Origin of the sequence: Paraburkholderia sp. UYCP14C (assembly GCF_004197395.1) — a bacterium.
Taxonomy (GTDB): domain Bacteria; phylum Pseudomonadota; class Gammaproteobacteria; order Burkholderiales; family Burkholderiaceae; genus Paraburkholderia.
On record NZ_SELS01000054.1, the window covers coordinates 1 to 57216 of the forward strand.

48 protein-coding genes and 1 tRNA gene (1 of these 49 only partly in view) are annotated in these 57216 nt (G+C 64.0%); 29 read left to right on the forward strand and 20 right to left on the reverse strand.

The window, feature by feature from the left end; translation table 11 throughout:
- Positions 1-235: 235 nt before the first annotated feature.
- Positions 236-979 (reverse strand): TIGR00730 family Rossman fold protein, encoded by a 744-nt coding sequence (locus EVC45_RS33915; protein ID WP_013092994.1) that lies wholly within the window; start codon positions 977-979, stop codon positions 236-238.
- Position 980: 1 nt separating this feature from the next.
- Between EVC45_RS33915 and polA the strand changes: the two genes are divergently transcribed.
- The 3 genes from polA to EVC45_RS33930 all read left to right on the forward strand — a co-directional run bounded on the left by polA (position 981) and on the right by EVC45_RS33930 (position 6198).
- Positions 981-3722, forward strand: coding sequence for a DNA polymerase I (gene polA, locus EVC45_RS33920; RefSeq protein ID WP_129962524.1), 2742 nt, complete (start codon positions 981-983; stop codon positions 3720-3722).
- A 157-nt stretch (positions 3723-3879) separates the two neighbouring features.
- Complete coding sequence (locus tag EVC45_RS33925) at positions 3880-5235, forward strand: NAD(P)/FAD-dependent oxidoreductase (protein ID WP_129962525.1); 1356 nt, start codon at positions 3880-3882, stop codon at positions 5233-5235.
- Between the two features lie 90 nt (positions 5236-5325).
- Positions 5326-6198, forward strand: coding sequence for a dienelactone hydrolase family protein (locus EVC45_RS33930; RefSeq protein WP_129962526.1), 873 nt, complete (start codon positions 5326-5328; stop codon positions 6196-6198).
- A 121-nt stretch (positions 6199-6319) separates the two neighbouring features.
- Here EVC45_RS33930 and EVC45_RS33935 read toward each other — a convergent pair whose 3' ends face one another.
- Both EVC45_RS33935 and EVC45_RS33940 read right to left on the reverse strand, forming a co-directional pair.
- Positions 6320-7189, reverse strand: coding sequence for a sulfurtransferase (locus EVC45_RS33935; protein ID WP_129962527.1), 870 nt, complete (start codon positions 7187-7189; stop codon positions 6320-6322).
- 149 nt (positions 7190-7338) lie between these two features.
- Entirely contained in the window at positions 7339-8445 is a 1107-nt protein-coding gene (locus tag EVC45_RS33940; RefSeq protein ID WP_129962528.1) for an aromatic ring-hydroxylating dioxygenase subunit alpha, read from the reverse strand.
- Positions 8446-8765: 320 nt separating this feature from the next.
- On the opposite strand from EVC45_RS33940, the gene EVC45_RS33945 reads away from it, so the two are divergent.
- The 4 genes from EVC45_RS33945 (at position 8766) to folE2 (ending at position 12999) form a co-directional block, all read left to right on the forward strand.
- On the forward strand, positions 8766-9074 hold the full coding sequence (locus EVC45_RS33945; protein ID WP_129962529.1) for an exodeoxyribonuclease VII small subunit: 309 nt from the start codon (positions 8766-8768) through the stop codon (positions 9072-9074).
- Positions 9071-9952 (forward strand): polyprenyl synthetase family protein, encoded by an 882-nt coding sequence (locus EVC45_RS33950; RefSeq protein WP_129962530.1) that lies wholly within the window; start codon positions 9071-9073, stop codon positions 9950-9952. Before EVC45_RS33945 ends, EVC45_RS33950 begins: the two co-directional genes overlap by 4 nt.
- An 87-nt stretch (positions 9953-10039) precedes the next feature.
- Entirely contained in the window at positions 10040-11947 is a 1908-nt protein-coding gene (gene dxs / locus EVC45_RS33955; RefSeq protein ID WP_129962531.1) for a 1-deoxy-D-xylulose-5-phosphate synthase, read from the forward strand.
- Between the two features lie 245 nt (positions 11948-12192).
- Positions 12193-12999 (forward strand): GTP cyclohydrolase FolE2, encoded by an 807-nt coding sequence (gene folE2 / locus EVC45_RS33960; protein ID WP_129962532.1) that lies wholly within the window; start codon positions 12193-12195, stop codon positions 12997-12999.
- A 95-nt stretch (positions 13000-13094) separates the two neighbouring features.
- On the opposite strand, the gene tsaD is transcribed toward folE2, so the two are convergent.
- Positions 13095-14123 (reverse strand): tRNA (adenosine(37)-N6)-threonylcarbamoyltransferase complex transferase subunit TsaD, encoded by a 1029-nt coding sequence (gene tsaD, locus EVC45_RS33965; RefSeq protein WP_129962533.1) that lies wholly within the window; start codon positions 14121-14123, stop codon positions 13095-13097.
- Positions 14124-14268: 145 nt separating this feature from the next.
- Between tsaD and EVC45_RS33970 the strand changes: the two genes are divergently transcribed.
- From EVC45_RS33970 to EVC45_RS34005, 8 genes are all read left to right on the forward strand, one after another.
- The gene (locus EVC45_RS33970; RefSeq protein ID WP_129962534.1) at positions 14269-15486 is read left to right on the forward strand and encodes an NAD(P)/FAD-dependent oxidoreductase; all 1218 of its coding nucleotides are present in this window, start codon (positions 14269-14271) and stop codon (positions 15484-15486) included.
- A gap of 68 nt (positions 15487-15554) precedes the next feature.
- Complete coding sequence (gene rpsU, locus EVC45_RS33975; RefSeq protein WP_008919901.1) at positions 15555-15767, forward strand: 30S ribosomal protein S21; 213 nt, start codon at positions 15555-15557, stop codon at positions 15765-15767.
- 239 nt (positions 15768-16006) lie between these two features.
- Positions 16007-16453 carry a GatB/YqeY domain-containing protein gene (locus tag EVC45_RS33980; RefSeq protein WP_129962535.1) on the forward strand — a complete coding sequence of 149 codons (447 nt, stop codon included), beginning with the start codon at positions 16007-16009 and terminating at the stop codon, positions 16451-16453.
- A 120-nt stretch (positions 16454-16573) separates the two neighbouring features.
- Entirely contained in the window at positions 16574-18448 is a 1875-nt protein-coding gene (dnaG, locus tag EVC45_RS33985) for a DNA primase (RefSeq protein ID WP_129962536.1), read from the forward strand.
- Positions 18449-18539: 91 nt separating this feature from the next.
- Positions 18540-20930, forward strand: coding sequence for an RNA polymerase sigma factor RpoD (rpoD, locus tag EVC45_RS33990; RefSeq protein ID WP_129962537.1), 2391 nt, complete (start codon positions 18540-18542; stop codon positions 20928-20930).
- Positions 20931-21082: 152 nt separating this feature from the next.
- A tRNA-Ile gene (locus EVC45_RS33995) sits at positions 21083-21170 on the forward strand.
- Positions 21171-21376: 206 nt separating this feature from the next.
- Positions 21377-21583 (forward strand): hypothetical protein, encoded by a 207-nt coding sequence (locus tag EVC45_RS34000; RefSeq protein ID WP_129962538.1) that lies wholly within the window; start codon positions 21377-21379, stop codon positions 21581-21583.
- A 1003-nt stretch (positions 21584-22586) separates the two neighbouring features.
- Positions 22587-23729 carry a porin gene (locus tag EVC45_RS34005; protein WP_129962539.1) on the forward strand — a complete coding sequence of 381 codons (1143 nt, stop codon included), beginning with the start codon at positions 22587-22589 and terminating at the stop codon, positions 23727-23729.
- 135 nt (positions 23730-23864) lie between these two features.
- On the opposite strand, the gene EVC45_RS34010 is transcribed toward EVC45_RS34005, so the two are convergent.
- Positions 23865-24068 carry a hypothetical protein gene (locus EVC45_RS34010; RefSeq protein ID WP_373683103.1) on the reverse strand — a complete coding sequence of 68 codons (204 nt, stop codon included), beginning with the start codon at positions 24066-24068 and terminating at the stop codon, positions 23865-23867.
- Positions 24069-24202: 134 nt separating this feature from the next.
- Between EVC45_RS34010 and EVC45_RS34015 the strand changes: the two genes are divergently transcribed.
- Complete coding sequence (locus tag EVC45_RS34015) at positions 24203-24559, forward strand: transposase (protein WP_129962540.1); 357 nt, start codon at positions 24203-24205, stop codon at positions 24557-24559.
- An 18-nt stretch (positions 24560-24577) separates the two neighbouring features.
- Here the strand turns inward: EVC45_RS34015 and EVC45_RS34020 are convergent, their stop codons facing one another.
- A complete protein-coding gene (locus EVC45_RS34020; protein ID WP_129962541.1) occupies positions 24578-25318 on the reverse strand; it encodes a Crp/Fnr family transcriptional regulator in 741 nt (246 codons plus the stop codon).
- A gap of 183 nt (positions 25319-25501) precedes the next feature.
- On the opposite strand from EVC45_RS34020, the gene EVC45_RS34025 reads away from it, so the two are divergent.
- On the forward strand, positions 25502-27136 hold the full coding sequence (locus EVC45_RS34025; RefSeq protein WP_129962542.1) for an acyl-CoA synthetase: 1635 nt from the start codon (positions 25502-25504) through the stop codon (positions 27134-27136).
- An 81-nt stretch (positions 27137-27217) separates the two neighbouring features.
- On the opposite strand, the gene EVC45_RS34030 is transcribed toward EVC45_RS34025, so the two are convergent.
- The gene (locus EVC45_RS34030; RefSeq protein WP_129962543.1) at positions 27218-27856 is read right to left on the reverse strand and encodes a LysE family translocator; all 639 of its coding nucleotides are present in this window, start codon (positions 27854-27856) and stop codon (positions 27218-27220) included.
- Between the two features lie 477 nt (positions 27857-28333).
- On the opposite strand from EVC45_RS34030, the gene EVC45_RS34035 reads away from it, so the two are divergent.
- Positions 28334-28600, forward strand: coding sequence for an H-NS histone family protein (locus EVC45_RS34035; protein WP_129962544.1), 267 nt, complete (start codon positions 28334-28336; stop codon positions 28598-28600).
- A gap of 96 nt (positions 28601-28696) precedes the next feature.
- Here the strand turns inward: EVC45_RS34035 and pcaG are convergent, their stop codons facing one another.
- Positions 28697-29284 (reverse strand): protocatechuate 3,4-dioxygenase subunit alpha, encoded by a 588-nt coding sequence (gene pcaG, locus EVC45_RS34040; RefSeq protein ID WP_129962545.1) that lies wholly within the window; start codon positions 29282-29284, stop codon positions 28697-28699.
- A gap of 3 nt (positions 29285-29287) precedes the next feature.
- Positions 29288-29992, reverse strand: coding sequence for a protocatechuate 3,4-dioxygenase subunit beta (gene pcaH / locus EVC45_RS34045; RefSeq protein WP_129962546.1), 705 nt, complete (start codon positions 29990-29992; stop codon positions 29288-29290).
- A gap of 113 nt (positions 29993-30105) precedes the next feature.
- On the opposite strand from pcaH, the gene pcaQ reads away from it, so the two are divergent.
- Both pcaQ and EVC45_RS34055 read left to right on the forward strand, forming a co-directional pair.
- On the forward strand, positions 30106-31128 hold the full coding sequence (gene pcaQ / locus EVC45_RS34050; protein ID WP_129962547.1) for a pca operon transcription factor PcaQ: 1023 nt from the start codon (positions 30106-30108) through the stop codon (positions 31126-31128).
- A 271-nt stretch (positions 31129-31399) separates the two neighbouring features.
- Positions 31400-32527 carry a 4-hydroxyphenylpyruvate dioxygenase family protein gene (locus EVC45_RS34055; protein ID WP_129962548.1) on the forward strand — a complete coding sequence of 376 codons (1128 nt, stop codon included), beginning with the start codon at positions 31400-31402 and terminating at the stop codon, positions 32525-32527.
- Between the two features lie 57 nt (positions 32528-32584).
- Here the strand turns inward: EVC45_RS34055 and EVC45_RS34060 are convergent, their stop codons facing one another.
- Positions 32585-33517 (reverse strand): LysR substrate-binding domain-containing protein, encoded by a 933-nt coding sequence (locus tag EVC45_RS34060; RefSeq protein WP_211193522.1) that lies wholly within the window; start codon positions 33515-33517, stop codon positions 32585-32587.
- Positions 33518-33643: 126 nt separating this feature from the next.
- Here EVC45_RS34060 and EVC45_RS34065 point away from each other — a divergent pair, with 126 nt between their 5' ends.
- Both EVC45_RS34065 and EVC45_RS34070 read left to right on the forward strand, forming a co-directional pair.
- Positions 33644-34681: a DUF1338 domain-containing protein gene (locus EVC45_RS34065; protein ID WP_129962549.1), complete on the forward strand. Its 1038-nt coding sequence runs from the start codon at positions 33644-33646 to the stop codon at positions 34679-34681.
- Positions 34682-34768: 87 nt separating this feature from the next.
- Entirely contained in the window at positions 34769-37738 is a 2970-nt protein-coding gene (locus EVC45_RS34070) for an FAD-binding and (Fe-S)-binding domain-containing protein (protein WP_373683104.1), read from the forward strand.
- Between the two features lie 25 nt (positions 37739-37763).
- Here EVC45_RS34070 and EVC45_RS34075 read toward each other — a convergent pair whose 3' ends face one another.
- The 3 genes from EVC45_RS34075 to EVC45_RS34085 form a co-directional block, all read right to left on the reverse strand.
- Positions 37764-38399: a helix-turn-helix domain-containing protein gene (locus EVC45_RS34075; RefSeq protein ID WP_129962551.1), complete on the reverse strand. Its 636-nt coding sequence runs from the start codon at positions 38397-38399 to the stop codon at positions 37764-37766.
- 190 nt (positions 38400-38589) lie between these two features.
- Positions 38590-38985, reverse strand: a complete 396-nt coding sequence (locus EVC45_RS34080; protein WP_129962552.1) for a RidA family protein — start codon at positions 38983-38985, stop codon at positions 38590-38592.
- A gap of 21 nt (positions 38986-39006) precedes the next feature.
- Positions 39007-39828, reverse strand: coding sequence for an oxaloacetate decarboxylase (locus EVC45_RS34085; protein WP_129962553.1), 822 nt, complete (start codon positions 39826-39828; stop codon positions 39007-39009).
- A gap of 264 nt (positions 39829-40092) precedes the next feature.
- Here EVC45_RS34085 and EVC45_RS34090 point away from each other — a divergent pair, with 264 nt between their 5' ends.
- Positions 40093-40404: a DUF4148 domain-containing protein gene (locus tag EVC45_RS34090; RefSeq protein ID WP_129962554.1), complete on the forward strand. Its 312-nt coding sequence runs from the start codon at positions 40093-40095 to the stop codon at positions 40402-40404.
- Positions 40405-40599: 195 nt separating this feature from the next.
- Here the strand turns inward: EVC45_RS34090 and EVC45_RS34095 are convergent, their stop codons facing one another.
- The 3 genes from EVC45_RS34095 to EVC45_RS34105 form a co-directional block, all read right to left on the reverse strand.
- Positions 40600-40908: a DUF4148 domain-containing protein gene (locus tag EVC45_RS34095; RefSeq protein WP_129962555.1), complete on the reverse strand. Its 309-nt coding sequence runs from the start codon at positions 40906-40908 to the stop codon at positions 40600-40602.
- 191 nt (positions 40909-41099) lie between these two features.
- Positions 41100-42194 (reverse strand): aldose epimerase family protein, encoded by a 1095-nt coding sequence (locus EVC45_RS34100; protein ID WP_129962556.1) that lies wholly within the window; start codon positions 42192-42194, stop codon positions 41100-41102.
- Between the two features lie 33 nt (positions 42195-42227).
- A complete protein-coding gene (locus tag EVC45_RS34105; protein WP_129962557.1) occupies positions 42228-43448 on the reverse strand; it encodes a DNA-binding transcriptional regulator in 1221 nt (406 codons plus the stop codon).
- A gap of 271 nt (positions 43449-43719) precedes the next feature.
- On the opposite strand from EVC45_RS34105, the gene xylA reads away from it, so the two are divergent.
- The 6 genes from xylA to EVC45_RS34135 all read left to right on the forward strand — a co-directional run bounded on the left by xylA (position 43720) and on the right by EVC45_RS34135 (position 52136).
- Entirely contained in the window at positions 43720-45042 is a 1323-nt protein-coding gene (gene xylA, locus EVC45_RS34110; protein WP_129962558.1) for a xylose isomerase, read from the forward strand.
- A gap of 130 nt (positions 45043-45172) precedes the next feature.
- Positions 45173-46201, forward strand: coding sequence for a D-xylose ABC transporter substrate-binding protein (xylF, locus tag EVC45_RS34115; protein ID WP_129962559.1), 1029 nt, complete (start codon positions 45173-45175; stop codon positions 46199-46201).
- A gap of 95 nt (positions 46202-46296) precedes the next feature.
- Complete coding sequence (gene xylG / locus EVC45_RS34120; RefSeq protein WP_129962560.1) at positions 46297-47856, forward strand: D-xylose ABC transporter ATP-binding protein; 1560 nt, start codon at positions 46297-46299, stop codon at positions 47854-47856.
- Positions 47853-49052: a sugar ABC transporter permease gene (locus EVC45_RS34125; protein ID WP_129962561.1), complete on the forward strand. Its 1200-nt coding sequence runs from the start codon at positions 47853-47855 to the stop codon at positions 49050-49052. Before xylG ends, EVC45_RS34125 begins: the two co-directional genes overlap by 4 nt.
- A 296-nt stretch (positions 49053-49348) precedes the next feature.
- The gene (locus EVC45_RS34130) at positions 49349-51619 is read left to right on the forward strand and encodes a molybdopterin cofactor-binding domain-containing protein (RefSeq protein ID WP_129962562.1); all 2271 of its coding nucleotides are present in this window, start codon (positions 49349-49351) and stop codon (positions 51617-51619) included.
- A 55-nt stretch (positions 51620-51674) separates the two neighbouring features.
- Positions 51675-52136, forward strand: a complete 462-nt coding sequence (locus EVC45_RS34135; protein ID WP_129962563.1) for a (2Fe-2S)-binding protein — start codon at positions 51675-51677, stop codon at positions 52134-52136.
- A gap of 215 nt (positions 52137-52351) precedes the next feature.
- On the opposite strand, the gene EVC45_RS34140 is transcribed toward EVC45_RS34135, so the two are convergent.
- The 4 genes in view from EVC45_RS34140 to EVC45_RS34155 are tightly spaced (at most 57 nt apart) and all read right to left on the reverse strand, a layout consistent with a single transcriptional unit that may run on beyond the window.
- Positions 52352-53911, reverse strand: coding sequence for an efflux transporter outer membrane subunit (locus tag EVC45_RS34140; RefSeq protein ID WP_129962564.1), 1560 nt, complete (start codon positions 53909-53911; stop codon positions 52352-52354).
- Positions 53908-54927: an HlyD family secretion protein gene (locus tag EVC45_RS34145; protein ID WP_129962565.1), complete on the reverse strand. Its 1020-nt coding sequence runs from the start codon at positions 54925-54927 to the stop codon at positions 53908-53910. The genes EVC45_RS34140 and EVC45_RS34145 overlap by 4 nt, the downstream gene beginning before the upstream one ends.
- A complete protein-coding gene (locus tag EVC45_RS34150) occupies positions 54924-55133 on the reverse strand; it encodes a DUF1656 domain-containing protein (RefSeq protein WP_129962566.1) in 210 nt (69 codons plus the stop codon). The genes EVC45_RS34145 and EVC45_RS34150 overlap by 4 nt, the downstream gene beginning before the upstream one ends.
- A 57-nt stretch (positions 55134-55190) precedes the next feature.
- A protein-coding gene (locus EVC45_RS34155) for an FUSC family protein (protein ID WP_129962567.1) crosses the window boundary here: on the reverse strand, positions 55191-57216 show its 3' portion. Its footprint extends 77 nt past the window's final position; the window shows 2026 of its 2103 coding nt (coding positions 78-2103); the start codon falls outside the window, past its right edge; it ends in the stop codon at positions 55191-55193.

Consider the following 57216-nt stretch of genomic DNA (forward strand, 5'->3'; position numbering starts at 1 on the left):
TCGGCTCGCGATTTACGCTCCACGCTTCCTCCCCACACCCGGTCGCCCTCGTGCAGTTGCGCTTCACTTCATTCGCTATGACCAGCTTATGGCGGGACTTACACCCGCAGGAGTGCGCCCATGCTGGGCGCACAAACGAAAGCGGGCAGCCCGAAGGCTGCCCGCCATGTGCGCGACCAGATATGTGCGCAATGCCTCGCGTCTCGCGTAACGCGAGGCGCGCAGCGTCATGCGATCACAGGTAGAACATCCGGTCTTCGTCCGACTTGACCGGATGTGCTTCGCCTTCCTCGCGGTCTTCGTAGAACTTGAGCACCGCTTCGAGCACCTGGTCGGGATTGTCGATTACCTGCATCAGATCGATGTCGGTCGGGTTGATCAAACCCATCGGGATCAGCGAGCTCTTGAACCACGCGAGCAGACCCTCCCAGAACTCGGCGCCGACCAGAATGATCGGCACGTGACGCGACTTCTTGGTCTGGATCAACGTGAGCACTTCGGCCAGTTCGTCGAGCGTGCCGAAGCCGCCGGGCATCACGATCACCGCGTCCGAATTCTTCACGAACGTGACCTTGCGCGTGAAGAAATGGCGGAAGCGCAGCGAGATGTCCTGCCACTGGTTGCCCGACTGCTCGTGCGGCAACTCGATGTTCAGACCGACCGACGGCGCCTTGCCCGCATGCGCGCCCTTGTTGGCCGCTTCCATGATGCCGGGGCCGCCGCCGGAGATCACCGCGAAGCCCGCATCCGACAATTTGCGGGCGATCTGCGTGGCGAGTTTGTAGTACGGCGAGTTCGGTTTCAGACGCGCCGAACCATAGATGCTGACCGCCGGCCGAATCTCCGACAGGTACTCGGTCGCCTCGATAAACTCTGCCATAATCGTGAACATCTGCCACGATGCGCGGGCTTTCTTGGCCGTTGCGCGCTCTTGATCTGCGAGCGATCGCAGACTCGGAATCACTTTTCTCTTAGTCATAATGCCTGAAGAACGAAGCCTTGAAGGTAAGACCCTGCTGTTGGTCGACGGTTCGAGTTATCTATACCGGGCCTACCATGCGATGCCCGATCTGCGCGGTCCCGAGGGTGGCCCGACGGGTGCGCTCTACGGGATGATCAACATGCTGCGGCGCATGCGCAAGGAAGTCACAGCAGAGTATAGCGCGTGCGTGTTCGACGCCAAGGGCAAAACGTTTCGCGACGACTGGTATCCGGACTACAAGGCGAATCGTCCGTCAATGCCGGAAGATCTTGCCCGTCAGATCGAGCCGATTCACGTCGCGGTGCGTGCGCTCGGCTGGCCGCTGCTGATGATCGAGCGCGTCGAAGCGGATGACGTGATCGGCACGCTGTGCACCGAGGCGGAAAAGCTCGGCATGAACGTGGTCGTGTCGACCGGCGACAAGGACCTCGCGCAGCTCGTGTCGAACCGGGTCACGCTCGTCAATACGATGACCAACGAAACGCTCGACCGCGACGGCGTGGTCGCGAAGTTCGGCGTGCCGCCGGAGCGCATCATCGATTACCTGTCGCTGATCGGCGATACCGTCGACAACGTGCCGGGCGTCGAGAAGTGCGGCCCGAAAACGGCAGTCAAATGGCTGACGCAATATGACTCGCTCGACGGCATCGTCGAGCATGCGAGCGAGATCAAGGGCGCGGTCGGCGACAATCTGCGCCGCGCGCTGGACTTCTTGCCGATGGCGCGCAAGCTCGTCACGGTCGAGCGTCATTGCGATCTGAATGGTCATCTCGTGTCGATCGAGGAAAGTTTGCCGAGCCGGCCCGAGTCGCGCGAAGAGTTGCGCGACGTGTTCACGCGCCACGGCTTCAAGACGTGGCTGCGCGAAGTCGAAATTGCCGACGCGGTCGAAGGTCCGGAAACCGACGTGCCGCCCGCGCTCGCTGTCGATCACGAGCGCCACTACGAGACCGTGCAGACATGGGAGCAACTCGACGCGTGGCTCGATAAGATCAACGCCGCCGAGCTGACCTCGTTCGATACCGAAACCACCTCGCTCGATCCGATGGTCGCGCAGATCGTTGGCTTGTCGCTGTCGGTCGAGGCGGGCCGCGCCGCGTACGTGCCGCTCGCTCATCGCGGCCCCGACGCGCCGGAACAGCTGCCGCGCGACGAAGTGCTCGCGAAGCTCAAGCCGTGGCTCGAAAGCGCCGAGCGCAAGAAGGTCGGCCAGCATCTGAAGTACGACGAACAGGTGCTTGCGAATTACGGCATCGAAATGCGCGGCGTCGAGCATGACACGCTGCTCGAATCGTACGTGCTCGAATCGCATCGCACGCACGACATGGACAGCCTCGCGCTGCGTCATCTCGGCGTGAAGACGATCAAGTACGAAGAGGTCGCGGGCAAGGGCGCGCAGCAGATCGGCTTCGACGAAGTCGCGCTCGACAAAGCCGCCGAATATGCGGCCGAAGACGCCGACATCACGCTGCGTTTGCATCAGGCCTTGTATCCGCAGATCGCCGCGGAGAAGTCGCTCGACCATGTGTACCGCGAGATCGAAGTGCCGACCTCGCGCGTGCTGCGCAAGATGGAGCGCACCGGCGTGCTGATCGACGCGGAGAAGTTGCGTCAGCAGAGCAGCGAGATCGCCACGCGCCTGATCGAACTCGAGGGTGAGGCGTACGAACTGGCCGGCGGCGAATTCAACCTCGGCTCGCCGAAGCAGATCGGTCAGATTTTCTTCGAGAAGCTCGAACTGCCGGTCATCAAGAAGACGCCGAGCGGCGCGCCGTCCACCGACGAAGAAGTGTTGCAGAAGCTCGCCGAAGACTATCCGCTGCCGAAGATCCTGCTCGAACATCGCGGCTTGTCGAAACTGAAGTCCACCTATACCGACAAGCTGCCGCGCATGGTCAATGCGCAAACCGGCCGCGTGCATACGAACTATGCACAGGCCGTCGCGGTGACGGGGCGGCTCGCGTCGAACGATCCGAACCTGCAGAACATTCCGGTGCGTACCGGCGAAGGCCGGCGCATCCGCGAGGCGTTCATCGCGCCGCCGGGACACAAGCTGGTGTCCGCCGACTATTCGCAGATCGAATTGCGCATCATGGCGCACATCTCCGGCGACGCATCGCTGATGCGCGCGTTCGCGCAGGGCGAGGACATTCACCGTGCCACCGCGTCGGAAATCTTCGGCGTGACGCCGCTCGAAGTGTCGAGCGATCAGCGGCGCGTCGCGAAGGTCATCAACTTCGGGCTCATCTACGGCATGAGCGCGTTCGGCCTCGCGTCGAACCTCGGCATCACGCGCGATGCGGCGAAGATGTATATCGACCGCTACTTCGCGCGCTATCCCGGTGTCGCGCGCTATATGGACGAGACGCGCTTGAGCGCGAAGGCGAAGGGCTACGTCGAAACGGTGTTCGGCCGCCGTCTGTGGCTGCCCGAAATCAACGGCGGCAACGGTCCGCGCCGCCAGGCCGCCGAGCGGGCCGCGATCAACGCGCCGATGCAGGGCACCGCGGCCGATCTCATCAAGATGTCGATGATCGCCGTGCAGAACTGGATCGAAGACTCGAAGATCGGCACGCGCATGATCATGCAGGTACACGACGAACTGATCCTCGAAGTGCCCGACGCTGAGTTGTCCGAAGTCCGCAAGCGCCTGCCAGAACTGATGTGCGGCGTCGCCGCGCTGAAGGTGCCGCTCGTCGCCGAAGTCGGCGCGGGGCTGAACTGGGAGGAGGCGCATTGACATGCCCGTGACACGCGCACGATAACGTCGTGCGCATGTCACACATGGGTTTTGGCGACTTGTGACTTCCCGGGCGGGTCGAGGACAATCGGTTCAGGACGGCGCATTCGTGCGCAGCGTCGCGACAGATAATTCATCGGCTACACGGAGAAGTGCAATGCATCGATTTATCGTCGTTGGCGGAGGAGCGGGAGGGCTGGAACTGGCGACACGCCTTGGCGATCGCTATGGCGTCGACAGGAAGGGGCGCAGCGCGCAGGCCCTGGTCACGCTGGTCGACCGCAATCCCACGCATATCTGGAAGCCGCTGCTGCACGAGGTGGCGGCCGGCAGCATGGACCCGTTCACGCAGGAGCTCGAATACGCTGCGCAGGCGCGCTGGCATGGCTTCGAATTCCAGCAGGGCGAACTGACCGGGCTCGACCGCGCGAACCGGCGTATCACGCTCGGCATCGTGCTCGACGACGACGGCGCCGAACTGCTGCCCGAACGCGAGCTCGAGTACGACACGCTGGTCATCGCGATCGGCAGCACCACGGCCTTCTTCGGCGTCAAGGGCGCGGCCGAATTCTCCATTGCACTCGATACCGTTGGCCAGGCCGAGCGTTTCCGCAAACGCCTGATCGCGGCGTGCATGCGCGCCGAGCATCAGGCGCACGAGCCCGTCGAATCGAGACCGGGACCCGGCACCTGGACGTCCAGCGAGCCGCGCATTCAGGTGGCGATCGTCGGCGGCGGCGCGACGGGGGTCGAGTTGTCGGCGGAGCTGCGCAATACTGCGCAGGTTTTGTCCGCGTATGGCTTGCACAAGCTCGATCCGCGGCATGACGTCGGCATCGTGTTGATCGAGGCCGGTCCGCGCATTCTGCCCGCGTTGCAGGAGCGCGTTTCCACGGCCACCGCCGAACTGCTGACCAAGCTCGGCGTGAAGCTGATGATCGGCGAGACCGTGGCCGAGGTCGCGCCGGGCTACATCCGCACCGCGAGCGACCACACCGTGCGCGCCGATCTGACTGTGTGGGCGGCGGGCATCAAGGCGCCGGCGGTGCTGGGTCAGCTCGACGGCTTGCCGGTCAACCGGCTCGGTCAGCTGGTCGTGCGCCGCACGCTGCAAACGGAAATCGACGACAACGTCTTCGCTCTCGGTGATTGCGCGGCCTGCGAGTGGCCGGGCAACGAGCGCAACGTGCCGCCGCGCGCTCAGGCTGCCCATCAGCAGGCGAGCTTTTTGCTGAAGGCCTTGGCGGCGCGCCTCGACAACAAGCCGCTGCCGGAATTCACCTATCGCGACTTCGGTTCGCTGGTCTCGCTCGGGCACTTCAGCGCGGTCGGCAATCTGATGGGCGGGGTGATCGGCGGCAATATGCTGATCGAAGGTCTGTTCGCGCGTTTCATGTACATGTCGCTGTACCGGCTGCATATCGCGGCGCTGCACGGCTATCCGCGCATGGTGCTCGACACCTTTGCGCACTGGTTGCGCCGTACCACGCTGCCGCGCGTCAAGCTGCACTGACGCGCGCGGACGTTCTCCTCAGTTGAATCTGCAACGGGATGCGCGCAAGGCGTATCCTGTTGCCTCTAACAATTCTTCGAGGAGCGCCACATGCTGAAGCCTGAAGTCGATTGTCTGGTCCCGCACGTTCCCTTCGATCGTCGCACCTTCATCAAGGCGGCGCTGGGCACCGGTTTCGCGGCGGCGGTGCTGCCCGTGTCGGCGCAAACCATCCACACCGACGGCGACGGCCTCGAGGCGGGGGAAGTGGCATTCCATTCGGAAGGCACGCTGATACCGGCCTATCGCGCGCAGCCGAAGGGCCAGACGCATCTGCCGGTGATCCTCGTCGTGCATGAAATCTTCGGCGTGCACGAGCACATCGCCGACGTCTGCCGTCGCGTCGCGAAGCAGGGCTATCTGGCAATCGCACCGAACTTGTACGAGCGCGAAGGCGATCCGACCGTCTACACGAGCATGCAGCAATTAAACGAGCAACTGGTCAGCAAAGTGCCCGACGCGCAGGCGATGGCCGACCTCGACGCGGCCGCCGCGTGGGCCGGCGAAAACGGCGGCGACCTGAACCGGCTCGGTGTGAACGGATTCTGCTGGGGCGGGCGCATTTCGTGGCTGTATGCCGAGCACAATCCGCGCGTGAAGGCGGGGGTCGCCTGGTATGGTCGCGTGACCGGCGCGAAGAATGCGATGACGCCGGCCAATCCTATCGATCTCGTCGCCGACCTGCATGCGCCGGTGCTCGGCCTGTATGGGCGTCAGGATTCAAGCATTCCGCAGGACACGCTCGAGCAGATGAAGCAGGCGATCGCGCAAGGTCCGCAGGCGGGGCGCGGCTCGCAGTTCGTCGTGTACGACGACGCAGGTCACGCGTTTTTCGCCGATTACCGTCCGAGCTACAAGAAGGCCGATGCCGAGGATGGCTGGCGTCGCACGCTCGTGTGGTTCAAGCAGCACGGCGTGGCTTGAGGCGCTGCTCGAAATCTTCGCGGCTCGTTGAGCCAACCATAGATCCGATGAAAAAAAGGCCGTTGCCGCTTTCGAGCGGCAACGGCCTTTTCGTCTGGTTACGACTTGCCGCGGACCGCGCTCAAGGTTGCGCGCCCGTCGCCACCGGCCGTTTCGGATCGGAACTCCATTCGCTCCACGAGCCCGCGTACAACGCTGAACCGTGCAGGCCGGCAACCTCCATCGCGAGCGAATTCACGCATGCAGTCACGCCCGAGCCGCATTGCAGCACGACGTGTTCCGGCGGCGTATCGCCGAGCAGCGCGTGGAATTCCTCGCGCAGTGTGTGCGCCGGCTTGAAGCGGCCGTCGGCGGTCAGGTTGTCTTTGTAGAAGCGGTTCAGCGCGCCCGGGATATGGCCGCCGACGCGATCGAGCGTCTCGTTTTCGCCGCGATAGCGATCGGCCGCGCGCGCATCGACCACGGTCCGCTCCTTCGAGCCGAGATTGCGCTCGAGCGCCTGCACATCGATGGTCACGGCGAGCGGTGCGGCCGCCTTGAAGTCGCCGGTGTTCTGCGCGGGCACGTCCTGCGTCAGCGGTTGGCCGGCTGCTTCCCACGCCTGCAGTCCGCCGTCGAGCAGCGCGACCGCGTCGTGTCCGAGCCAGCGCAACAGCCACCAGACGCGTGCCGCGTACATGCCGCCTTGCGCGTCATAAGCGACGACCTGCTGACCTTGCTTCAGCCCCCGCGACTCCAGCGTTTCGACGAGCCGCGCGCGATCGGGCAGCGGATGCCGTCCGTTCGTGCCGTTCTTCGGCCCGGACAGATCGCGATCGAGATGCAGATAGTGTGCGCCCGGCAGATGGCCGGCCAGCCAGGCTTTCTCGCCTGCCTCGGTATCGGCGAGGTCGAACCGGCAGTCGATCACGAACACGCTGCCCGGGGCGGCCGTGAGCCGCTCGGCAAGATTGGTCGCGGAGATCAGGGTGGTGTAATGAGTGTGGGGCATGGGCGTCTCCTCGATACGGGCGATGACGGCTGCGGGCCGCGCCATTCGCGCGGCTGGCGCATGGCCGGTCTATGTCGGTAGTCTAAACAAAAAAAGACGGGCCGCAGCCCGTCTTTCCTTGAGTCAATGAATGCGCCGCGCGGCGCGCCTCAGATCGTGCCGAGTTCGCGCCGCAAAAACTCGTGGAAGTGCTGCATGCCGTCTTCCATCGGGCTCTGATACGGACCGACCTGCGAGTCACCGCGCTCCATCAGCGCAAGACGGCCGGCGTCCATGCGCTCGGCGATCTCGTCGTCTTCGCGGGCCGTCTCCATGTAGGCGGCGCGCTCGGCTTCGACGAATTCGCGCTCGAACAGCGCGATTTCCTCGGGGTAATAGAACTCCACCACGTTGGTGGTCTTCTGCGGGCCGCGCGGAATCAGCCACGACACGACCAGCACGTGCGGATACCACTCGATCATGATGCCCGGGTAGTACACCATCCAGATCGCGCCGAATTCGGGCGGATTGCCGTCGCGAAAGCGCAGCACCTCGTCGTGCCACTTGCGATACGTCGGGCTACCCGGTTGTTCGAGCGCCTTGTGCACCCCGACCGTCTGCACGCTGTACCATTCGCCGAACTCCCACGTCAGATCGTCGCAATTGACGAAGCTGCCGAGGCCCGGATGGAACGGCGCGACGTGATAGTCCTCCAGATAGACCTCGATGAAGGTCTTCCAGTTGTAGTTGCACTCGTGGACTTCGACGTGATCGAACATGAAGCCCGAGAAGTCGAAGTGGCGCTTGGTGCCGAGGCGTGCGAGATCTTTTGCGACGTCGCGACCTTGGGCCTCGAACAGCAGCCCCTGCCAGTTCTGCAGCGGCGTGGCGCCGAGATTCAGGCACGGGTTGTCGGCGAAATGGGGGGCGCCGAGCAGTTCGCCCTTCAGGTCGTACGTCCAGCGATGCAGCGGGCAGACGATGTTCTGCGTCTGACCGCGGCCGTTGAGCATGATGGCTTGCCGGTGGCGGCACACGTTCGACAGCAGCTCGACTTGCGACTGCTGGTTACGGACGAGTACTCGCCCCTCGCGTTCGCTGGGCAAGGCAAAATAATCCCCCGCTTCGGGCACCATGAGATCGTGGCCGATGTAGCGAGGACCTTTCTTGAAAAGGGTGTCGATTTCGCGCGTAAGAAGCGCTTCGTCAAAGTAAGCCGTGACTGGCAGCTGGCTGTGGACAGACCGCAACTGCAATGCATTGCTCAGATTGGACATTCCCACTCCCGATGAAGACGTGAAAGCAGTGAACAACCCAACCATCGAAGATTCGATTTAGGGAGCCCGCGATTATACCCGTTTCCCTGTGGCAGGGGCACTTAAGTCCCTGATTTGGGTTAAAAATGTCAAGAAAGTTCGGCATTTTCGCCGCAGACCTCGCGCTTTTTTTCTGCGAGACTTCAGGGTCGAAGCGGGGCAAAGGTGGGCATCGGACACGCTCGAAGCGAGGCGGCACGGCGGGGTGCAGGCTGGCGAGCGGATCGAAAATGTCGCTTTTGCCGTAGAATGTCCGACTTGTTTTAATTTTGCGACTATTCATGGCGAAGACCGCATCGAACGATTCCGCCGCCGCGCCAGCCGAAAGCGGCGATAGCGCGCCGCTGCCGGCGAACTACGAGGCCGCGCAGGCGGAGCTGGAAGAGCTCGTCGGGCGCATGGAAGGCGGCAGCCTGAGCCTCGAGGAATCGCTGGCCGCGTACCGTCGCGGGGCGGCACTTGTCGCATTCTGTCAACAGCAGCTCGAAAAGGTCGAGCAGCAGGTGAGGGTCCTCGATGGCGAGACCCTCAAGCCGCTGCCCATGAATACCGCAGGCACAGCCGCGACTGAGAGCGGGGACGACCTATGACATTCGAACAATGGACGCGCTCGGTGCTCGAACGCGTCGAAACGGCGCTGGAACACTATCTGCCGGCCGAGACGACCGAACCCGCCAGGCTGCACGAGGCGATGCGCTATGCGGTGCTCGGTGGCGGCAAGCGGGTGCGGCCGTTGCTGTGCCACGCGGCCGGCGAGCTGACCGGTGTGCGCGCCGATTGCCTCGATGCGGCGGCGGCGGCGCTGGAAATGATCCACGTGTACTCGCTCGTGCACGACGACATGCCATGCATGGACGACGATGCGCTGCGTCGTGGCAAGCCGACGGTCCACGTTAAGTATGACGAAGCGACCGCGCTGCTGGTCGGCGACGCGCTGCAGTCGCAGGCATTCGTGGCGCTGACGTCCGGGGTGCTGGGCGTGGCGCAGCAGGCGTCGCTCGTGCGCGAACTTGCGCTCGCAAGCGGCTCGATCGGCATGTGCGGCGGCCAGGCCATCGACCTGGCTAGCGTCGGCCATACGCTGACCCGCCCGCAGCTCGAGACCATGCATCGCATGAAGACCGGTGCGCTGCTGCGCGCGGCCGTGCGCATGGGCGCATTGGCCGGCGAGACGCCGGACGCGCAGGCTCTGGCTTCGCTCGACGCCTACGCCGCCGCGGTCGGCCTCGCGTTTCAGGTCGTCGACGACATTCTCGACGTCACGACCGATTCCGCAACGCTCGGCAAGACCGCTGGCAAGGACGCGAAGGACGGCAAGCCGACCTACGTGTCGATTATCGGGCTCGACGCGTCGCGCGCGCTCGCTGCGCAATTGCGCAGCGACGCGCACGCCGCGCTTGCACCGTTCGGCGCTCGCGCGCAGCGTCTTGCCGAACTGGCCGACCTGGTGGTGAACCGGGTCAGCTGAACGCGAAAGCCCGCCGCCGCGCACCCTCCATCCCCGGGGTGCATGTATGAAGTGCGGGCGCGTAAGTTTTCCTACAATGGAACGACGATGTACGACTTGCTGAAAACCATCGACGACCCGGCAGCCCTGCGCCGCCTCGATCGCCGCCAATTGCAACCGCTTGCCGACGAGTTGCGCGCCTTTGTGCTCGACAGCGTATCGCAGACGGGCGGCCATCTCTCGTCCAACCTCGGCACGGTCGAATTGACCATCGCGCTGCATTACGTGTTCGATACGCCGCACGACCGGATCGTCTGGGACGTCGGCCATCAGACCTATCCGCACAAGATCCTGACCGGTCGTCGCGAGCAGATGCACACGCTGCGTCAGTTGGGCGGCATCTCGGGCTTCCCGAAACGCGACGAATCGGAATACGACACCTTCGGCACCGCGCACTCGAGCACGTCGATTTCGGCCGCGCTCGGCATGGCGGTCGCGAGCAAGCTGCAGGGTGACAACCGTATGGGCATCGCCGTGATCGGCGACGGCGCGATGACGGCCGGCATGGCCTTCGAGGCCATGAATAACGCGGGCGTCGAAGACGACGTGCCGCTGCTCGTGATCCTCAACGACAACGACATGTCGATCTCGCCGCCGGTTGGCGCGCTCAATCGCCATCTCGCGCGTCTGATGTCGGGTCGGTTCTATGCGGCCGCTCGCGCGGGCGTCGAGCGCGTGCTGCGCGTCGCACCGCCGGTGCTCGATCTCGCGCGCAAGCTCGAGGAGCACGCGAAGGGCATGATCGTGCCGGCCACGCTGTTCGAGGAATTCGGCTTCAACTACATCGGACCGATCGACGGTCACGATCTCGATTCGCTGATCCCGACGCTGCAAAACATCAAGGAACTGCGCGGGCCGCAATTCCTGCACGTCGTGACGAAGAAAGGCCAGGGCTACAAGCTGGCCGAGGCCGATCCGGTGCTGTACCACGGTCCGGGCAAGTTCAACCCGGCCGAGGGCATCAAGCCGGCCGCGACGCCGTCGAAGAAGACCTACACGCAGGTGTTCGGCGAGTGGCTGTGCGATGCGGCCGAGCTCGACTCGCGCGTGGTCGGTATCACGCCGGCGATGCGTGAAGGCTCGGGCATGGTCGAGTTCGAAAAGCGTTTCCCGGATCGTTACTTCGATGTCGGCATCGCCGAACAGCACGCGGTGACGTTCGCGGGCGGCCTCGCCGCCGACGGCATGAAGCCGGTCGTCGCGATCTATTCGACGTTCCTGCAACGCGCATACGACCAGCTGATTCACGACGTCGCGCTGCAAAACCTGCCGGTGGTGTTCGCCATCGATCGCGCGGGTCTCGTCGGCGCGGACGGCGCGACGCACGCGGGCGCATACGACCTCGCGTTCATGCGTTGTATTCCGAACATGACCGTGATGGCGCCGTCGGACGAAAACGAGTGCCGGCAGATGCTGTACACCGCGTTGCAGCAGTCGCATCCGACCGCGGTGCGCTATCCGCGCGGCGCGGGCACCGGTGTCGCCACCGTCAAGCAGATGATCGCGTTGCCGCTCGGCAAGGGCGAAGTGCGTCGCGAGACCTCGGCACCGGCCGGCAAGCGCATCGCGATTCTCGCGTTCGGCACGATGGTCGCGCCGTCGCTCGCGGCCGCCGAGCAACTCGATGCCACCGTCGCGAACATGCGCTTCGTAAAGCCGCTCGACACCGAACTCGTGCGCAAGCTGGCCGAGACGCACGACGCAATCGTCACGGTCGAGGAAGGCAGCATCATGGGTGGCGCGGGTTCGGCCTGCGTCGAAGCCCTGCTCGCAGCTGGGGTTATGCGCCCCGTACTACAATTGGGCCTCCCCGACCGGTTCATCGATCATGGGGATCCGGCCAAGCTGCTCGCCGCGTGCGGTCTCGACGCCGCGGGTATCGCCCGGTCGATCCGCGAACGCTTCCTCGCGAGCGGCGCGGTCGGCGCACAGTCGTCGGTGAAGCGCGTCGCGTAAAGCGCGGTCGCACGGTCGTGCCGCCGTAGGCGCGATCCATGCCGCCGTCATGCGACGGCGGCTTCGGCAATCTCCAGTTTGAACCGACGGGCGATGCGGCCCGTCACCCAACGCCGGCGCAGCCGGCGTTCGCCGTTGCGCGCGCTGATTCGCACGACGGCTGGGCGGCTCGAACTCACTGCGCGATAGTCGCCGAGGCAGCGAGACGTTGGCGCAGCCCGGCGCTTTCCAGAAAGGACAAAAGAATGAATCAGATGAATCCCGCCTTCGTGATGCCCGACGTGCAAAGCACCCCCGACACGCGCCAGATTCCGATCCAGCGGGTCGGCGTGAAGGGCGTGCGCCATCCGTTGACGGTTCGCACGCACGCCGGCGAAGTGCAGCCGACGGTCGGCACGTGGAATCTCGACGTGCATCTGCCGGCCGAGCAGAAGGGCACGCACATGTCGCGCTTCGTCGCATTGCTCGAGGAGAACAAGGCGCCGCTCGAACCGGCCACGTTCCGCAAGATGCTCGCGGCTATGCTCGAAAAGCTCGAGGCCGAAGCGGGCCGCATCGAAGTGTCGTTCCCGTACTTCGTGAACAAGACCGCACCGGTGTCGGGCGTGCAGAGCCTGCTCGACTACGAAGTCACGCTGACGGGCGAGACCCGCCAAGGCGCAACGCGGCTGTTCCTGAAGGTGCTGGTGCCGGTCACGAGCCTGTGCCCATGCTCGAGGAAGATCTCGCAGTACGGCGCGCACAACCAGCGCTCGCACGTGACGATCGACGCCGAGCTGATCGGCGACGTCGCAGTGGAAGAGTTGATCCGTATCGCCGAGGAAGAAGCGTCGTGCGAGCTGTGGGGCCTGCTCAAGCGCCCGGACGAGAAGTTAGTCACCGAGCGCGCGTATGAAAATCCGAAGTTCGTCGAGGACCTGGTGCGCGACGTCGCGCAGCGTCTGAACGCCGATGAGCGCATCGTCGCGTACGTGCTCGAAGCCGAGAATTTCGAGTCGATTCACAATCACAGCGCTTACGCGGTGATCGAGCGGGACAAGCGCCTCGTCTGATATGTTCCCGGTCGCCCCCCGCGGTTTCGTTGCGGGAGCATCGAAGCAAAAAAAGCCGCTTTAACAGCGGCTTTTTGTCGTCTTGCGGCGTTGGCTCAGTGCGCGAGCGAAGTCAGATCCCAGCGCGGCTTCACGGTGAACGCGTAGTCGTTGCCGGCCTGCTCGGGCCAGCGTTGCAGGCGTAGCGCACCGGCCAGCGCGATCATCGCGCCGTTGTCCGTGCATAGCGACAGGTCGGGGTAGTGCACGAAGAAATTGCGCTTTTGCGCGGCGGCCGACAGCGCTTCGCGCAACTGCCGGTTCGCTCCGACGCCGCCCGCCACTACCAGCCGGTTCAGCTTCGTGCGCTTGAGCGCCGCGAGTGATTTCGCGGCCAGCACTTCGACGGCCGCATCGACGAAACCGCGCGCGAGATCGGCCTTGGCCTGCTCGCAGATGTTCGCGCCGCCGAGCCGGTTCGCGTGCGTGAGCACGGCGGTCTTCAGGCCGCTGAAGCTGAAATCGAGGTCGCCGGAATGCAGCATCGGGCGCGGCAGCACGACCGCGCCGGGGGTGCCGAACTCGGCCATGCGCGAAACTTCGGGGCCCCCCGGATAGCCGAGGCCCAGCAGCTTGGCGGTTTTGTCGAAGGCTTCGCCGGCGGCGTCGTCGAGGGTTTCGCCGAGCGTCTCGTAGACGCCGACGTCCGTCACGCGCATCAATTGCGTATGTCCGCCCGATACCAGCAGCGCGACGAACGGGAACGGCGGTGGCTCGTCGACGAGCAACGGCGACAGCAGATGCCCTTCGAGATGGTGAATGCCGACGGTCGGCTTGTTCCACGCCATCGCCAGCGAATTGGCGACACTCGCGCCCACCAGCAGCGCGCCCGCGAGCCCAGGCCCTTGCGTGTAAGCGATCGCGTCGATGTCGCCGCGCGCGACGCCGGCGCGCTCCATCACCTCTTCGAGCAGCGGCAGCGCGCGGCGGATATGGTCGCGCGATGCCAGCTCCGGCACGACGCCACCGTACTCCCGATGCATCGCAATCTGCGAATGCAGCGCGTGCGCGAGCAGGCCGCGCTCCGTGTCGTAGAGCGCGAGACCGGTTTCGTCACAGGAGCTTTCGATGCCGAGAACGAGCATGATGAATCGCTTGAGACGAACGCGCGCGACGCGCGTCCGAAAGTGAAAGGTAAGCCTCAAAGTATAGCAGCGCGGACCAGCAGGCGCAGGCGGCCGGCAAAGCGCGGGCCGGGGCACGAGGGCCCGGCAGGTACAATGCGGCCCCATGGAATCCTTTGATATCGCGGTCATCGGCGCGGGCGCGGCCGGCATGATGTGCGCGGCGGTGGCCGGCCAACTCGGCCGGCGCGTGGCGCTGATCGACCACTCGCAACGTCTCGCGGAAAAAATCCGCATTTCTGGCGGTGGCCGCTGCAACTTCACGAATCTGTATGCGGGGCCGGCCAATTATCTGTCGGCGAATCCGCATTTTTGCCGCTCGGCGCTCGCGCGCTATACGCCGCGCGATTTCATGGCGCTGCTGAAGCAGCATCGCGTGACCTGGCACGAGAAGCACAAGGGCCAGCTGTTCTGCGACCAGTCGAGCGACGCGGTCATCGACGTGCTGAAGAACGAGTGCGACGCCGGTGGGATTGCATGGCGCACGCCGCTGTCCGTCGAAGAAGTGCGCCAGGACGCCGAAGGGCGGTTCCTGCTCGACACGGCGACCGGCACGATCGCAGCCCGGGCGCTCGTGATCGCGACGGGCGGTCTGTCGATCCCGAAGATCGGCGCGACCGATTTCGCGTACCGGATCGCCAAGCAGTTCGGCCACAAGTTGATCGACACGCGTCCCGCGCTGGTGCCGCTGACCTTCGCTCCGGCCGACTGGGAGCCGTTCGCGGCGCTGTCGGGTGTGTCGCTCGAAGTACAGCTGTCGACTGGCAATAAAAAGACCGGCACCGAGTTCACCGAGGATCTGCTGCTCACGCACCGCGGCCTGTCGGGCCCAGGCGTGCTGCAGATCTCGAGCTACTGGCAGCCGGGCGAGCCGATTCACATCAATCTGCTGCCGGAGCGCGACGCCGCGGCCGCCCTCATCGACGCGAAAAACGGCACCAGGCGGCAGATCGCCAATCTGCTATCCGAATGGGTGCCGCAGCGGCTCGCGCATGTGTGGCTCGACACGCATCAGGTGGCCGCCGAGGCCCGAGTCGCCGATCTGCCGGACAAGACGCTGCGCCGCATCGGTGAGGCGCTGTCGCGCTGGACGCTCACGCCGAACGGCACTGAGGGTTATCGCAAGGCCGAAGTGACGCGCGGCGGTGTCGATACGCGCGGTCTGTCGTCGACGACGATGATGAGCGCGCGGGTGCCGGGCCTGTACTTCATCGGCGAGGCGGTCGACGTGACTGGCTGGCTCGGCGGCTACAACTTCCAGTGGGCATGGGCGTCGGGTGTCGCGGCGGGCGAGGCCGCCGCCGAGTATGCCCGGGGGGCTTGACGGCGCAATGGCTTTGTGAGAAAGCTCTGCTATACTCCTGAACCTTTACAAAGTTCCGTTATTGAAAAATGACGACCATCCGCGTAAAAGACAATGAGCCGTTCGAAGTCGCCATGCGCCGTTTCAAGCGCACCATGGAGAAAAACGGCTTACTGACGGAACTTCGCGCTCGCGAGTTTTACGAGAAGCCCACAGCTGAACGCAAGCGCAAGAAAGCGGCGGCGGTGAAGCGTCATTTCAAGCGTCTGCGTGGCCAGATGCTGCCAAAGAAGCTCTACTGATTCTGATGTTGCCGCACTCCGCTTCGCACGGCGCGGCAGCATCCAAGCCGATGGCGGCACGACAGGTGTCATCACGGCAAACCCGGCCCATCGGGCCAGCCGGCAAGGTCGCATCCACTACGCACATTGCGCCAACCCGCTTGAGGAAGAAGTCCCAAGCGGGTTTTCGTGCTGATGCGCCGGTATCGCCGCCGTCGACCGGCCGGTTTTTCAACTTTTCAACGCAATTCAGGTGAGTGATGAGTCTCAAGGACCGGATCAACGACGAAATGAAAGCTGCCATGCGGGCGCGCGAGACCGAGCGTCTCGGTACGATTCGCCTGCTGCTAGCCGCGATCAAGCAGCGTGAAGTCGATGAGCGGGTCACGCTCGACGATGCCGGCATAACCGCCGTCGTCGACAAGATGATCAAGCAGCGCAAGGATTCGATCAGCCAGTTCGAGGCCGCCGGACGCACGGATCTCGCGGACAAGGAAAAGGCCGAGCTGGCCATTCTTTCCGCGTACATGCCCGAGCAGATGTCCGAAGCGGAAATCGTTGCCGAAGTGCAGGCGGCGGTCGCACAGACCGGCGCGGCCGGCCCGCAGGACATGGGCAAGGTGATGGGCGTGCTGAAGCCGAAGCTGGCCGGCCGCGCCGACATGACCGCGGTCTCGGCACAGGTCAAGGCTGCGCTCGCGAAGTAACTCTGTCGGTTTGTCCGGGTCGCGCGCGCCTCGCGAAGGCGACGCGCGGGGGCCCGGTCGCGGTGTCGAGCCCGGACTCCGGGCTTGGATTTTGAAGCTTTCCAGGCAGCGTCATTTACTGTGATCCCACCGTCATTCCTGCAGGACCTGCTCAACCGCGTCGATATCGTCGACGTGGTCGGCCGGTATGTGCAGCTGAAAAAGGGCGGCGCGAACTTCATGGGGCTGTGCCCGTTTCACAACGAGAAGAGCCCCTCGTTTACGGTTAGTCCGACTAAACAGTTTTATCACTGCTTCGGCTGCGGTGCGCATGGTACGGCCATCGGCTTCCTGATGGAACACGTGGGCGCGTCGTTTCCCGAAGCGGTCAACGAGCTCGCGCAATCGGTGGGTCTCACCGTGCCGAACGAGCCGTCGCCCGGATATGGCGGTGGTGGCGGTGCTGGCGGCGGCTACGCGCCGGCGGCATCGAAGGCCGTCACCACGGCGCTGTCCGATCTCATGCAGACCGCCTGCGACTACTACCGTAAGCAGCTGCGCGGTGCGCCGGGCGCGATCCAATATCTGAAGAAGCGCGGCCTGACCGGCGAAATCGCCGCGCGCTTCGGTCTCGGCTATGCGCCCGAAGGCTGGCAAAACCTCGAAGCGGCATTTCCGAACTATCGCGACGACGCACTAGTCGAGGCGGGTCTCGTGATCGTCAGCGAAAAGTCCGACGCGCAGGGTCAGAACCGCCGCTACGACCGCTTCCGCGAGCGGATCATGTTCCCGATCCGCAACGTCAAAGGGCAGGTGATCGGCTTCGGCGGCCGCGTGCTCGACGGCGGCGAGCCGAAGTATTTGAATTCGCCCGAAACGCCGCTATTTAACAAGGGCAGCGAGCTGTACGGGCTGTTCGAGGCGCGTCTTGCAATTCGGGAGCAGCATTACGTGCTGGTCGTCGAAGGTTATATGGACGTGGTCGCGCTGGCCCAATTGGGCTTCCAGAACGCGGTCGCGACCCTCGGAACCGCTTGCACGCCGATTCATGTGCAGAAACTGATGCGCCAGACCGACACGGTCATCTTCAGTTTCGACGGCGACTCGGCCGGCCGGCGCGCCGCGCGTCGCGCGCTGGACGCGTGTCTGCCGCATGCCGCCGACAACCGGACGATCCGTTTCCTGTTCCTGCCGACCGAGCACGATCCCGACAGTTACGTGCGCGAGTTCGGCACCGAGGCTTTCGCCGAGCAGGTCGAACGGGCGATGCCGCTGTCGCAATTCATGCTCAACGAGGTGCTGACCGGCAAGGAGCTCGATCAGCCCGAAGGCCGGGCCCGCGCGCTGTTCGACGCGAAACCGCTGCTGCAGGCGTTGCCGGCCAATGCGCTGCGCGCACAGATCATGCATATGTTCGCGGACCGGCTCGACGTACCGTTCAGCGAAGTCGCGGCGCTGTGCGAGGTCGACGCGCGGATCGCGGCCGCGGCGCGCGAGGCGCCGGCCCGCAAGGACCGGCGCAGCGTGACCGGCATCGAGGAAAAGACGCTGCGCAATCTGGTGATGTATCCGCGCACGGTCGCGATGCTCGACGAGGAGGCCGAAGAGGCGCTGCTCACCGTGACCCGGCACGGCGAACTGTTCGCCGAAGTGACGACGCACGCGCGAGCCCTCGGCGATTCGGCGGCGTTCCAGTTGTTGTCCGATCTCTTGCGAAATGGCGCGAACGCCCCAACTTTCGAGGAAATCTTTCGCAAAATTCTAGACTATGATGAAAACGTCCGGGATTTGCTGCTGAAAGACCCGCAGGACGCGGCCGTCATCGAGGAACGGCGCGAGCAGGAACGAATTGTCGGCGAGGAGCTGAAGGCCGCGATTTTGAAGATGCGATACGACGCTTATTGCGATCGTCTCGAGCAGCTTTCGCGACAGTCCCGGCATACACCGGAAGAATTTGCCGAGTTTTCGGAGCTCAACCGGAAGCGGGCCGACATGAAGCGTCAACTCGGGCTGTAGCCGGGAGGCCAAAACCTCGGGTGGTATAATCAAAAGTTTCTAGCGGTTTGTTTTTTCAAGGGTTTTCCTAGCAAAGGCGAAAGGCGATGCGATGGCAAAGACGACAGGCGGAAATCAGGCAACAGGCTCACGCGCGAAAGAGCGCACCGGAAAAGTTACCGAAGCCAAGCTGACTGCATCCGCCAGAAGGACGTCTTCCGTTAGCGTTGCACCGTCTACCGGGAAGAAGTCGTCGACCACTGCGGCCGCGCAGGCCGCACCGGTTCGGGCGGCGAAAGCTGTAGCACCGCCGGCTGCCAAGCGGGCGGGTATCAGAGGCGCAAGGGAAGCGGCTGCCGATGAGGACGATTCGGCAGCGCGCGTGACTTCAGTATCCACGGTTCATCCGGCTGTTGTCCAACAGCCGGGGGTCGAGACTACAGCCGGTACGGCGAACTCCATGACGAAAAAGCTGAATGAAGTACCCGTCGATGACGATGCAACCCAGACCGAAGAAACCGCTGCCGCCGCACCGGGCAAGGTGGAAAAGGTCAAGGCTCGCGACCGTCGTGCCAAGGAAAAAGCGCTGCTGAAGGATGCGTTCGCGTCGTCTCAGCCGGGCACGATGGAGGAACTCGAAGAGCGTCGCTCGAAGCTGCGCGCGCTGATCAAGCTCGGCAAGGAGCGCGGGTTCCTCACGTACGCCGAAATCAACGATCACCTGCCGGACAACTTCACCGAGACCGAGGCGATCGAAGGTATCATCAGCACGTTCAACGACATGGGCGTGGCGGTCTACGAACAGGCCCCCGATGCCGAAACGCTGCTGCTCAACGACAACGCGCCGGCGGCTTCGTCGGACGATGAAGTCGAAGAGGAAGCCGAAGTCGCGCTGTCCACCGTCGACTCCGAATTTGGCCGCACCACCGATCCCGTGCGTATGTACATGCGCGAAATGGGCACGGTCGAGCTGCTCACGCGCGAAGGCGAAATCGAAATCGCCAAGCGCATCGAAGACGGCTTGAAGCACATGGTGATGGCCATCTCCGCGTGCCCGACCACGATCGCCGACATCCTCGCGATGGCCGAGCGCGTCGCCAACGACGAAGTGCGCATCGACGAACTCGTCGACGGTCTGATCGACGCCGACGCGGAAGATGCCGACGGCTTCTCCGCGCAGGAAGCGGAGGCGATCGAGAACGAAGACGAGGAAGCCGAGGAAGAGGACGAAGAGGACGAGGAAGAAGACGATGGCGCGGCACAAGCCACCGCTAACGCCGCGCAGCTCGAAGCGCTGCGGCGTGCGTCGCTCGAAAAATTCGCCTCGATCAGCGAATGGTTCGACAAGATGCGTCGCGCGTTCGAGAAGGAAGGCTACAAGTCCAAGTCCTACCTGAAGGCGCAGGAAACCATCCAGAACGAGCTGATGACGATCCGCTTCACCGCGCGCACCGTCGAGCGTCTGTGCGACACGTTGCGTGCGCAGGTGGATGAAGTGCGCCAGGTCGAGCGTCAGATCCTGCATACGGTCGTCGACAAGTGCGGCATGCCGCGCGCGGAATTCATCGCGCGTTTCCCGGGCAGCGAGACGGACCTCGAATGGGCCGACAAGATCGTCGCCGAGGGGCATGCGTATAGCGCGATCCTCACGCGCAACATTCCGGCCATCCGCGAACAGCAGCAGCGTCTGCTCGATCTGCAGGCGCGCGTGGTGCTGCCGCTGAAGGACCTGAAGGAAACCAACCGTCAGATGGCGGCCGGCGAACTGAAGGCGCGCCAGGCGAAGCGCGAGATGACCGAGGCGAACCTGCGTCTCGTGATCTCCATCGCGAAGAAGTACACGAACCGCGGTCTGCAGTTCCTCGACCTGATTCAGGAAGGCAACATCGGCCTGATGAAGGCGGTGGACAAATTCGAATACCGTCGCGGCTACAAGTTCTCCACGTATGCGACGTGGTGGATTCGCCAGGCCATCACGCGTTCGATCGCCGACCAGGCGCGCACGATCCGCATTCCGGTTCACATGATCGAAACGATCAACAAGATGAACCGCATCTCGCGTCAGATCCTGCAGGAAACCGGTCTCGAGCCGGATCCGGCAACCCTGGCCGAGAAGATGGAAATGCCGGAAGACAAGATCCGCAAGATCATGAAGATCGCGAAGGAGCCGATCTCGATGGAAACGCCGATCGGCGACGACGACGATTCCCATCTGGGCGACTTCATCGAAGACACGAACACGGTCGCCCCGGCGGATGCGGCGTTGCACGCGAGCATGCGCGACGTCGTGAAGGATGTACTCGACTCGCTGACGCCGCGCGAAGCGAAAGTGTTGCGCATGCGTTTCGGTATCGAGATGAGCACCGATCACACGCTCGAAGAAGTCGGCAAGCAGTTCGACGTGACGCGCGAGCGGATTCGACAGATCGAAGCGAAGGCGCTGCGCAAGCTGCGTCATCCGAGTCGTTCGGACAAGCTGAAGTCGTTCCTCGAAGGGAATTGACCGCGGCGGCCGCGGCTGGCCGCAAATGATGCGATCAAAGGGGCCTCCCGGTCGTTTCGCAGAAGCGAAGCGGTTGCGGAGGCCCCTTTTTCGTGTAGTATGTCGGCCAATCGACGAAACGGCCCGGCCTTCACGACCGGGTCTTTTTTCTTGGGCTGGACGCCGTGTTGGTTGCAGGCAGTGGACTCATAATCCACCTCCGAAAGGACATCGTGGGTTCGAACCCCACCCGGCCCACCAAAGTATCGAGAAAAGGGTTCCGAATTCCGGAACCCTTTTTGTTTTTGGGCGACCAGTAAGCTGGCTCGACTGGGCGGCCCAGCGCACAGAATGGGCGCCCACGCGCCAGTACTCTCGTTTCAAGTCGGGGCGGAATCTTTTCTCCATAGCGGCATGTTGTTTGCTGTGAGTCGGCTTCCACACCCTATCTAATAACGAGAACTATCATGCGAACCGACCACACCGCCGCTGAGCTAGCCCAGCCACAACCCCTGCCACGCTCGTCGCTCGACGACGCCAACGAAACCCTGTCGCAGCCTCCAGTGCGAGCGCTGACGCGGATCGCATTCTGCTTCGCATGGCTATTCGGGCTGGAGCCGTTTCTCGCGACACCGTCCGATGATCCGCGGGACTCGCGCCGGGGGCGTCACTGAGCCGTCGGGCGCTGCAAATTCCGTTTCGCGTCAGCGCAACTTCTACAGGTGGCGTCGCGGGGGCGATCTACGACGCGCAGTGCTGGCGCGCCACACGTAAACACAATGAACGATTGCGCGTAATCAGGGAAACTCCGTGTGAAACCGGGCGCAGCCCCCGCCATTAATTGAATTAGGCAGGCTTGTTGATGCGCACCGTCCGCTTTCGACGCGGGGCTTCGTCGCGCGGCGGCTGGCGCCGCAATTTACTTCCGGGCAACGCCTGTGCTGAAGGCTTCGTCGAGCCGCGTACGGATTTTTTTAAGACCTGAGAGAAGGCGCTGGGTAAAAGAAAAATCAGGAGACCGCCGCAATGGCGGCTTCTCAATAGTGGGTGCTGATTCGGCTCGGCGGGCTAGGACCGTTGTGCTGCGTGGGAGCGGCAGCAATTGCCTGCGTCGGCTACTAGAGATTACGCAAATAAATCGTCTTAATGGCTCCACGAATTAATCGCCTCGCGGAAAAACGATTAATTGTCGGCTCACGCCGGAGAGACTGCATTAACTAAATTAAGTTCCGGCGATCGCAAAATAAATTGTAGACGACGCGAAAACCATCGCTTCAACCATTCGATTACAAAAAATATCGACGGTCTTTTCGTCAATTTGCTCCGACCCGATTACGTCACGTGTATTAAAGGACCGTTGCAAACGCACAACTTTGAATATTGACACGTTGCAAATTCGTTTTGGCTGGAACAGGTGATCCGGCACTTGGATTTTGCAGTAAACGTTGGAAAAACAAGGAGTTATCCCCATCGGCTCCAGCATTGTTGCGAATTTCGAAAAATCCTGTTGCGTGAATTATCGGCGCCGCTACCAGGGTGTCCCCCTACACTCACGCTTCGCTTCAAGGGTGCCCGGTCGATCCCAACGGTTCGGCCAAGCGGGCGGTGGCAGATGCGATGCATCGGCTGCTGAGGCAGGTCCTGCTCCCCGTCTAAATTTTTCGAATTGGAGTTCCCATGAAAAAGAGTCTCATCGTCGTTGCGGCTGCCGCATCGTTCGCTTCGGTTGCTCACGCACAAAGCAGCGTGACCCTGTACGGTCTGCTCGACGCAGGTCTGACGTACACCAGCAACGTGGCAGGCAGCTCCAAGTGGGCAGCAGGTAGCGGCGGCATCAACCAGAGCATGTTCGGCCTGCGTGGCTCGGAAGATCTGGGCGGCGGTCTGAAGGCAATTTTCACGTTGGAAAGCGGCTTCAACATCAACAACGGTAAGTTCGCTAACAACAACGGCATGTTCAACCGTCAGGCGTACGTCGGTCTGTCGAGCGCGCAATTCGGTACGGTCACGCTGGGTCGCCAGTACGACGCATCGCAAGACTACCTCGCACCGCTGACCGCAACGGGCAGCTGGGGCGGCACGTACTTCGCGCACCCGTTCAACAACGACAACCTGAACACCAACGGTGGTCTGTCGGTCAACAACTCGGTCAAGTACTCGAGCGCTAACTACGCCGGCTTCACGTTCGGCGGCACGTACGGCTTCTCGAACCAGGCTGGCGGCTTCGCAAACAACCGTCAGTACAGCTTGGGCGCCGCGTACCAGTGGCAAGGCCTGCACCTCGGTGCTGCCTACGTTCAGCAAAACAACCCGGCTGCTAACACCAGCGGCGCGTCGGACGGCGTTCTGGCGAACAGCGCGGGCGTTCTGACCGGCAACTTCCGCCAGCGTCAGTTCGGCGCAGGCGCTTCGTACGGCTTTGGCCCGGCGCTGGTCGGCGTGGCCTGGACGCAATCGCGCGTCGACAACCTGGTTGGTGCAGCACCTGGTCAGCGTCAAGGCCACACCAACAACTACGAAATCAACGGCAAGTACAACGTGACCCCGGCTATGGCTCTCGGCATCGCGTACACGTTCACCGACGCAAACGGCTACGGCGTCAACGCCGACGGTAACGACATGAAGACCCGTTACCACCAGATCGGCCTGCAGGCTGACTACTCGCTGTCGCGTCGCACGGACGTCTACGCTCAGGCTGTGTACCAGCACGCAATGGGCGACGGCGGCGTGGCTTCGATCTACAGCGGCGACAACACGGTTCCGACCTCGTCGTCGAAGAACCAGACGGCTGCTACGGTCGGTCTGCGTCACCGCTTCTAAGCTTTAGCAGAAGCTGCCTGTAGTACGAAAAGGTGCCGTTCGCGGCACCTTTTTTTATGCGCGCGGCAGACCGGTAAGCCGGTTTCCGTACGCTAGGCGGAAAAACGGGCGTTCCTGGGGACGCCCGTTTTGCCATCACGACGTGGAACGATCCAGAAAATCGTCCCTAGACCGAGCGCAACGCCGGTCTGGTTGTCGCGGCCCGGCGTTTCGACCGAGGATGCGCCCGTACTCGGCCAATGCGACGAACGTGTAGCGATAGCCGCTGCCGACCTGACCGGAGCCGATCGCCGCATTGGACATGTGGTCGTCGTACGCGGCGCCCGTCAGCGTCGACACACGCGTGGCCTGTCATCCATATGACAAAAGTTGACTTTCTCCCAGCCGCACATCGAGTAGTCTCGAACGAGTCGACGTATTGACACTACTTTCGCCGCGACGCCAGCACGCGTTTCACGTGTGCCCTTTCACGCATGAATAGTCCATCTTCCAAATCCGTCGCGACGTGGCCAGTCGTTCAGGAACTGACCGACGAGCAATGGCAGCGGGTCGCGCCGCTGTTGCCTGAAACCCTGCACGACGACGGGCCGCGCAGGGGGCGTCCGCCGATCGATATTCGTCACGTGCTCGATAGCGTGATGTGGGTACTCCACACCCGCGCGCCGTGGAGCGCGATGCCCGGGCACTTCGTGCCATACCAGACCGCGCATCGCTACTATCTGCGCTGGAAGAAATCGGGCGTGTTGACCGCGATCATGCTCGCGCTGTTCAAGACCGACGACGCTGTCGAAACGCGCGCAACGCGCAAGGGCGGCGTGCGAGCCGGGTAGTGCGCGCCAGTCGCGCCGCTAGATCTGTTCCCGCCCGTACGCACCGAGCCGGTCGAGATCGAGCACCTCGATCTGGTTATACGACAGCCGCAAAATCCGCAGCTTCTCGAGGTGCTGCAGCGCCTGATTGATGCGCTGCCGCGACACCCCCGCGAGCAGGCCGATTTCTTCCTGCGAAACCGCCAGTGTGCGGCCCGTGTCCGGATACAGATCCGGGTTGAACAGCTGCGCGAGCGATTGCGCGACGCGCGCGTCCACGTCGAGCAGCCGGCTGTTCTGAATCGACGCGATGAATTCCCCCATGCGATTGTTCAACTGCCGGATCACGAAGCCCGTGAACGGCAGGCTCGATTCGAGCAGCGCATGGAAGGTCGCGGACGGCACGAACATCACGAGCGACGGCTGGATCGCGGCCACGTCGTATTTGCGCAATTCGCGTTTGATCACGCTGCCTTCGCCGAACCAGCCGCCCGGCGGCACGCCCGACAGCGTGCAGCTGCGGCCCGACGCGTTGTAGATAGCGAGCTTGATGAGTCCCGAGTGCACGCCGATCCAATAGTCGGACGGTTGCTGGCGGCGCGCGATCCACGCACCGCCTTCAAAGTGCTGGGCGTGCGCGCTGGCGAGCACCATCGCTTGATGGTCGGCGGCGAGCGCGCGAAACCACGCGCACGTGGCGAACAGCCGCGCGAGGTCGGCGGGCGCGACACGTTGGGGCGAGCGGGTGTCGGCGCGGTCAGGGAGCGGAGCGTCGGTCATCGGCGATAGGCGGCTTAAAGCGGTTCCGGCTGAGCCAGATCAAGGCGGGGCGTGAGCCGCGCCACTCTGTCATTTGAATGACAGACAGTTCCTGACGACAATTGTTAGGCTAGGTCCTGGTTCTTCCATCGGAACACGATCTCAACAATCGGCGACGCGGCTCGCGCCTCAGGAGACGAAGCAATGACACAGCATATGTTCGACGAAGGCCTCGGGCGGCGCGAGGCCAACTATGTCCCGTTGACGCCGATCGATTTCCTGGTGCGCGCAGCGCAAGTGTATGGCGAGCGGCTCGCGATCGTCCACGGGGAGATTCGTCGCAACTGGCGCGAGACCTACGAGCGCGCGCGGCGGCTCGCGAGCGCGCTGCGCGAGGCCGGCATCGGCCGCGGCGACACGGTCGCCGCGCTGCTGCCGAACATCCCGCCGATGGTCGAGGCGCACTTCGGCGTACCGATGGCCGGTGCTGTGCTGAATACGCTGAACACGCGGCTCGACGTCCCGACGCTGCTGTTCATGCTGCGTCACGGTGAAGCGAAGGCGCTGATCGTCGATACCGAGTACGGCGAGTTCGCGCATCGCGCGGCGCTCGAATTCCCTGAGCTGCGCGTGATCAGCGTGGCCGACGCGCAACCCGCCGACGCCGCGCAGTTCATCCGAGCGACGGACTACGAGCAGTTCCTGCAAACCGGCGACCCATCCTTCGCGTGGACCCCACCCGCCGACGAATGGGATGCGATCGCGCTGAACTACACATCGGGCACGACCGGCGACCCGAAGGGCGTCGTCTACCATCACCGTGGCGCGTATCTGAACGCGCTGAGCAACATTCTCGAATGGGACATGCCGAAGCACGCGGTTTATCTGTGGACGCTGCCGATGTTTCACTGCAACGGCTGGTGCTTTCCATGGACCGTGGCGGCGCGCGCGGGCGTCAACGTCTGTCTGCGCAAGTTCGACGCGAAAATCGTGTTCGAGCTGATTCGCCGCGAGCGCATCACGCACTACTGCGGCGCGCCGATCGTGCAGAGTTCGCTCGCGAATGCGCCGGCCGAATGCCGCGAGGGCATCACGCATCGCGTGTCGACGATGGTCGCGGGTGCCGCACCGCCGCCCGCGGTGATCGCGAAGATGAAGCAGATCGGCTTCGATCTGACGCACGTGTACGGGCTCACCGAAACCTACGGGCCGGCGGCCGTCTGCGCGAAGCAGGAGGAATGGGACGCACTCGATGATCAGATCAGCGCCGACCTGACTGCGCGTCAGGGCGTGCGTTATCACCTGCAGGCGGCGGTCGCGGTGCTCGATGCGGACACGCTCGCGCCGGTGCCGGACGACGGCGAAACGATCGGCGAGATCATGTTCCGCGGCAATATCTGCATGAAGGGCTATCTGAAGAACGAACGCGCGACCGAAGCGGCTTTCAAGGGCGGCTGGTTCCATACCGGCGATCTCGGCGTACGCACGGCCGACGGCTATATCCGCATCCGCGACCGCAGCAAGGACATCATCATTTCGGGCGGCGAGAACATTTCGAGCATCGAGGTCGAGGACACGCTGTACCGGCATCCGGCGGTGTCGGTGGCGGCGGTGGTCGCGATGGCCGATCCGAAGTGGGGCGAGGTGCCGTGCGCATTCATCGAGCTGAAGGAAGGCGCGCAGGCGACCGAGGAAGAAATCATCGCGCACTGCCGGCTGTTTCTGGCCGGCTACAAGTTGCCGAAGGCAGTGCGCTTTGGCGAGTTGCCGAAGACGTCGACGGGGAAGATCCAGAAGTTCGAGTTGCGCGCGCGGATCAAGGCGGAGGGCAAAGGGTAACGCGCCGCGATTGGCGCGGTTTCAGCGTGGCGAGAGTGATGCGCACCGAGTCATGACGGGGCGCACCGCCTCGCGTTGCCGTCAAATCCCCACCTTGTGCGCGTTCAGAATCAGCCGCAAGCCCAGCGCGGTCACCGCGCTCGCGGCGATACGATCGATCCACGCCTTCCAGCGCAGGTAGATTTCGCGCGGCCGTTGGCTCGAAAAGCACAGTGCGACGATCGTGTACCAGCCCGCTTCAATCGCGAAGATCGCCGGCGGCAGCGCGAAATAACACCACACCGGCGGATGCTGCGGCAGCAGCGCCGCGAAGATACTGCCGTAGTAGACGGCCGTTTTCGGATTGCTGAGCTGCGTGCTCAAGCCGATCCAGAACGATTTGCGCGGATTGACGCCTCCGCCGGTTTGGGTTTCGCTGAACGCAAGCGGCTTGGCGGCGCCGCGCCAGATTTTCGACGCCAGATAGACGAGGTAGACGCCGCCGGCCACTTTCAGCCCGACATAGAGCCATTCGACCGTCGCGAGCAGCGTGTAGAGCCCGAGCAGCGCGATGCCGCTAAAAAACACGCCCCCGATACCCATGCCGAGCGCCGTCGCGAGACCGTCGCCGCGCGACAGACCGATCGCGTTGCGCGCGACGATGACGAAGCTGGGCCCCGGACTCATCGCGCCCAACAGCAGCGCGGCGAGAATCGTGAGGATGGCGGTCGAGGCGGGCATGGTCGAGTCTCCTTGTGTCGGGCAGATGCCGGAAATCCTGGCGAATACCGAGCCCGCATTGTCCGTCAATCGCGCGGCGGCCGCCACGAATACCGAAAAGTCGGAAGTCCCGCAATCAGTACAATTAGAAAAACTTCTTTGCTGCGACCAAAATACATCGAATGCTAGAATGACTCTCCATACGCTGAAGTTCCCTCAGTCACAACGAGGCGACACATCAGGCGAAACACGGGCGCAATTCCGGCCACGTCGATTCTTCGAGTAGCCGATTCGCTTGATCTCGGCGCCTCAACTCAGGCGCTTTAATTCAGAGATTTGACAGGTATCGCATTGCAAATGCGGGTTTTCACGCATTTGCAAGGATCGCGTGAATTCGTCGAATTGCTTCCGTTCAAAATGAATTGCACACGAGCCTCGCGTTGTCATGCGAGTTGCCAGTTTGTCTAATGCCAGCAAGAGCTGCGACATCATTACGTTATGAAAGACCGAGAAGCACAACATAGATTGTTCGAACGCGACGAGAACCTGCGCGAGCGCATGATCGCGTGGATCCGCCGACGCATGGACGACCACAACATCACTCTCGAAGCGCTGGCCGAATCGCTCGAAGCGGATGCGAACGCGGTGGCCGCGGTGCAGTATCGCGACGCGTTCGGTAACACGTGGGACGGCCGCGGCGATAAACCGACGTGGCTCGCGCGCGCGATTCACGCCGGACAAAGCATCGATCATTTCCGCTGCTGAGCGCGCGCAGGCGCGCCGCGAACCGCCGGCGCGAAAAAAAGCCCGCGCAAGGCGGGCTCGATCGTTACTGCTCGGCGTTTCGCGACAAAGCGCGCATCACAGGTCGAAAAACACGGTTTCCTGATCGCCCTGCATGTGGATGTCGAAGCGATACACGTTGGCCGTGCCGGCAACGCGGCGTGCGATCAACGTGCCGCGGCGCTCGGCCGGCACCGACGCCAGCACGGCGTCCTGCTCGTTCGCCTGCGCTTCGTCCTCGAAATAGATGCGCGTGAACGTGTGCAGCAGCATGCCGCGCATCGTCAGGATCACGTCGATGCGCGGCGCTTCGTCGGGGTTCGCGCGGCCCGGCTTCACCGTCTCGACGATGAAGCGCTTATGCGGATCCGTACCGGTGCCGACACGTGCAAAGCCGTGAAAGCCGGTCTTCAGGATTTCCTCGCGCGATTCCGGATAGTGACCGTTCGAGTCGACTTGCGACATTTCGATCATCGCGTCGCCGATCACCTTGCCGTCGCCGTCGAACACCTGACCGACGATCGTGATGTGCTCGCCGGCCGCTTCCATGTCCGCCAGAACGTTCGTGAACAGGCTCTTATAGTCGAAATCGTATTGCTGCGGGCAAAGACCGTAGGCGAAGTACGGACCAACGGTTTGCGAAGGCGTTTGCTTGTAGGTCGTCATGGCTTAGCGCTCCATCGGGGTTTCGTTCGGGCCGCGCAGCACGATGTCGAAATCGTAGCCGAGCGCGTAGGCCTCTTGCGTGGTGTCGAGCGAGAACTTCGAGATCATGCGCTCACGGGCATGCTCGGGCGTGCCTTGATAGATCGGGTCGAACGCGAGCAGCGGATCGCCGGGGAAGTACATCTGCGTGACGAGACGCGAGCCGAAATGGTCGCCGAACAGCGAGAAATGAATGTGCTGCGGACGCCATGCGTTCGGATGGTTGCCCCACGGGTACGCGCCCGGCTTGATGGTCATGAAGCGATAGCGGCCATCGTTGTCGGTGATGCAGCGGCCCGCGCCGAGGAAGTTCGGGTCGAGCGGCGCGTCGTGCTGGTCGGCCTTGTGCACATAGCGGCCGGCGGCGTTCGCTTGCCACACTTCCACCAGCGTGTTGCGCACCGGGCGGCCGCCTTCGTCGAGCACGCGGCCCGTCACGATGATGCGCTCGCCGAGCGGTTCGCCGTTGCGCGCCGCGTTGCGGGTCAGGTCGTTGTCGAGCGGGTCGAGGTCGTCGGTGCCGTAGACCGGCACGCGCTGGTCGCGCAGCCGTTCCTTCAGCGGAATCAGCGGACGCGTCGGACCGCGTTTGACCGACGAACCGTACGGCGGATAGATGTACTGGGGATGGGACGCGAAATCGCGCGGGGACAGAATTGAATCTTCCATGAAGTGTCTCCGTTGGAGGAATCGTGGGGGATGCGACTTTATGACTCGCACTTTATACAAAGCGTGCGGTTATGAAAAATGACGTTTTTGCCGGTTTCGTATAACCTTCCGTTATGCAACGCAGTCTCGCGGATAGCCGCGTCAAATTCCGTCATCTCCAGTGCTTTCTGGCCGTCGCGCAGTTCGGCAGCGTCCAGCGAGCGGCGGACAGTCTGTCCATCACGCAGCCGGCGGTGTCGAAGACGGTCGCCGAGCTGGAAGCCATTCTCGGCGTGAAACTGTTCGAGCGCGGCCGTCACGGCGCGGTGCCGACGCGCGAGGGCCAGCTTTTCATGCCGCACGCGAGCGCCTGCGTGAGCGCGCTGCGCCAGGGCGTCGATCTGCTGGCGCGCGCCGAGGGTGCGGCCGCCGCGACGCTCGAAGTCGGCGTGCTGCCGACCGTCGCCGCGGTGCTGGTACCGCCCGTGCTGAGACAGTTCGCGACGCAGTGGCCGCGCGTGATCGTGCGCCTTGCGACCGGCGCGAACCCGGAATTGCTCGAACGCCTGAAAGCGGGCTCGATCGAATTTGCGATCGGCCGCCTCGCGGACCCGGAGCGGATGGTCGGCCTGAGCTTCGAGCAGCTATTTACCGAACCGCTGATCGCGGTCGTGCGGGCCGGGCATCCGCTCGCCGAAGGAACCGCATTGCCGGCCACGTCGCTGGAAGAATTTCCGATCGTGCTGCCGCCGTTCGGCACGCTGATCCGCCAGTCGGCCGAGAGCCTGCTCGGCGCGTGGGGCGTGCCGCCGCTGTCGGCGTTCGTCGAGGTGTTGTCGGTATCGACCGGGCGCGCGCTGACGCTGGAGAACGGCGCGGTGTGGTTCGTGCCGCAAAGCGCGGTCGAATACGAACTCGCGCACGGCATGCTGGTGCGCTTGCCGTTGCCGTTCGCGGGAACCGGCGAGCCGGTGGGGCTGATTCGCCGCTCGGATACGCAGCCGTCGGCGGTGGGGCGCGCGTTCATCGAGGCGGTGCGCGAGGTCGCGCGGGGCAGAATGGCTGCGGTGTCGGGCAAGGATGCGGGCAAAAGCATCGGTAAAATCGCCGGCAAAACGGCGCGCAAAGGCAGCCCGGGCGACGCGTCGCTCGAGTGACACGGCGCCTTGCCGCGCGCATGCCCGCGAGCACCGGCCGGCGTGCCGTTCGACGGATGAACCAATCAGTACAAAAGGACGGTTGCGAAGGCCCCGCGACCCGGTGTAAAAACACGGTGCGAAAGCCGCCGCAGCCTGTTTTTCCGCGGCACACCGCGTGCGCGCCACGAGCGGGCACGTACCACGCAGCCATCGCGAACGGCCGGAACGGATTGCGCCGAACCCCGGAACGACCGACCACCGCATCGAAAGACCGTACAAGGAGATTGCCATGCCCAGCGACTTGCCCACTCCAGAGGCCGCACAGCGCGCCGTGTTGGCGCCGGAGCACAATCCGCTCGGCACGGCCGGCCTCGAGTTCGTCGAGTTCGCCGCGCGCGATCCGCAGATGCTCGGTGAGACCTTCACGCAGCTCGGCTTCAAGGCGATCGCGCGTCATATCAGCAAGAATGTGACGCTGTATCGCCAGGGGGAGATGAATTTCCTGATCAACGCCGAGCCCGATTCGTTCGCGTCGCGCTACGCGGAGGAATACGGGGTCGGCATCTGCGCGATCGGGATTCGTGTCGCCGACGCGCAGCGCGCGTTCGAACGCGCGGTGGAACTCGGCGCGTGGGAGTTCGAGGGCGAGCGTCTCGGTGCCGGCGAATTGCTGATTCCGGCGATTCAAGGCATCGGCGATTCGCACATCTATTTCGTCGATCGTTGGCGCGGGCGTGGCGGTCAGCGCGGCGGCCTCGGGGACATTTCGATCTTCGACATCGACTTCCGGCCCATCGAAATCGACACGGCCGAAGCCGATCTGAATCACGCGGGCAGCGGCCTGGTCGCGGTCGATCATCTGACGCAAACCGTTGGCGAAGGCCGCATGCAGGAGTGGATCGATTTCTATCGCGACCTGCTGAATTTCCGCGAGATTCACGAGTTGCACGCGAACTGGCACGTGTCGGCGGAATCGCGCGTGATGGTGTCGCCGTGCGGCGCGATCCGCATACCGCTGTACGAGGAAGGCACGCGACGGACCAACCTGATGCACGAGTATCTGCCCGATCATCCGGGCGAAGGCGTGCAGCACATCGCGCTCGCCACCGACGACATCTTCGCGTGCGTCGAGCGTCTAATCGCGGGCGGCGTCGAATTCGTCGAGCCGCCGCCGCGCTACTACGATCAGCTCGATGCGCGTTTGCCGGGCCACGGGCTCGATGTCGAACGGCTGCGTCGCACGCACGTGCTCGTGGACGGTGAGATCGGCGCGAACGGCGTGCCGCTGCTGTTTTTCCAGACCTTCGTGCGCCGTCGCGCCGGCGAGATCTTCTTCGAGATCGTGCAACGCCAGGGGCATCACGGCTTCGGCGAAGGCAATCTGGCCGCATTGGCGCAGGCGCGCACCGGCAGCTAGTTTTTGCGCGCAGTCGCAGGTGCGATTGATTCGATCACACAGGCGACTGGCGTTTCCTCATGCGCCTTCGGGCCGCTCCGCCAACTCAGGATAAATCGCGCCGTACGCGGCCGCCTCGCGTAGCAGCCACTCGCGGAAACTCGCGAGCGGTTTGCCGTGGCTCAACTCGGTCGGATACACGAGGTAATACGCGGCGTCGGCGACGGCGGGTGCGTCGAACGGAATCACGAGACCGAACTGCTGCAACTGCGTATCGACGAAAAAGCGCGGCACCAGCGCAATGCCGAGTCCGGCCGCGGCCGCGCTGATCAGCATCGTGTGCAGTTCGTAGCGCACGCCCTGCATCGTGCGGTTGTCGTCGACGCCGAGATTCGCGAACCAGCTCGCCCAGCCATCGGGGCGCGTCGTCGAATGCAGCAGCGGATAGTTGAGCAGTTCGGCGACGTTGCGGACCGGCCGCTTCAGCAGACTCGCCGCGCAGACCGGCACCACTTCCTCGCAGAACAGAAAATCGGCCGACGTACCCGGCCACGTCGGCTTGCCGTAGTGAATCGCCGCTTCGAAATGCGTGTCGGCGAACGGGAACGTCGCGGTACGCACGCCCATGTTCACGCGCACGTCCGGGTATTGATCGTTGAATGTGGCCATGCGCGGAATCAGCCATTGCGACGCGAAAGTCGGCAACACCGCGAGTTCCAGATAACCGCCGCCGCTGCCGTGCGCGATGATCGACAAAGTGTCGCGATCGAGGTGTTCGAGCGAGCGTCGCACCTGCGCGCTGTAGACTTTGCCCGCGCGCGTCAGCACCACGCGTTGCTTGACGCGCACGAATAGCCGCACGCCGAGATTGCTTTCGAGCGTATTGATCTGTCGCGACACCGCGCTTTCGGTGAGGAACAGCTCGCGCGCCGCATGCGTGAAGCTCTCGTGCCGCGCGGCAGCTTCGAACGCGAGCAGCGCGCCCATGTTGGGAATCTTGAACTTTCGCACGTTAATTCCAAAAACGCATCAAGTGGCGATTTTATCTCGCTTTACGGGGGCGCAGCGGATTTTGAATAATCTCGCCCGTTATGAGGCGCTCGTGCGGGCGCTCAACTGATAGCGCGGAGAAGCCGGATGCGAACCCTGAAGAATGCGAACGTCGAACAACTGCTGCTGAAACTGCTGGGCGCGGAGAAAACCGCGCGCCTGTTTGCGACGCTGAATCATCCGCATGTGTTGAACGAGTGGGAAGGCGGCAGTGTCACGCGTGCCGAACTCGCACAGGCGATGAACATGGCGTTGTTCGACGATCTGCTCGCGCGCTCGGAAAACGGCCGCCGCTATACGGAGGAAACCGTCTCCGCCGGCGGCAGCGTGTACTTCGATCATGGCGCGCTGCGCACCGTGCGCTGGCCGCGCAGCGGTGCGTTGCCGCCCGGCGAGGCCGCGTTCGCGCGCATCCTGCGACCGCTCGGCTTTCGGATCAACGGCCGCTATCCGCTCGATCGTCTCGGCATGACCGGCCGCGCGTGGGCGCATGAAGACGCGCCCGACGAGATCGCGCAGTTCTTCGTCAGCGAACTGCATCCGGAGCGTTTTTCCGTGGCGTTCCAGCAGGCGGTGACGAACGTGATCGGTGCCTCGCGCGATCCGTTGACGCCGCGCGCCCATGGCCTGTTGTGGGAACTCGAACGCGATGGCGTGCTGCCGCTCGATGCGGCGCACGAGTTGCTTCCGGTGATCGTCGGTGCGTTCGCGCGTCAGCACGAGATGCCACGCGAAACCGATTACGAAGTATTGTTGAAGGAATCGGCGGAAATGGCGTGGATCGCGACCGAAGGCAACGCGTTCAATCACGCGACCGACCGCGTCGCTGATGTGTTCGAGCTGTCGGACGAACAGAAGGCGAAAGGTCGGCCGATGAAGCCGGAAGTCGAGCATTCGCGTTCCGGGCGCGTGTTCCAGACCGCGTATCGCGCCGATCTCGTGCAGCGTGAATTTCGCGCGGCCGACGGCAGCATCGTCACACGCGACGTGCCGGGCTCGTTCTACGAATTCATTACGCGCAAGCGCAGTTTCGATCAGGAGGCGCGCCGCTGGGAAACGGACCTGCGTTTCGACGCGGGCAACGCCCAGGGTATCTTCCGGATGACCGCAGGCCAGGCGGCCTGAGCGCATACAACGGCGCGAGCGCCGGCATCGCAGACGAGGTGCGCAGTGGGGACGTCATTGTCATTGGATGAAGAGCGGCGGGTTGGCGTGCAGCGGCGCGTAGTGGGCGAGCGCGGCGCTTCGAATGAATCGCGTGTCGCCACGCCTTTCGCGGCCAGCGCCGCGCTGTTGCAGGCGCTCGAAAGCGACCTGCGCCAGCATGTGCGCGGCGAAGTGCGATTCGATCAGGGTTCCAAAGCATTGTATGCGTCGGATGCGTCGAACTATCGGCAAGTCCCGCTCGGTGTGGTGGTGCCCGCCGATATCGACGACCTGCTCGCGACGCTCGCTGCATGCCGTCGCAACGACGTGCCGTTTCTCCCGCGCGGCGGCGGCACGTCGCAGAACGGCCAGTGCGTGAACGTCGCGGTCGTGGCCGACGCGAGCAAGTATCTGAACCGCGTCGTCTCGATCGATCCGCTCGCGGGTGTCGCGATCGTCGAGCCGGGCGTCGTGTGCGACTCCTTGCGCGATGCCGCCGAACAGCACGGCCTCACGTTCGCGCCCGATCCCGCTACGCATAGCCGCTGCACGCTGGGCGGCATGATCGCGAACAACTCGTGCGGCGCGCATTCGGTGATGGCCGGCAAGACCGTCGAGAATATCGAAGCGCTCGAAATCGCGACCTTCGACGGCGCGCGTTTCTGGGTCGGCCCAACCTCCGAGGAAGAACTCGAACGCATCATCGCGGCGGGTGGTCGTCAAGGCGAAATCTACGCGGCGCTCAGGCAACTGCGCGACACGTACGCGGAGCGGATTCGCGCGAAATTCCCGCAGATCAAGCGGCGCGTGTCGGGCTTCAATCTCGATCAACTGCTGCCCGAAAACGGCTTCAACGTCGCGCGTGCGCTGGTCGGCAGCGAAGGCACTTGCGCGGTGACGTTGCAGGCGAAAGTGCGTCTCGTGAAGAGTCCGGCGCGGCGCGTGATCGTCGTGGTCGGCTTCGCCGACATCTATACGGCGGCGGACGCCGTGCCGCATTTCATGCGCTGCGGGCCGATCGCAGTCGAGGGACTCGACCGCGCGATCATTCGCGGCTTGCAGGCGCGCGGCCTGAAAAAGGATGAGATCGCACTGCTGCCCGAAGGCGATGCGTGGGTCGTGCTCGAATTCGGCGCGGACACGCAGGACGAGGTGCTGCAACAGGCACGCGAGGCCGCCGCGTATTTCCAGTCGGGCGCGGCGGGGCCGGAAATCTCGACGATGCTCGTCGAAGATCGCGCCTTGCAAGCGAAGGTGTGGTCGATTCGCGAGACGGGCGCGTCGGCGGTCGCGCTATCGGTGGATCGCGACAAGCCCGATCCGGTAGTCGGCTGGGAGGATGCAGCGGTCGATCCGCTGCGGCTTGGCGACTATCTGCGCGCGTTTCAGGCGCTCGTCGATCGCTATGGCTACGAGACGAGCCTGTACGGCCATTTCGGCGACGGTTGCGTGCACGCGCGCATCACGTTCGATCTGCGCAGCGCCGAAGGTATCGCGACGTGGCGCGGGTTCTTGCGCGAAGCGGCGGAACTGGTGGTCGAATTCGGCGGCTCGCTGTCCGGCGAACACGGCGATGGCCAGGCGAAGGCCGAGTTCCTGCCGATCATGTACGGCCCCGAACTGATGCAGGCGATGGAGCAGTTCAAGGCGATCTGGGACCCGGCGAATCGTTTGAATCCGGGCAAGGTCATGCACGCATACCGCGCCGACGAAAACCTGCGCATGGGGCCCGCGTACAAGCCGGTGACGCTGCATACGAAGCTCGCGTTCGCGAGTCAGGAAGGCGACGGCTTTCAGCGTGCGATCGAACGCTGCATCGGCATGGGCAAATGCCGCTCGCTCGAAGGCGGCACGATGTGTCCGAGCTATCGCGCCACGCGCGAGGAAAAGTACTCGACGCGCGGGCGCGCACACCTGTTCTGGGAAATGCTGCAAGGCGACGTGATCGCCGATGGCTGGAACAGCCCCGAAGTGAAAGAAGCGCTCGATACCTGCCTCGCATGCAAGGGCTGCAAGTCCGATTGCCCGACGCATACGGATATGGCGTCGTACAAGGCGGAATTCCTGTCTCACTACTACGAGAGCAATCGTCGGCCGCGCCAGGCGTTGTTCATGGGGCGAATCGGCGAATGGGCGCCGTGGGCCGCGCGCTTTGCGCGCGTGACGAACTTTCTGACGACGGCACCTGGTTTATCCGCGCTCGGCAAGTGGATGGCTGGTGTGGCGCAAACGCGTGCGTTGCCGCGATTCGCCGCTACGACTTATCGACAGAGCACGTCGTCGCAAGCATCGGCGACCCAAACGCGCGGCGGCGACGCGAAGAAGGTGATCCTGTGGGTCGACACGTTCAACGACCACTTCACGCCCGAGATCGCGCGGGCCGCTGCTGATGTGCTGACGCAACTCGGCTGGCACGTCGTGCTGCCGAAGAAGCGCTTGTGTTGCGGGCGTCCGCTGTATGACTTCGGTTTGCTCGAACGCGCGCGTGAACTGCTCACGCATATCGTCGACGACCTCGCGGACGACATCGCCGCGGGCGTGCCGCTGGTCGGTCTGGAGCCTGGCTGTCTATCGGTCTTCAAGGACGAGTTGCTGAAGCAACTCCCCGACCATGCGTTGGCGAAGAAGCTGTCCGCGCAAACGTATCTGTTTGCCGATTTCGTCGCGCGTCAGCCGTTCGAGTGGCCGACGCTCGCGGCCGATGTGATCGTGCATGGCCATTGTCATCAGAAGTCGCTGTTCGGCATGCAGGGCGACACGGCGTTGCTGAACAAGCTCGGCGTCAAATGGAAGCTGCTCGATACCGGCTGTTGCGGCATGGCGGGATCGTTCGGCTTCAACGTCGAGCATCACGCGTTGTCGGAAAAGATCGGCGAGGACAAGCTATTTCCGGCGGTGCGCGATGCGATGGCGGCGAATGCGGAAACGATCGTGCTGACCAACGGTTTCAGTTGCCGCGAGCAGATCGAGCACGGCACGGGGCGCCACGCACTGCATATCGCGCAACTCGCGCAACGGGCGCTGGCGGCGCGCTGAGTCTGCGCGCGCCATGCAGGGCGCGCTATTTCTTCGCTGACTCGTTCGCGACAGGCGGCGTGTGCGGAAGGTCCGCGTTGGTCGCCATCCACAACACTTCGGCGTCTTCCTCGCTGGTCGACACCGCCGCGTGGCCCGTGCGGCTGTCGAAGTAGAGGCTGTCGCCCGCGCTCAGATGCGTCGGGGCGTACAACTCCGAATAAAGGCACACGCTGCCGCTGATCACGTAGAGAAACTCTTCGCCTTCGTGGCGGCCCCAGTCGTCGAATGCGTCGAGCGTGTGCGCGGAGATACGGATGCGAAACGGCAGCATCGCCTTGTGCGCGAGATCGGTGGCGAGCAACTCCATCTGATAGCCGCGATACGCGTGGCGCTGGCCTTCGTTCCTGCGCGTCAGCGCCCGCCGGCCGCTCGCGCTGACTTTCGGCGTCGAGCCGAACAGTTCGCCGATTTCGATCTTCAGGCCCAGCACGATTTTTTGCAGCACGTCGAACGTGGGGGACATCAGGCCGTTTTCGACCTTCGATAACGTAGAGCGGGAGACTCCGCACAGGCGGCTCGCGGTTTCGAGCGTCAGATCCTGCGCCTGACGGGCGGCGCGCACGCGCCGGCCGAGATCGGTGGAGGAGGTGTCGGCGGATTTGGTGAGGTGGGTGTCCATGAGGCTGGCTGATGGTCGGGAAGGCGCTTTCGAACGGGCGAAATGATGTTTCCGATCATAACATTTGGCGCGGCAAGTGCCTCTATGAGGCCGTTCAGGCGTTCGCGGGCCTTTCTGATCGGAAACGCCAGCGGTTTCCGACAAGCTCGACGCGGTGTGCGAACGCCTGCGTACGCAGCCTGCGAGCCGTTTATTTGACGGCCGCGATGCAATCGATCTCGATGTCGAAATGCGCGAACCATGCGGGCACCGCGACGAAAATGCGCGCCGGCGGATCGACCGGAAAATAGCGCTGGTAGATCGCGTTGACCGCGGCGAATTTGTCGACCGACGTGCAATAGACGTTGCACTTGAGCACGTGATCGAGCGACGAGCCGGCCGTCTCCAGACACAGCTTCAGCTGCTCGAGCACGAGCTCGGTCTGCCGTTCGATCGGCGCATCGACTATTTCACCGGTCTCGGGATCGAACGGCGGAAAGCCCGACACGTAGACCGTATCGCCGTGACGCGTGACGGCTGAGGTCGGTGCCTTGACCTTTTCGAGGTAGGTGGACAACGGTTCGACCCGAATGATTTCGCGGGGCATGGTGATCTCCAGTCAATGGCTTCACGCGTGTCGATTGAAAAGCTCGTTGAGTTGCGCGCCCGCGGTCGCGCCGGTGAAGTCGAAACGGCCATCGGCCAGCGCCTGGGCGGCGTGCATGAAGCCACCCCACGCCGCGCGCGCCAGCCCGCCGCCGACGCTGATTCGCCGCACGCCGAGCGCGGCCACGTCCTGCAACGTCAGCGTCGAGGTCGAGCCGATCAGCAGATTGACGGGCTTCGGCGCAACGGCCGCGACCACCGCTTCGATCTGCTCGCGCGTCTGGATGCCGGGCGCATACAGGCAGTCGGCGCCCGCCGCCGCGTAGGCCTTCAGACGCGCGATCGCATCGTCGAGATCGGGCTTGCCGGCGAAGAAATTCTCCGCGCGGCCGACGAGCAGCGTATCGCCGCCGATCTGATCGATCGCCCGGCGCGCCGCGCTGAGCCGCTCTACTGCGACGTCGACCGGAAACAGCGGCGCGGCGGGGTCGCCGGTGGAGTCCTCGATCGACAGGCCCGCGACGCCCGTTTCTACCGCGAGGGTGACGCTCTCGGCCACTTCTTCCGGATCGCGGCCGAAGCCGTTTTCGAAGTCGGCGTTGACCGGCAGATCGGTCGCGTCGACGATCGCGCGCAGGTGGGCGAGGATCGCTTCGCGCGGCAGCGTGTTGTCCGCATGCCCGGTCGACCACGCAAAACCGGAACTCGTGGTGGCGAGCGCCTTGAAGCCGAGCGTGTGCAGATAACGGGCGCTGCCCGCGTCCCACGGATTGGGCAGCACGAAACAGCCGGACGAGTGCAGCGCGCGGAAAGCGGCGCGTTTTTCAGCGGCGGTGCGGGGCATCGCATTTCTCCTTGGAGTGAGGGAGCGCGGCTCCCTCGTTGAGGGGAAAACGTCGGGTCAACTGATGCGCAGGCAAATCGGCATTCACCAGGGGAGAGTCTATGTCCGGATCGAAAGCATGGTTGATGAAATTGGTGGCGACTTTCGCACGCGTTTCCAATAATTCAAAGCGACGACAGGCGAACCAGCCCGCTCGGTGACGCGAACGGCCGCGTGGGAAGACGGCATTCGCGACGAGGTCACTTTCCCCAAAGGAGGCACGACATGAAAATCGCGACGCAGACGCGCTCGATTGCCGCCGCGTTGGTGCTCACGCTCGTTGGCTGTGCCGCGGGCGGCGGAAATGGCGGCGCGCAAACCCATCTGAGCGCAACGCAATGCCAGGATCTGACCGCCCTGCGGAACAATGCACCGGCCACGCACCAGCGCAACATGAGCGAACTGGCGGCGCTGCAGCAAGCGGGCTACAACCCTGAACTACGCTTTGATCCTTACTATCCGGCGAGTCTCGAGCGCGCGCAGCGGAAGGTGGACCTCTGGTATCAGACGGAATGCCCGCAGGCGCGCTCTGGCTGAAATCTGCGGCGGCGTCAGAATCCGCGGTACGTTCCCCGCGCCGTATAAACGCAAAAAGCGAGCGCATGCGTTGAAAACATGCGCTCGCTTCATATTCGATCGAAACGGCGAAAACCGCAAAGACGGATAAAGACCGCTATTTCACGAATCTAGCCTCCCTACGGAAATTCGCTATACCGTTCCGTTCGCGACTCGTTATTGACCGTCCGGATTGACCACCATCGGATGATGGCCCGCTTGCGACGATCCGCCCATCGGCGACCCATACCCAGACGTATCGCCCTGGCCCTTCGCGTTCATCGCGGCGACGCGTGCCTCGGCCGCCTGAATGTCCGCGGGATATTGGGCATCGAACGCGGTGGCCGGGTTATAGCCGTTCTGTTCGAGTTGCTGCACCTCGGCCTTGACTTCGGCGCGCGTGACCGGCTGTTCCGATTGGGCGAATGCCGCGACCGGCGCGGCGATCACGGCCGCCAACGCAACTGCCTGGATAAGCGATTTCATGATGTTTCCCTCCGTAGTTGTCTATCCAGCACCGCAGTAATACCGGTGCGATAAAGTCAGTCTAGAAGGGAGTGGATTTCGGGAAAACCACTAGGCGATTAATTCAGTATTGCCGATAACGGGTAGTCGGCGAGCTGTAATCTCGCCGTCGCGGCGTTCGTAAATCAGCGGAAAAGCACCCGTAAATCAGGTCAAACACCTTTACGCACATCGACGCGATAAGTCGTGATTTGCCGGTAAGTATCGCCGGGTCGCACGATCACTCCGTCCTGGCCGGTCATATTGACTTCGTTAGGAAAGCCGCCCGCCTCGAGGCACAAGCCGGCGTGCCGTTGATAGCGAACGCCGCCGCGTCCCGGATTGCCGTTCAACGCGTTGCCGGTATAAAACTGCAAGCCCTGCTGATCGGTCGCGACGGTCAATTCGCGTCCGCTGCCTGGATCGTAGGCGCAGGCAACTTCGCGCAGCGACGCTGCGTCGCCGTCGTTGCCATTGATCGGGTTTGCCGGCGCCTCGCGCAGCACGTAGCAATGATCGAAGCCGCCCGCGCGCGCGAGTTGCGAGTGCGGCCAGTCGAGCCGTGCGCCGATCGGTGCGCTCTGCCGGAAGTCGAATGCGTTGCCGGCGACGTCGGCGAGCTTGCACGGAATCATCGTCGCGTCGACTTCGAAAAAGCGCTCGGCGTCGATCGACAAGACGTGGCCGCGAATGTCGGAGCCCGCGCGCCCGGTCAGGTTGAAGTACGGATGGCTCGTCAGATTGAGCGGCGTCGGTGCGTCGGTGATCGCTTCGTAGCCGATCGTCAGCGTGCCGTCGTCGTCGAGCGAGTAGCGCACCTGCACCGTCACGTTGCCCGGGAAACCGGCGTCGCCTTCGGGCGACTCGAGCCGCATCAGTAACGCGCCATCGTCCTCGGCGACGTCCCACAACGCGCGATGAAAACCGACCGTGCCGCCATGCAGCAGGTTCGGACCTTCGTTGCGATCGAGCGCGTACTCGATGCCGTCGAGCGAAAAGCGCGCGCCCGCAATGCGATTCGCCCAGCGACCGATCAGTCCGCCCATGTAGGTCGAGGCCGCCACGTATTCGGCGGGCGTGTCGTGGCCGAGCAGAATATCGCCGAGGCGGCCGGCGCGATCCGGCGCGTGCCACGAAACCAGCGTCGCGCCGAGGTCGCTGATGGCGACCTTCATGCCGTGCGCGTTACGCAGCGTGTAGAGCCGGACGCGATCGCCGCCCTGCAGTGTGCCCCATGGCTCGGAAGAGAGTTGTGCGATGCTGATCATGTGGTCAGTGCGAAGAAAAAATAGAAAGCATGCTCAGCCAGCGGTTTTGATTTTCGGCCCCACGCGCTCCTGGTATTCGCGCGGCGTGCAGCCGAGTTCGCGGCGAAACACCGCGTACATGTATTGCAGCGACGTGAAGCCGCAACGGATCGCGACTTCCGCGCTCGACGCATCACGTTTCGCGAGCAGCGACTTCGCGACGTCGAGCTTGTGGCGCAGGATCTCCTGGTGCACGGTGCACTGCCGCTCGCGCCGGAAATACTCTTCGAGCGACGAACGCGACACGCCTACATAATCGGCCACCTGCTCGGTGCGGATCCCCTGGCACGCGTACTGACGAATGAAATGGCGCGCGCGCATCACGTACGGACTCGCGAGCGGCTGATGCCGCGTCGATTCGAGCACGTTGATGCCGACCGGCGGCACCGAAATCCGGCGCCCCGGAAAACGCGCGCCGTGCAGCATCTGATGCAGGATGTGCGCGGCGGTGCGGCCCATTTCCTCGGTGCCCTGGATCACCGACGACAGCGGAATACGCGTCAGCGTACGCGTGAGCGGATCGTTGTCGATGCCGATGATCGCGACTTCCTCGGGTACCGGAATGCCCGCGATCAGACATGCCTGCAGCAAGTGCCGTGCACGCGCGTCGGTGACCGCGATGATGCCGACCGGCTTCGGCAGTTGCCGCAGCCACGTGGTCAGCTGTTCGATCGCCTGGTTCCAGGACGGCGCGCTCGTCGACAGACCGCGATAGATCTCGCTATCGATCTGCGCGGCGCTGCGTCCGTCCGTGCTGCGCAGTTGCGCGAAGGCGAGTTCGCGCTGTTGCGCCCAACGGTTTTCCTGCGCCTGCGGCAGGCTGTACAACGCGAAGTTTTCGAGGCCCGCGCCGATCAGGTGCGTGTACGCGAGCGACACGAGCTTGCTGTTGTCGGTCGCGATATAGGGTAAATCCGGGGGGTACTGCGTCGGGTCCTCGTACGACGAACCGACGGCGACCACCGGCAGTGGGCAGTCGCGCAGGGCTTCGTCGACCGCGGGATCGTCGAAGTCCGCGATGATGCCGTCGCCGTCGAAGCGCTGGATGCCCGCGAGCCGGCAACGAAAGTCTTCTTCGAGGAAGAGATCCCAGGCAACCCGGGTCGACAGCAGGTAGTTGCCGATGCCGGTGATGATCTCGCGGTCGTAGACCTTGTTCGCGTTGAACAGCAGCGCGATCCGATGGCTTGTTTGAGGTGCTTGTGGACGGGTCATGGCGGTGAGCGGCGGGTGGATTGATCAACCACGCGCCTTTGTCTCCATCGTGTCGGGTGCCTGGGGGCAACCCCGTTTTTAAGCGTCTGGTTATTCTAGGCGCCGAATTGCGCGCCGGCACTAAACAAACGCGCGGGCGGTAAGAAACATCAAGCGTGCTGCGAAATATCGCAATTGCCGACACATCGCGCACGCGGCAGCATGGCGTCACCTCGTCGGCCAGCACGGCCAAGCCGCGCGGGTTGCGGTGCAACAAGACAAGGAGACGCCGATGTCCTACTTCGAACACATTCCCGAGATTCGTTATGAAGGCCCGCAATCGGACAACCCGCTTGCGTACCGTCATTACGATAAAACGAGGAAGGTACTCGGCAAGACGCTCGAGGAACATCTGCGTATTGCCGTGTGCTACTGGCATTCGTTCGTGTGGCCCGGCGTCGATATCTTCGGTCAGGGCACGTTCCGGCGGCCGTGGCAGCAACCCGGCGACGCTATGGAGCGGGCGCTACAAAAAGCCGACGCCGCGTTCGAATTCTTCTCGAAGCTCGGCACCCCGTACTACACGTTCCACGATACCGACGTCGCGCCCGAAGGCACGAGCGTCAAGGAATACAGCGAGAACTTCCTGCGCGTGTCCGACTACCTCGCGCGCAAGCAACAGGATACCGGTATCAGATTGCTGTGGGGCACGGCGAATCTGTTTTCGAATCCGCGTTACGCGGCCGGCGCCGCGACCAATCCGAATCCGGAGGTGTTCGCCTTTGCCGCGACCCAGGTGCGTCATGCGCTCGACGCGACGCTGCGCCTCTCCGGCGAAAACTACGTGCTGTGGGGCGGCCGCGAAGGCTACGACACGCTGCTGAACACCGACCTCGTGCGCGAGCGCGAACAGTTTGCGCGCTTCCTGCACATGGTGGTCGAGCACAAGCACCAGATCGGTTTCAAGGGCACGCTGCTGATCGAGCCGAAGCCGCAGGAGCCGACCAAGCATCAATACGATTACGACGTCGCGACCGTGCACGGCTTCCTGCTGCAACACGGTCTCGACAAGGAGATTCGCGTCAACATCGAGGCCAATCACGCGACGCTCGCGGGGCACTCGTTCCATCACGAGATCGCGACCGCGTTTGCGCTCGGCATCTTCGGCAGCGTCGATGCGAATCGCGGCGATCCGCAAAATGGCTGGGACACCGATCAATTTCCCAACAGCGTCGAGGAACTGACGCTGGCGTTCTACGAGATCCTGCGCCACGGCGGCTTCACGACCGGCGGCATGAACTTCGATGCGAAGGTGCGGCGCCAGAGCGTCGATCCGGAAGACCTGTTTTACGGCCACATCGGCGCGATCGACAACCTCGCGCTCGGCCTCGAACGTGCGGCGGTGCTGCTCGAAAACGAACGCCTCGAACAGTTCAAACGGCAGCGCTACGCGGGCTGGGACAGCGAGTTCGGCCGCAAGATCCTGTCCGGCGACTATTCGCTGTCGACACTCGCGGCAGAAACGGTCGCGCGCGATCTGAACCCGCGGCATGTGAGCGGGCAGCAGGAGCACATGGAAAACATCGTGAATCAGGCGATTTATAGCGGACGTTGAATAAAGATCGCGCGGCCATGTCGACCGCGTGCACCAGCAAGCTGTGGGTTGTCGCTTGTCCGAGTCTGCGGCTCGCAGCGCAGACCGATACGTCCGGTATTCCGGCTATCACTACACAAAGGAGACACAAATGAAATTCTCAATGCGTCGTAACGTCCTGAGTTCGCTGTTATGCGGAGCGGTACTCGCCAGCCTGTCGCTCGCCGCGCCGCTCGCGCACGCCAGCAAGGATCATCCGGAAATCGGCTTCTGTATCGACGATCTGCGCGTCGAGCGCTGGTCGCGCGATCGCGACTATTTCGTCGCCGCGGCGGAAAAGCTCGGCGCGAAGGTGTCGGTGCAATCGGCCGATGCGAGCGAAGAGCGTCAGATCTCGCAGATCGAAAACCTGATCTCGCGTGGCGTCGACGTGATCGTGATCGTGCCGTTCAACTCGAAGACGCTCGGCAACGTCGTGGCCGAAGCACGCAAAGCGGGCATCAAGGTCGTGTCGTATGACCGTCTGATCCTCGACGCCGATATCGACGCCTACATCTCGTTCGACAACGAGAAGGTCGGCGAAATGCAGGCGCAGGGCGTCTACGACGTGCGGCCGAAGGGCAACTACTTCCTGCTCGGCGGCGCGCCGACCGACAACAACGCGAAGATGCTGCGTCAGGGCCAGTTGAAGGTGCTGCAACCGGCAATCGACAAGGGTGACATCAAGGTCGTCGGCCAGCAGTGGGTGCCGGAGTGGAGCGCATCGACCGCGCTGCGCATCATGGAAGACGCGCTGACCGCGAACAACAACAAGATCGATGCAGTCGTCGCATCGAACGACGGCACCGCCGGCGGCGCGATCCAGGCGCTGGCTGCACAGGGTCTCGCAGGCAAGGTACCGATCTCGGGTCAGGATGCCGACCTCGCGGCCGTGAAGCGCGTGGCGGCCGGCACGCAGACCATGACGGTCTACAAGCCGCTGAAGCTGATCGCGGGCGAAGCGGCGAAGCTGTCGGTCGCGCTGGCGAAGGGCGACAAGCCGGCGTTCAACGCTCAATACGACAACGGCAAGAAGAAGGTCGATACGGTGCTGCTGCAGCCGACCAAGCTGACGAAGGCCAACCTCGACGTCGTCGTGAAGGACGGCTTCTACACGCAAGAGCAACTCGCGAGCAAATAACACGGAGACGGGTGTGATGTGATCGCCACGCTCCCGGGTCATCGCGCCCGGGAGCGTGATCGAACATCGGCCCAACTTGCAGCGAGGCATAGCGAATGACGCAACCTCTTCTGACGATGCGCGGCATCGTCAAGGCTTTTTCCGGCGTAAAGGCACTCGACGGCATCGATCTGACCGTGTCGCCCGGCGAATGCGTAGGCCTGTGCGGCGAAAACGGCGCGGGCAAATCGACGCTGATGAAGGTGCTGTCCGGCGTGTATCCGCACGGTACCTGGGACGGCGAAATCAGCTGGGAAGGCGAGACGCTGAAGGCCGCGAGCGTACGCGACACCGAACGCGCGGGCATCATCATCATCCACCAGGAACTGATGCTCGTGCCGGAGCTGTCGGTCGCGGAAAACATCTTTCTCGGCAACGAAATCACGCTGCCCGGCGGGCGCATGAATTACGCGGCGATGTATCAGCGCGCCGACGAACTGCTGCGCGAACTCGGCATCACCGGCATCAACTCGGCGCAGCCGGTGATGAACTACGGTGGCGGCCATCAGCAACTGATCGAAATCGCGAAGGCGCTGAACAAGCGCGCGAAGCTGCTGATTCTCGACGAACCGTCGTCGTCGCTGACCGCCTCGGAAATCGCGATTCTGCTCGACATCGTGCGCGATCTGAAACGGCGCGGCATTGCCTGCGTCTACATCTCGCACAAGCTCGACGAAGTCGCGGCGGTGTGCGACACGATCAGCGTGATTCGCGACGGCCGCCATGTCGCCACCGAGCCGATGAACGCGCTGACGACCGAGCGGATCATCTCGCTGATGGTCGGCCGCGAGATCAAGAACCTGTTTCCGCGCGAACCGCATCCGATCGGCGACGTGATCTTCGAAGCGCGCAACGTCACCTGTTTCGACGTGACGAATCCACGCCGCAAGCGCGTGGACGACGTGTCGTTCTCGTTGCGGCGCGGCGAAATTCTCGGCGTCGCCGGGCTGGTCGGCGCGGGCCGCACCGAGCTGATGCAGGCGATTTTCGGCGCGTATGCGGGTGTCAGCGAGGCGCACGTCCTGCTCGACGGCAAGCCGCTGAAAATCCGCGCGCCGATCGACGCGATTCGCGCCGGCATCGCGATGGTCCCCGAGGACCGCAAACGCCACGGCATCGTGCCGGGCATGAGCGTCGGCCATAACATCACGCTTGCCGTGTTGCAGCGTTTCGCGTCGGGCGGCCGCATCGATTCCGCGGCCGAACTCGACACGATCAACACTGAAATGAAGCGGCTTTCCGTGCGCGCCGCCAATCCGATGCTATCGATTGCCAGTCTGTCGGGCGGCAATCAGCAGAAGGCCGTGCTCACGCGCATGCTGCTGACCAACCCGACCGTGCTGATTCTCGACGAACCGACACGCGGCGTCGACGTCGGCGCCAAGTACGAGATCTACAAGCTGATCTTCCAACTGGCGCAGAAGGGCATGTCGATCGTGATGGTGTCGTCCGAGTTGCCGGAAGTGCTCGGCATCAGCGACCGGGTGCTCGTGATCGGCGAGGGCGAGTTGCGCGGCGACTTCGTCAACGACGGTCTCACCCAGGAAGACATTCTCGGCGCCGCGATCCGCCCGGTGCATCTATCTTCGAACCCAACCGCAGCGAGTGCCGCATGACTCCCGAAGTAACTTCCCAACGCACCGACAACGCCGCGCCGCGAGGCGCCTTCGGCGGCACGCAACGGATCCAGCAACTGTTCGCGCGCTACAAGATTCTCGCGCTGCTGATCGCCGTCGCCGTGATCTGGATTTTCTTTTCGGCGCTCACGCACGGCGCGTTCGTCACGCCGCGCAACCTGTCGAATCTGCTGCGGCAGATGTCGATCACCGGCATGCTCGCGTGCGGCATGGTGTTCGTGATCATCGCCGGTGAAATCGATCTGTCGGTCGGTTCGCTGCTCGGTTTGCTCGGCGGCGTCGCGGCGATTCTCGACGTGAACCGGCACTGGCCGATCGGCGTGACGATTCCGGTCGTGCTGCTGCTCGGCATCGCGGTCGGCGTGTTCAACGGCTGGTGGTCGACCTATCGGCGCGTGCCGTCGTTCATCGTCGGGCTCGGCGGCATGCTCGCATATCGCGGCATTCTGCTCGGCATTACCGGCGGCTCGACGATCGCGCCGGTGTCGGACAGTTTCGTGTTCGTCGGCCAGGGCTATCTGCCGCGCTTCGCCGGCGACACGCTCGCCGTCGTGCTGTTCGTGCTGCTGGCTTTCCTGACGATCCGCCAGCGCGCGAATCATCAGCGCTATCAGTTGCGCGTCGTACCGCTCTGGCAGGACGTCGCGAAGGTGATCGGCGCGGGCGTGATTCTCGCCGGCTTCGTCGCGATGCTCGACAACTACGGCGGCATTCCGGTACCGGTGTTGCTGCTGCTCGCGCTGCTCGGCATCTTCACGTGGATCGCGACGCAGACCGTGTTCGGGCGCCGCATCTACGCGGTCGGCTCGAACCTTGAAGCGACGCGCCTGTCGGGTGTCAACACCGACCGCGTGAAGCTCGCGATCTTCGCGCTGATGGGTCTGATGTGCGCGTTCGCCGGCATCGTCAACACGGCGCGGCTCGCGGCCGGTTCGCCGTCGGCGGGCTCGATGGGCGAACTCGATGCGATCGCCGCGTGCTTTATCGGCGGCACCTCGATGCGCGGCGGCTCCGGCACCGTGTACGGCGCGCTGATCGGCGCGCTCGTGATGGCGAGCCTCGACAACGGCATGTCGATGCTCGACGTCGACGCCTACTGGCAGATGATCGTGAAGGGCGGCATCCTGGTGCTGGCCGTGTGGATCGACGTGGTGTCGGGTTCGAACCGCCGTTGATCGGATCGCATGATCGCCTGACCTCCTGAGCGAATCAGGCGCGAGCTTGGCGGTGCGCCGGCGATGACTGACGCCGGCACACCGCCACCCGCGCGATCGCAATTAATGAAATACCCCACGATTTTCCCTCGCCGCTTTCAATCCCCGCCTTCCCACGCCGCACGGCCGCTCCAGGTTCACGCGCGCATTTAAGACTCACGCTCGCAAATTCGTCTTATTACTATTCGCAGACAAAGACGGGTGCATTGGCGCTGTCGCCGCTTCCCTACCATCGAGCCAGCCGAGCGAGCCATGCCATGTTGACGCGCAGAACCTTTCTGCTGGGCGGCGCCAGTGCGTTGGGCGGGCTGCTGGTGGGCTGGGGCGTGCTGCCGCCCCGGCAGCGCCTGATGACGTCGACGCCGCTGCCGACACAAGGCACGCAAATCGCGCTGAATGGCTGGGTCAAGATCGACGCCGACAACCGCGTGACGATCATCGTGCCCAAGGCCGAGATGGGGCAGGGCATCCATACCGGACTCGCGATGCTGCTCGCCGAGGAGCTCGACGCCGACTGGTCGCAGGTGCAAGTCGAAGAGGCACCGATCGACCGGATCTACAACGCGGTGGAGGCCATCGTCGGCGATCTGCCGTTTCGCCCCGACGACGACAGCTTCGTCAAACGCGGCACCGTGTGGATCACGAGCAAGGCGGTGCGTGAGATCGGCACGATGATGACGGGCGGCTCGTCGAGCATGAACGACCTATGGATGCCGATGCGCGAGGCCGGCGCGTCGGCGCGCGTGATGCTGATCGAGACGGCGGCCGCGCGCTGGGACGTGCCGGTCGGCGAATGCCGCGCGGAAAAGGGCTACGTGCTGCACTCGTGGGGGCATAAGGCGAGCTTCGGCGAGTTGTCGTCGATGGCCGCTCGCCAGCCGCTGCCGCGCAGCGTCGTGCTGAAGCAGCCGGCCGACTTCAAGCTGATCGGCCAGCCGGTGCGGCGCATCGAAGCCGCGTCGAAAATCGACGGTGCGGCGCGCTTCGGCATCGACGTACTACCCAACGGTCTGGTCTATGCGAGCGTCGTGATGTGCCCGACGCTCGGCGGGACGGTCGCGCATTTCGACGCGACGCCCGCGCAAAAGATGCCGGGCTTCATCAAGGCGCTCGCCGTGCCGCCGTTTGCGGGCGGCACCGGCGGCGTGGCCGTGATCGCGGACAACGCGTTTCGCGCGATGAGCGCGGTCGAGGCGATCAAGGTGGCCTGGCACGACGGCGAGGCCGCGAAGCTGTCGAGCGTGGAGGTCGACCGCCGCCTCGTCGACGCGCTCGACCATACGGACGGCTTCGTGTATTACCACACCGGCAACGTCGACAACGCGATGAGCCGGGCGGCGCGCAAGATCGAAGCGGTCTATCACGCGCCGTATCTCGCGCATGGCGCGGTCGAACCGCTGAACTGCACGGTGCAGGTCGCCGACGGCGCGGCGACCGTCTGGGTGTCGACGCAAATGCCGCGCCTTGCGCGGCATCATGCGGCGAAAGCGCTCGGTCTCGACGTGGATGCCGTCGATGTGCAGACGCAGTTCGTGGGCGGCGCGTTCGGCCGGCGCCTCGAACTCGATTTCGTCGCGCAGGCCGCGGCGATCGCGCGCGAGGCCGATGGCCGTCCGGTGCAAACCATCTGGTCGCGCGCGCAGGATTTCACGCACGATTTCTACCGGCCCGCGTGCGTGGCAAGGCTTCAGGCCGGCTTCGACGAGCACGGCAAGCTGGTGGCCTGGCACGCGAAGTCGGCGGGCCAGGCGATCGTGCCGGATGCGCTCGCGCGTTACTACGGCGTGCCGCACATCCCGATCGACAAGACCACCTGCGAAGGCGCGTTCGATCAGCCGTACGAGTGGCCGGCCGCGCGCGTGTCGCACAAGATCGTCGAATTGCCGGTGCCGATCGGCTTCTGGCGCTCGGTCGGTCACTCGCATCAGGCGTTCTTCACCGAGAGCTTTACCGACGAAGCCGCCGCGGCCGCCGGCCAGGACCCGATCGCGTTTCGCGCGATGCTGCTCGCGCAACATCCGCGTCATCTGGCGGTCCTGAAGCGTGTCGAGACGTTGTCGGACTGGGGACGTCCGCTCAAACCCGCCGCCGATGGGGCGCGCTGCGCCCGTGGGGTCGCGTTGCACGAGGCGTTCGGCAGCGTCGTCGCGCAGGTCGCGGAGGTGTCGATCGGGCCGAACCGGCAGATTCGCGTGCATCGCGTGGTGTGCGTGATCGATTGCGGCTTGCCGGTGAATCCGAACCTGATCCGTCAGCAGATGGAAGGCGGCATCGTGTTCGGGCTGTCGAGCGCGTTGCAGAACGAGATCACGATCGTCAACGGCCAGGTGCAGCAGAAGAACTTCGTGGACTTTCCGGTCGTGCGGATGAACGTGTGCCCGGCGATCGAAGTCGACATCATGCCGAGTCAGCTGCATCCGCAAGGCGTCGGCGAACCGGGCGTGCCGCCGGTCGCGCCGGCGGTGGCCAATGCGGTGTGCGCGCTGACCGGGCAGCGGTTGCGGACGCTGCCGTTGCGGCTCGCATGACGGACGGTGGTTCAGCAAAAGCTTGCGGTGTAGCGCGGCGCTTCAGGAGGCGAGCATGGCATTACTGAATATCAACGGACGCAACGTGAAGGTCGATGCCGATCCGGACATGCCGCTGCTATGGGTCCTGCGCTGCGATCTCGGCATGACCGGCACGAAATTCGGCTGCGGGGTGGGCATCTGCGGCGCGTGCACGATCAATCTCGATGATGCGGCGTGCCTCTCCTGTCAGACGCCGATGTCGACCCTGCATACGCAGAAGATCACGACGATCGAAGGTTTGCAGGGACGCGAGGCGCAGGCGCTGAAGGCCGCGTGGATCGAACTCGATGTGGTGCAGTGCGGTTATTGCCAGAGCGCGCAATTGATGGCGGCTTGCGCGTTGCTGAAGCACAAGCCCGCGCCGACCGATGCCGATATCGACGCGGCGATGACGCCGGTGGTGTGCCGTTGCGGCACGTATCCGCGGGTGCGGGCGGCGATTCATCAGGCGGCGGCGAAAATGCGGAACAGCTGAGCCGCTCTTCCGCTCCGCCGCCGGCCCAACTCAATTCGCCAACATTTCCACCACCGCGACCACCGCGGTGAAGATGCCGATGCATCCGCCCAACGTGACTACACCCTGCATGAATGGCGACATACGAGACCCCGTAGCGTGAAGTGGTGTCTCGTATTTAACCGAAATCGAAAGCAAAAAGAAAGATTGTCAAAAATAAATCGTAAGGTGATCGTTCAAGGTGCTTTCGCCGTCGCGGCCGTCGATGCTCCCGACTTCACGGCGGGCTTGGCCGCCACAGGTGTTGCCTTCAGTTGCGGCGGCGTTTCTCCCGGCTTGGCTTGACCGCCGACTTCCCAGCCGCCGCCGAGCGACAGGAACACATTCACCTGATCGATCGCTACCTGGCCTTCGGCCACCGCGAGCTGCGACTTCGCGGACGTCAGCGTGCGCGTCGCGTCGAGATCGGCGATGAACGACTCGCGCCCGGCGCGATACAGGCGATGCGTTTCATCCGCCGATTGCGCCGCCGACTTCAGCGCCGCGCGCAGCGATTCGGCGCGGGCGTAATCGGATGCGTAGGTCGCAAGGTTGGTCTCGGTTTCGCGCAGCGCGCTCAGCACCACGCCGTCGAACTTCGCGAGCGCGACCTGGCTCGACGCTTCGGCCTCGCGTACCCGTTGGCGCGCGCCATTGATCGGGAAGTTCCAGCTGATCAGCGGACCGAAGCCCCAACGCGCCGTCGGCGAGGTGGGAATGTCTTCCAGAATGCCGGTGAAACCCGCCGACGCACCGATGCTGATGCTCGGATAAAGCGCCCCGGTCGCGACGCCGATGCGCGCGGTCGACGCCGCGAGCTGACGCTCGGCTTCGTGCACGTCCGGGCGGCGCCGCAGCAGCCCGGCGCCGTCGCCGATCGGAATCGGCTGGTGGAGTTGCGGCAGCCGGTCGCAGGCGAGCACCGCCGGCGGCAATTGCGACGGCGCTTGCGCGAGCAGCATCGCGAGCCGGTATTGCGCGATCTGGCGGCGCGCGGTGTAGCGCGGAATGTCGGCGGTCAGATTCTCTACCTGGGTCTGACCGCTCGTGACCGCCGTCTGGTTGCCGCGGCCGGCGTCGCGCAGACGGCGCGACAGATCCACGCGCTGCTTCTGCAACGCGAGCGATTGCTGCGCGATGCGCAGCTCCTCGGCCGCCGAGCATTGCTCGACGTACGAGCGCACCACGTCCGCGACGACGGTGATGCGCGCGAGGTCGCCCGCGGCTTCCACGGCCTCGGTGTCCGCCGCCGCCGCTTCGACGCCGCGACGCAGCTTGCCGAACAGATCGATTTCGTACGAGACGTTGATGCCCATGTCACCCAGGTTGGCGACCGGCAGTTTCTCGAACAGCAGGAATTGCTCGGCCGATTCCTGCGCGCGCTGAATCCCCACCGACGCGTCGCCCGAGAAACCGCCCTGCGCTTGCGCAACGCCCAGCGCCTCGCGCGAGCGCGCCAGATTCGCGGTCGCGACGCGCAGGTCGGTATTCGATTTCAGCGCCTGGTCGACCAGACCGTTCAGCACCGGATCGTCGTACAGCTTCCACCAGACGGTCGGCGTGTTGAGGGTCGACGTCAGCCTGGGATCGGCGCCCTCGATCGCTCCGTTCGCGAGCGGCGCATTGACGAGCGCCTGTTTCGGCAGCGTGTAGTTCGGCCCGACGTTGATGCAGCCGTTCAGCGCGACGATGAGCGGCAATAACGGCAGCAGCGGCAAGCGCGGCGCCGACGAGGACAAGGTACGCACGAACTTCATTGCGACGCGCCCGATGCCGCGTTGGCCGTTGCCGTGGCCGACCCGGCGGTTCCGCCCGCCACCGACGAACCCGGCGCCACCGGCGCCGCCGAAGCGGGGACCGTGCCGGATGCGCCGCCGGTGCCCGACACGGCTCGCGTCCTGACCGGCGACAGGTCACGTACCGACACCGTCGCGGTCCGGCCCGCGATCAGGCGGAAATCGGCGGGCACTTCATCGAGCGCGACCCGCACCGGAATGCGCTGCGCGAGCCGCACCCAGCTGAACGCCGGGTTTACGTTCGGCAGCAGATTGGCGCTTTGCGTGCGGTCGCGGTCTTCGATACCGGCGACGATGCTCTGCACGTGCCCGCGCAGCGGCTTCGGCTCGCCCATCACGATGATGTCGACCGGCTGGCCGATGTCGATGCCGCGCAGCTTGGTTTCCTCGAAGTAGCCGTCGACGCGGAACGAATGCATGTCGACCACCGCGACCACAGCGCGGCCGGCCGCGACGAATTCGCCGGCGCGCGGCGCGCGGTCGTTCAGATAGCCGTCGACCGGGCTTTTGATCGTCGAGCGTTCGAGATTCAGCTTCGCGGTGTCGATCGCGACGTTCGCGTCGGCGAGCGCGGCTTCGCCCGTGTCGACGCGCGAGCGGCTCTCTTCGAGCACTTCGGCGGCGACGAGGTTGCCGAGCTGACGGTTGCGCGCATATTCGCGGCGCGACTGATCGAGCGTCGCGCGGCGCTGCTGCGCGGTGGCCTCGGCCTGGCGCAACGCCAACGTGTAGCGCGCCTGGTCGATCCGGAACAGCACCTGGCCTTGCTTGACCTGCTGGTTGTCCATGACCTCGACCGATGAAATCAGTCCCGACACGTCGGGCGCGACCTGGATCACGTCGGCGCGTACGTGCCCGTCGCGGGTCCACGGCGCGAACATGTAGTAGTCGACGAGCTTCCACAGCACGAAGGCTGCAACCACCACGACGATCAGGGTCAGCAGGATCTGACCGACGGAGAACCAGGTTTTTTTCACGTTATTAGTCTGTGCGAAACGACGACGACAAGGCCCAGCACCAGCACATAGATGCCGAGATCGAAGATGGAGCGATGCCAGACGAAGCGGTAGAAGCCGGTGTAGGCGAGCACGGTGCGAATGCCGAGATTGATCAGATACGCGATAAACATCAGCACCAGCACGGATGGTACGAACACGCCGAAGATATCGATTTCACCGATCATCGCGGGAGCTGGAAAAGAGGGGAGCGGGGTGCGGAAACTGGCGCACGAACGGGGACATCACGCGGCGGCCTCCGGTTCGGTCGGCGTTGGTTTCGTGAGGGTCGCCGGAAACAGAGAAAGACGCAAGCCGACCAGCGCGTGCAGCGCATCGCGCAACTGGCGCGCCGATGTCTGCGAGGTCTCGGTCGGCGCCGCGGCGTTTGCGAGCCCTTGCGCGGTGACGCGCGAGACGGCCACGTCGATCAATGACATCAGACTGTCCGGCACCGGCAAGCGATGGCGTCGATCGACGCAGTTTTCGTAGTATGCACGCACTCCATCGAGAACATGGTCGATCGCGCCGGCCGCTTCGCCGCCGAGCTTGCGTGTGAGGCGGCGCAGATCGAGCGCGTTGAACGCGATGCGCAGATCGCGGAAGCTTTCGATCGACGGATGACGGTGATCGTCGGTGGCCGCAAGGCGCGGGATCAGTTGCATCAGCCGGTCGAGCATGCGCGCCGCGAGATTGCGCGGATCTTCGATCGGCCGCGTGGACGCGGTCAGCGCGACGTCGGCCCAGCTCGAGCGCAGCAGGCGCGCCGCGGCGAGCTCGGCGCCGAACGGGCGCGTCACGCGGGTCCACAGGTACGCGTACAGCAGGCCTGAAAGGCCCGCGAGATTGGCGTTCATGAACGTCAGGAAGTTCGCGTCGTACGCGTCCTGAATGCTGATGAAGGTGGCGGTGTTCACCGCGACCAGCACCGTCACCATGTTGAACTGCGGGCGCGGAATCAGCGTGCCGACCAGAATGAACGGCCCCGAGAACAGGATCACCAGCATCGGGAAGTCGTGCACCTGCGGCAGCACGACGAACAGATAGAGGCCAGCGGCCCCGACGGCGACGCCGGTCGCGATGAAAAAGCGGAACACGAACGGCGCGGGCTCGTCGAGCGCGGCGAAGAAACAGCAGGCGACCGCCGCGAGCGTGACCGCACTCGCGCCGTCGTTCCAGCCCGAGGTGATCCACAGCACGCATGCGAGCACGACGGCCGCGGCCGCCGACACGCTTGCGAACACCATCATGCCGAAATCGTAGAAGCGCTCGGTGCCGCCGAGCCGCCAGTGACGGAAGTGCGGCCGCCACGAACCCTCTTCGCGCGTGATGATGATGCGCAGCGAGCGGCAGTCCTGCCACACGTCGATCACTTGCCCGAGGCGCCACAGCGCATTCGACAGCAGCGCGCCGTCCCAATGCTGAAGCGCGGCGGCGGGCGGGCGCATCGCGGCGATGCGCTCGCGCAGCGCATTGGCGGTTTCGTCCGCGTGGTAGCCCTCGCGCGGCGCGGGCAGCGGCTGATTGAACCACTTGATGACGTCGTCGATCAGCGTCTGAAGTCCTTCGGGCCAGTGCTGCGGGCCGTTGTTGTAGAGCGCGATCAGCGGATCGGCGAGCGACGACATGATCGGCAGCAGCAACTGCATGCGCCCGCGCAGTTCATGCGCGCGGGCGAGCACGTCGGGCCGCGTGTGATCGTAGGCGAGTTGGCTCAGCAGCAGTTCGAGACCGTTGATCGTGCTCGCGAGCCGTTGCCGTGCGCCCGAGATCGCCGAGCTCGCGATGCGGCCTGACAGCGTTTCAGTCGCGTAGAACGCGGCGTCGCGAAACCATGCGTCGGTGCGCTCGATGATCGTCGGCGCGAGCCGGCTCGGAAACACCGCGCTGCCGACGATGCTCGCGCAGACGATGCCGACAAGGATCTCCTCGGTCCGGCTCACCGCGAGATCGAAGACGCCGGTCGGATTCGTCACCGACGGCAGCGCGATGATCGGCATCGTATAGGCGGCCAGCATGAACACGTAGCTGCGCGCGGTGCGGTCCGACACCGCGAGAAAGAGCATCGTGCCGGTCCACGTCGCGACGATCACGCTGAACAGGTAAGGCGATTCGACGAACGGCGGCACCAGCAGCACCGCGCCCGACGCACCGAGCACGGTGCCCAGCGCACGATAGAGCGCCTTCGAGCGGGTCGCGCCGACGAACGGGTTCGACACGATGTACACGGTGGCCATCGCCCAATAAGGCCGTGGCAGTGAGAACACGAGG

What these genes read in the sequence shown, in the direction of transcription:
- EVC45_RS33915 (WP_013092994.1), bottom strand. Translation starts at nt 979, where the DNA reads ATGACTAAGAGAAAAGTGATTCCGAGTCTGCGATCGCTCGCAGATCAA.
- polA (WP_129962524.1), top strand. Translation starts at nt 981, where the DNA reads ATGCCTGAAGAACGAAGCCTTGAAGGTAAGACCCTGCTGTTGGTCGAC.
- EVC45_RS33925 (WP_129962525.1), top strand. Translation starts at nt 3,880, where the DNA reads ATGCATCGATTTATCGTCGTTGGCGGAGGAGCGGGAGGGCTGGAACTG.
- EVC45_RS33930 (WP_129962526.1), top strand. Translation starts at nt 5,326, where the DNA reads ATGCTGAAGCCTGAAGTCGATTGTCTGGTCCCGCACGTTCCCTTCGAT.
- EVC45_RS33935 (WP_129962527.1), bottom strand. Translation starts at nt 7,189, where the DNA reads ATGCCCCACACTCATTACACCACCCTGATCTCCGCGACCAATCTTGCC.
- EVC45_RS33940 (WP_129962528.1), bottom strand. Translation starts at nt 8,445, where the DNA reads ATGTCCAATCTGAGCAATGCATTGCAGTTGCGGTCTGTCCACAGCCAG.
- EVC45_RS33945 (WP_129962529.1), top strand. Translation starts at nt 8,766, where the DNA reads ATGGCGAAGACCGCATCGAACGATTCCGCCGCCGCGCCAGCCGAAAGC.
- EVC45_RS33950 (WP_129962530.1), top strand. Translation starts at nt 9,071, where the DNA reads ATGACATTCGAACAATGGACGCGCTCGGTGCTCGAACGCGTCGAAACG.
- dxs (WP_129962531.1), top strand. Translation starts at nt 10,040, where the DNA reads ATGTACGACTTGCTGAAAACCATCGACGACCCGGCAGCCCTGCGCCGC.
- folE2 (WP_129962532.1), top strand. Translation starts at nt 12,193, where the DNA reads ATGAATCAGATGAATCCCGCCTTCGTGATGCCCGACGTGCAAAGCACC.
- tsaD (WP_129962533.1), bottom strand. Translation starts at nt 14,123, where the DNA reads ATGCTCGTTCTCGGCATCGAAAGCTCCTGTGACGAAACCGGTCTCGCG.
- EVC45_RS33970 (WP_129962534.1), top strand. Translation starts at nt 14,269, where the DNA reads ATGGAATCCTTTGATATCGCGGTCATCGGCGCGGGCGCGGCCGGCATG.
- rpsU (WP_008919901.1), top strand. Translation starts at nt 15,555, where the DNA reads ATGACGACCATCCGCGTAAAAGACAATGAGCCGTTCGAAGTCGCCATG.
- EVC45_RS33980 (WP_129962535.1), top strand. Translation starts at nt 16,007, where the DNA reads ATGAGTCTCAAGGACCGGATCAACGACGAAATGAAAGCTGCCATGCGG.
- rpoD (WP_129962537.1), top strand. Translation starts at nt 18,540, where the DNA reads ATGGCAAAGACGACAGGCGGAAATCAGGCAACAGGCTCACGCGCGAAA.
- EVC45_RS34000 (WP_129962538.1), top strand. Translation starts at nt 21,377, where the DNA reads ATGCGAACCGACCACACCGCCGCTGAGCTAGCCCAGCCACAACCCCTG.
- EVC45_RS34005 (WP_129962539.1), top strand. Translation starts at nt 22,587, where the DNA reads ATGAAAAAGAGTCTCATCGTCGTTGCGGCTGCCGCATCGTTCGCTTCG.
- EVC45_RS34015 (WP_129962540.1), top strand. Translation starts at nt 24,203, where the DNA reads ATGAATAGTCCATCTTCCAAATCCGTCGCGACGTGGCCAGTCGTTCAG.
- EVC45_RS34020 (WP_129962541.1), bottom strand. Translation starts at nt 25,318, where the DNA reads ATGACCGACGCTCCGCTCCCTGACCGCGCCGACACCCGCTCGCCCCAA.
- EVC45_RS34025 (WP_129962542.1), top strand. Translation starts at nt 25,502, where the DNA reads ATGACACAGCATATGTTCGACGAAGGCCTCGGGCGGCGCGAGGCCAAC.
- EVC45_RS34030 (WP_129962543.1), bottom strand. Translation starts at nt 27,856, where the DNA reads ATGCCCGCCTCGACCGCCATCCTCACGATTCTCGCCGCGCTGCTGTTG.
- EVC45_RS34035 (WP_129962544.1), top strand. Translation starts at nt 28,334, where the DNA reads ATGAAAGACCGAGAAGCACAACATAGATTGTTCGAACGCGACGAGAAC.
- pcaG (WP_129962545.1), bottom strand. Translation starts at nt 29,284, where the DNA reads ATGACGACCTACAAGCAAACGCCTTCGCAAACCGTTGGTCCGTACTTC.
- pcaH (WP_129962546.1), bottom strand. Translation starts at nt 29,992, where the DNA reads ATGGAAGATTCAATTCTGTCCCCGCGCGATTTCGCGTCCCATCCCCAG.
- pcaQ (WP_129962547.1), top strand. Translation starts at nt 30,106, where the DNA reads ATGCAACGCAGTCTCGCGGATAGCCGCGTCAAATTCCGTCATCTCCAG.
- EVC45_RS34055 (WP_129962548.1), top strand. Translation starts at nt 31,400, where the DNA reads ATGCCCAGCGACTTGCCCACTCCAGAGGCCGCACAGCGCGCCGTGTTG.
- EVC45_RS34065 (WP_129962549.1), top strand. Translation starts at nt 33,644, where the DNA reads ATGCGAACCCTGAAGAATGCGAACGTCGAACAACTGCTGCTGAAACTG.
- EVC45_RS34075 (WP_129962551.1), bottom strand. Translation starts at nt 38,399, where the DNA reads ATGGACACCCACCTCACCAAATCCGCCGACACCTCCTCCACCGATCTC.
- EVC45_RS34080 (WP_129962552.1), bottom strand. Translation starts at nt 38,985, where the DNA reads ATGCCCCGCGAAATCATTCGGGTCGAACCGTTGTCCACCTACCTCGAA.
- EVC45_RS34085 (WP_129962553.1), bottom strand. Translation starts at nt 39,828, where the DNA reads ATGCCCCGCACCGCCGCTGAAAAACGCGCCGCTTTCCGCGCGCTGCAC.
- EVC45_RS34090 (WP_129962554.1), top strand. Translation starts at nt 40,093, where the DNA reads ATGAAAATCGCGACGCAGACGCGCTCGATTGCCGCCGCGTTGGTGCTC.
- EVC45_RS34095 (WP_129962555.1), bottom strand. Translation starts at nt 40,908, where the DNA reads ATGAAATCGCTTATCCAGGCAGTTGCGTTGGCGGCCGTGATCGCCGCG.
- EVC45_RS34100 (WP_129962556.1), bottom strand. Translation starts at nt 42,194, where the DNA reads ATGATCAGCATCGCACAACTCTCTTCCGAGCCATGGGGCACACTGCAG.
- EVC45_RS34105 (WP_129962557.1), bottom strand. Translation starts at nt 43,448, where the DNA reads ATGACCCGTCCACAAGCACCTCAAACAAGCCATCGGATCGCGCTGCTG.
- xylA (WP_129962558.1), top strand. Translation starts at nt 43,720, where the DNA reads ATGTCCTACTTCGAACACATTCCCGAGATTCGTTATGAAGGCCCGCAA.
- xylF (WP_129962559.1), top strand. Translation starts at nt 45,173, where the DNA reads ATGAAATTCTCAATGCGTCGTAACGTCCTGAGTTCGCTGTTATGCGGA.
- xylG (WP_129962560.1), top strand. Translation starts at nt 46,297, where the DNA reads ATGACGCAACCTCTTCTGACGATGCGCGGCATCGTCAAGGCTTTTTCC.
- EVC45_RS34125 (WP_129962561.1), top strand. Translation starts at nt 47,853, where the DNA reads ATGACTCCCGAAGTAACTTCCCAACGCACCGACAACGCCGCGCCGCGA.
- EVC45_RS34130 (WP_129962562.1), top strand. Translation starts at nt 49,349, where the DNA reads ATGTTGACGCGCAGAACCTTTCTGCTGGGCGGCGCCAGTGCGTTGGGC.
- EVC45_RS34135 (WP_129962563.1), top strand. Translation starts at nt 51,675, where the DNA reads ATGGCATTACTGAATATCAACGGACGCAACGTGAAGGTCGATGCCGAT.
- EVC45_RS34140 (WP_129962564.1), bottom strand. Translation starts at nt 53,911, where the DNA reads ATGAAGTTCGTGCGTACCTTGTCCTCGTCGGCGCCGCGCTTGCCGCTG.
- EVC45_RS34150 (WP_129962566.1), bottom strand. Translation starts at nt 55,133, where the DNA reads ATGATCGGTGAAATCGATATCTTCGGCGTGTTCGTACCATCCGTGCTG.